This is a genomic window from Nonomuraea rhodomycinica (assembly GCF_013363995.1).
Taxonomy (GTDB): domain Bacteria; phylum Actinomycetota; class Actinomycetes; order Streptosporangiales; family Streptosporangiaceae; genus Nonomuraea; species Nonomuraea rhodomycinica.
Genome location: NZ_JABWGO010000005.1, coordinates 424,026 through 480,412, shown reverse-complemented (window position 1 = coordinate 480,412; position 56,387 = coordinate 424,026). Strand labels below are relative to the sequence as shown.

General features: G+C 73.7%; 52 protein-coding genes and 1 tRNA gene (2 of these 53 cut by a window edge). 31 read left to right on the top strand and 22 right to left on the bottom strand.

All coding sequences use genetic code 11. The features are described from left to right. The 6 genes from yjfF to HT134_RS23630 all read left to right on the top strand — a co-directional run. Positions 1–456, top strand: partial view of a galactofuranose ABC transporter, permease protein YjfF gene (gene yjfF, locus HT134_RS23655; protein ID WP_175602616.1) — the 3' end only. 543 nt of this gene lie to the left of the window's left edge; 456 of the gene's 999 nt are visible here — the last part of the coding sequence; its start codon lies beyond the left edge, outside the window; it ends in the stop codon at positions 454–456. Positions 457–522: 66 nt separating this feature from the next. Then, the gene (araB, locus tag HT134_RS23650) at positions 523–2,148 is read left to right on the top strand and encodes a ribulokinase (protein WP_376768107.1); all 1,626 of its coding nucleotides are present in this window, start codon (positions 523–525) and stop codon (positions 2,146–2,148) included. An 8-nt stretch (positions 2,149–2,156) separates the two neighbouring features. Continuing rightward, entirely contained in the window at positions 2,157–2,804 is a 648-nt protein-coding gene (locus HT134_RS23645; RefSeq protein ID WP_312888357.1) for an L-ribulose-5-phosphate 4-epimerase, read from the top strand. After that, positions 2,801–4,261, top strand: coding sequence for an L-arabinose isomerase (araA, locus tag HT134_RS23640; protein ID WP_175602613.1), 1,461 nt, complete (start codon positions 2,801–2,803; stop codon positions 4,259–4,261). Before HT134_RS23645 ends, araA begins: the two co-directional genes overlap by 4 nt. Next, positions 4,258–5,493 (top strand): FAD-binding protein, encoded by a 1,236-nt coding sequence (locus tag HT134_RS23635; RefSeq protein WP_312888356.1) that lies wholly within the window; start codon positions 4,258–4,260, stop codon positions 5,491–5,493. The genes araA and HT134_RS23635 overlap by 4 nt, the downstream gene beginning before the upstream one ends. A 69-nt stretch (positions 5,494–5,562) precedes the next feature. Further along, on the top strand, positions 5,563–5,955 hold the full coding sequence (locus HT134_RS23630) for a DUF3224 domain-containing protein (protein ID WP_175602612.1): 393 nt from the start codon (positions 5,563–5,565) through the stop codon (positions 5,953–5,955). Here the strand turns inward: HT134_RS23630 and HT134_RS23625 are convergent. Further along, a complete protein-coding gene (locus HT134_RS23625; protein ID WP_446685763.1) occupies positions 5,943–6,944 on the bottom strand; it encodes a helix-turn-helix domain-containing protein in 1,002 nt (333 codons plus the stop codon). The genes HT134_RS23630 and HT134_RS23625 overlap by 13 nt on opposite strands. 72 nt (positions 6,945–7,016) lie before the next feature. Between HT134_RS23625 and HT134_RS23620 the strand changes: the two genes are divergently transcribed. Next, complete coding sequence (locus tag HT134_RS23620) at positions 7,017–8,036, top strand: type III polyketide synthase (RefSeq protein ID WP_175602610.1); 1,020 nt, start codon at positions 7,017–7,019, stop codon at positions 8,034–8,036. Positions 8,037–8,076: 40 nt separating this feature from the next. On the opposite strand, the gene HT134_RS23615 is transcribed toward HT134_RS23620, so the two are convergent. Then, on the bottom strand, positions 8,077–9,699 hold the full coding sequence (locus HT134_RS23615; RefSeq protein WP_175602609.1) for a PHP domain-containing protein: 1,623 nt from the start codon (positions 9,697–9,699) through the stop codon (positions 8,077–8,079). 278 nt (positions 9,700–9,977) lie between these two features. On the opposite strand from HT134_RS23615, the gene HT134_RS45895 reads away from it, so the two are divergent. The 5 genes from HT134_RS45895 (at position 9,978) to HT134_RS23595 (ending at position 14,190) form a co-directional block, all read left to right on the top strand. Then, positions 9,978–10,187: a hypothetical protein gene (locus HT134_RS45895; protein ID WP_246365009.1), complete on the top strand. Its 210-nt coding sequence runs from the start codon at positions 9,978–9,980 to the stop codon at positions 10,185–10,187. Then, a complete protein-coding gene (locus HT134_RS23610) occupies positions 10,151–11,464 on the top strand; it encodes a serine hydrolase domain-containing protein (RefSeq protein WP_312888355.1) in 1,314 nt (437 codons plus the stop codon). The genes HT134_RS45895 and HT134_RS23610 overlap by 37 nt, the downstream gene beginning before the upstream one ends. Before the next feature lie 359 nt (positions 11,465–11,823). Next, entirely contained in the window at positions 11,824–12,378 is a 555-nt protein-coding gene (locus HT134_RS23605; protein WP_175602607.1) for a TIGR03086 family metal-binding protein, read from the top strand. 130 nt (positions 12,379–12,508) lie between these two features. Continuing rightward, the gene (locus HT134_RS23600) at positions 12,509–14,035 is read left to right on the top strand and encodes a vWA domain-containing protein (RefSeq protein WP_175602606.1); all 1,527 of its coding nucleotides are present in this window, start codon (positions 12,509–12,511) and stop codon (positions 14,033–14,035) included. An 82-nt stretch (positions 14,036–14,117) separates the two neighbouring features. Next, positions 14,118–14,190: transfer RNA gene (locus HT134_RS23595), tRNA-Ala, on the top strand. A 117-nt stretch (positions 14,191–14,307) separates the two neighbouring features. Here HT134_RS23595 and HT134_RS23590 read toward each other — a convergent pair. Next, a complete protein-coding gene (locus HT134_RS23590) occupies positions 14,308–14,469 on the bottom strand; it encodes a hypothetical protein (protein WP_175602605.1) in 162 nt (53 codons plus the stop codon). A 582-nt stretch (positions 14,470–15,051) separates the two neighbouring features. On the opposite strand from HT134_RS23590, the gene HT134_RS47720 reads away from it, so the two are divergent. Then, complete coding sequence (locus HT134_RS47720) at positions 15,052–16,002, top strand: GNAT family N-acetyltransferase (RefSeq protein WP_175602604.1); 951 nt, start codon at positions 15,052–15,054, stop codon at positions 16,000–16,002. A gap of 9 nt (positions 16,003–16,011) precedes the next feature. Here HT134_RS47720 and HT134_RS23580 read toward each other — a convergent pair whose 3' ends face one another. Next, positions 16,012–16,959: a pyridoxamine 5'-phosphate oxidase family protein gene (locus tag HT134_RS23580; protein ID WP_175602603.1), complete on the bottom strand. Its 948-nt coding sequence runs from the start codon at positions 16,957–16,959 to the stop codon at positions 16,012–16,014. A 168-nt stretch (positions 16,960–17,127) separates the two neighbouring features. Here HT134_RS23580 and HT134_RS23575 point away from each other — a divergent pair, with 168 nt between their 5' ends. Next, entirely contained in the window at positions 17,128–17,829 is a 702-nt protein-coding gene (locus HT134_RS23575) for a hemerythrin domain-containing protein (protein WP_175602602.1), read from the top strand. Here HT134_RS23575 and HT134_RS23570 read toward each other — a convergent pair. Continuing rightward, a complete protein-coding gene (locus tag HT134_RS23570; RefSeq protein ID WP_175602601.1) occupies positions 17,814–21,125 on the bottom strand; it encodes an ATP-binding protein in 3,312 nt (1,103 codons plus the stop codon). The two genes, HT134_RS23575 and HT134_RS23570, sit on opposite strands and share 16 nt — an antisense overlap. 154 nt (positions 21,126–21,279) lie before the next feature. Between HT134_RS23570 and HT134_RS23565 the strand changes: the two genes are divergently transcribed. Further along, the gene (locus HT134_RS23565) at positions 21,280–23,346 is read left to right on the top strand and encodes a hypothetical protein (RefSeq protein WP_175602600.1); all 2,067 of its coding nucleotides are present in this window, start codon (positions 21,280–21,282) and stop codon (positions 23,344–23,346) included. Between the two features lie 90 nt (positions 23,347–23,436). Here HT134_RS23565 and HT134_RS23560 read toward each other — a convergent pair whose 3' ends face one another. The 6 genes from HT134_RS23560 to HT134_RS23535 form a co-directional block, all read right to left on the bottom strand. After that, a complete protein-coding gene (locus HT134_RS23560) occupies positions 23,437–23,946 on the bottom strand; it encodes a thioredoxin domain-containing protein (RefSeq protein ID WP_175602599.1) in 510 nt (169 codons plus the stop codon). Between the two features lie 108 nt (positions 23,947–24,054). Then, positions 24,055–24,246 carry a hypothetical protein gene (locus HT134_RS23555; protein ID WP_175602598.1) on the bottom strand — a complete coding sequence of 64 codons (192 nt, stop codon included), beginning with the start codon at positions 24,244–24,246 and terminating at the stop codon, positions 24,055–24,057. Between the two features lie 78 nt (positions 24,247–24,324). Continuing rightward, positions 24,325–27,372, bottom strand: coding sequence for an AfsR/SARP family transcriptional regulator (locus HT134_RS23550; protein ID WP_175602597.1), 3,048 nt, complete (start codon positions 27,370–27,372; stop codon positions 24,325–24,327). A 45-nt stretch (positions 27,373–27,417) separates the two neighbouring features. Next, complete coding sequence (locus tag HT134_RS23545; RefSeq protein WP_175602596.1) at positions 27,418–27,879, bottom strand: S26 family signal peptidase; 462 nt, start codon at positions 27,877–27,879, stop codon at positions 27,418–27,420. A gap of 117 nt (positions 27,880–27,996) precedes the next feature. Beyond that, positions 27,997–28,884, bottom strand: a complete 888-nt coding sequence (locus HT134_RS23540) for an aldo/keto reductase (protein WP_312888354.1) — start codon at positions 28,882–28,884, stop codon at positions 27,997–27,999. A gap of 1 nt (position 28,885) precedes the next feature. Next, positions 28,886–29,830 (bottom strand): Rossmann-fold NAD(P)-binding domain-containing protein, encoded by a 945-nt coding sequence (locus tag HT134_RS23535; RefSeq protein ID WP_175602595.1) that lies wholly within the window; start codon positions 29,828–29,830, stop codon positions 28,886–28,888. An 80-nt stretch (positions 29,831–29,910) separates the two neighbouring features. Here HT134_RS23535 and HT134_RS23530 point away from each other — a divergent pair, with 80 nt between their 5' ends. Continuing rightward, positions 29,911–30,804 (top strand): LysR substrate-binding domain-containing protein, encoded by an 894-nt coding sequence (locus HT134_RS23530; RefSeq protein WP_312888376.1) that lies wholly within the window; start codon positions 29,911–29,913, stop codon positions 30,802–30,804. Between the two features lie 7 nt (positions 30,805–30,811). Here the strand turns inward: HT134_RS23530 and HT134_RS23525 are convergent, their stop codons facing one another. Both HT134_RS23525 and HT134_RS23520 read right to left on the bottom strand, forming a co-directional pair. Continuing rightward, positions 30,812–32,074, bottom strand: coding sequence for an MFS transporter (locus HT134_RS23525; protein ID WP_175602593.1), 1,263 nt, complete (start codon positions 32,072–32,074; stop codon positions 30,812–30,814). A 63-nt stretch (positions 32,075–32,137) separates the two neighbouring features. Further along, positions 32,138–33,100 (bottom strand): GlxA family transcriptional regulator, encoded by a 963-nt coding sequence (locus tag HT134_RS23520; RefSeq protein WP_175602592.1) that lies wholly within the window; start codon positions 33,098–33,100, stop codon positions 32,138–32,140. Positions 33,101–33,171: 71 nt separating this feature from the next. Between HT134_RS23520 and HT134_RS23515 the strand changes: the two genes are divergently transcribed. Together HT134_RS23515 and HT134_RS23510 are read left to right on the top strand one after the other, a co-directional pair. After that, positions 33,172–34,437 (top strand): MFS transporter, encoded by a 1,266-nt coding sequence (locus tag HT134_RS23515; RefSeq protein WP_175602591.1) that lies wholly within the window; start codon positions 33,172–33,174, stop codon positions 34,435–34,437. Further along, on the top strand, positions 34,434–35,093 hold the full coding sequence (locus HT134_RS23510) for a peptidyl-tRNA hydrolase (protein WP_175602590.1): 660 nt from the start codon (positions 34,434–34,436) through the stop codon (positions 35,091–35,093). The genes HT134_RS23515 and HT134_RS23510 overlap by 4 nt, the downstream gene beginning before the upstream one ends. 37 nt (positions 35,094–35,130) lie before the next feature. Here HT134_RS23510 and HT134_RS23505 read toward each other — a convergent pair whose 3' ends face one another. Further along, positions 35,131–36,096, bottom strand: a complete 966-nt coding sequence (locus tag HT134_RS23505; RefSeq protein WP_312888353.1) for a DUF3616 domain-containing protein — start codon at positions 36,094–36,096, stop codon at positions 35,131–35,133. Between the two features lie 101 nt (positions 36,097–36,197). Here HT134_RS23505 and HT134_RS23500 point away from each other — a divergent pair, with 101 nt between their 5' ends. From HT134_RS23500 to HT134_RS23475, 6 genes are all read left to right on the top strand, one after another. Next, complete coding sequence (locus HT134_RS23500; protein WP_175602589.1) at positions 36,198–37,274, top strand: hypothetical protein; 1,077 nt, start codon at positions 36,198–36,200, stop codon at positions 37,272–37,274. A gap of 37 nt (positions 37,275–37,311) precedes the next feature. Continuing rightward, the gene (gene ftsH / locus HT134_RS23495) at positions 37,312–39,240 is read left to right on the top strand and encodes an ATP-dependent zinc metalloprotease FtsH (protein WP_175602588.1); all 1,929 of its coding nucleotides are present in this window, start codon (positions 37,312–37,314) and stop codon (positions 39,238–39,240) included. Between the two features lie 103 nt (positions 39,241–39,343). Next, a complete protein-coding gene (locus HT134_RS23490; RefSeq protein ID WP_175602587.1) occupies positions 39,344–39,907 on the top strand; it encodes a DUF937 domain-containing protein in 564 nt (187 codons plus the stop codon). A gap of 16 nt (positions 39,908–39,923) precedes the next feature. Beyond that, entirely contained in the window at positions 39,924–40,505 is a 582-nt protein-coding gene (locus tag HT134_RS23485; RefSeq protein WP_175602586.1) for a Maf family protein, read from the top strand. A 10-nt stretch (positions 40,506–40,515) separates the two neighbouring features. Then, positions 40,516–41,274, top strand: coding sequence for an EI24 domain-containing protein (locus HT134_RS23480; RefSeq protein ID WP_217708224.1), 759 nt, complete (start codon positions 40,516–40,518; stop codon positions 41,272–41,274). Between the two features lie 314 nt (positions 41,275–41,588). After that, positions 41,589–43,025, top strand: coding sequence for a DUF4192 domain-containing protein (locus HT134_RS23475; protein WP_175602585.1), 1,437 nt, complete (start codon positions 41,589–41,591; stop codon positions 43,023–43,025). 92 nt (positions 43,026–43,117) lie between these two features. On the opposite strand, the gene HT134_RS23470 is transcribed toward HT134_RS23475, so the two are convergent. Further along, on the bottom strand, positions 43,118–44,026 hold the full coding sequence (locus HT134_RS23470) for an alpha/beta hydrolase (protein ID WP_246365006.1): 909 nt from the start codon (positions 44,024–44,026) through the stop codon (positions 43,118–43,120). A gap of 1,169 nt (positions 44,027–45,195) precedes the next feature. Between HT134_RS23470 and HT134_RS23465 the strand changes: the two genes are divergently transcribed. Then, complete coding sequence (locus tag HT134_RS23465; protein ID WP_175602584.1) at positions 45,196–45,774, top strand: hemerythrin domain-containing protein; 579 nt, start codon at positions 45,196–45,198, stop codon at positions 45,772–45,774. A 150-nt stretch (positions 45,775–45,924) separates the two neighbouring features. On the opposite strand, the gene HT134_RS23460 is transcribed toward HT134_RS23465, so the two are convergent. The 3 genes from HT134_RS23460 to HT134_RS23450 form a co-directional block, all read right to left on the bottom strand. Next, a complete protein-coding gene (locus HT134_RS23460; protein WP_175602583.1) occupies positions 45,925–46,317 on the bottom strand; it encodes a VOC family protein in 393 nt (130 codons plus the stop codon). Between the two features lie 459 nt (positions 46,318–46,776). Beyond that, entirely contained in the window at positions 46,777–47,220 is a 444-nt protein-coding gene (locus HT134_RS23455; RefSeq protein WP_175602582.1) for a GNAT family N-acetyltransferase, read from the bottom strand. A gap of 127 nt (positions 47,221–47,347) precedes the next feature. Then, positions 47,348–47,692: a hypothetical protein gene (locus HT134_RS23450; protein ID WP_175602581.1), complete on the bottom strand. Its 345-nt coding sequence runs from the start codon at positions 47,690–47,692 to the stop codon at positions 47,348–47,350. Between the two features lie 142 nt (positions 47,693–47,834). Here HT134_RS23450 and HT134_RS23445 point away from each other — a divergent pair, with 142 nt between their 5' ends. Further along, positions 47,835–48,422, top strand: coding sequence for a DUF1707 and DUF4870 domain-containing protein (locus tag HT134_RS23445; protein ID WP_175602580.1), 588 nt, complete (start codon positions 47,835–47,837; stop codon positions 48,420–48,422). A gap of 78 nt (positions 48,423–48,500) precedes the next feature. Here the strand turns inward: HT134_RS23445 and HT134_RS45885 are convergent, their stop codons facing one another. After that, positions 48,501–48,788 (bottom strand): septal ring lytic transglycosylase RlpA family protein, encoded by a 288-nt coding sequence (locus HT134_RS45885; protein WP_175602579.1) that lies wholly within the window; start codon positions 48,786–48,788, stop codon positions 48,501–48,503. A 13-nt stretch (positions 48,789–48,801) separates the two neighbouring features. Here HT134_RS45885 and HT134_RS45880 point away from each other — a divergent pair, with 13 nt between their 5' ends. The 4 genes from HT134_RS45880 (at position 48,802) to HT134_RS23420 (ending at position 53,094) form a co-directional block, all read left to right on the top strand. After that, entirely contained in the window at positions 48,802–49,293 is a 492-nt protein-coding gene (locus tag HT134_RS45880; protein ID WP_175602578.1) for a hypothetical protein, read from the top strand. Between the two features lie 498 nt (positions 49,294–49,791). Next, positions 49,792–51,186 carry an MFS transporter gene (locus tag HT134_RS23430; protein WP_175602577.1) on the top strand — a complete coding sequence of 465 codons (1,395 nt, stop codon included), beginning with the start codon at positions 49,792–49,794 and terminating at the stop codon, positions 51,184–51,186. Between the two features lie 205 nt (positions 51,187–51,391). Continuing rightward, positions 51,392–51,916, top strand: a complete 525-nt coding sequence (locus HT134_RS23425) for a SigE family RNA polymerase sigma factor (RefSeq protein WP_175602576.1) — start codon at positions 51,392–51,394, stop codon at positions 51,914–51,916. Then, on the top strand, positions 51,916–53,094 hold the full coding sequence (locus HT134_RS23420; protein WP_175602575.1) for a TolB-like translocation protein: 1,179 nt from the start codon (positions 51,916–51,918) through the stop codon (positions 53,092–53,094). The genes HT134_RS23425 and HT134_RS23420 overlap by 1 nt, the downstream gene beginning before the upstream one ends. 18 nt (positions 53,095–53,112) lie before the next feature. Here the strand turns inward: HT134_RS23420 and HT134_RS23415 are convergent, their stop codons facing one another. Together HT134_RS23415 and HT134_RS23410 are read right to left on the bottom strand one after the other, a co-directional pair. After that, positions 53,113–54,636, bottom strand: a complete 1,524-nt coding sequence (locus HT134_RS23415) for an ATP-dependent DNA ligase (protein ID WP_175602574.1) — start codon at positions 54,634–54,636, stop codon at positions 53,113–53,115. Positions 54,637–54,812: 176 nt separating this feature from the next. Beyond that, positions 54,813–55,187, bottom strand: coding sequence for an FKBP-type peptidyl-prolyl cis-trans isomerase (locus tag HT134_RS23410; protein ID WP_175588096.1), 375 nt, complete (start codon positions 55,185–55,187; stop codon positions 54,813–54,815). A 93-nt stretch (positions 55,188–55,280) separates the two neighbouring features. Here HT134_RS23410 and HT134_RS23405 point away from each other — a divergent pair, with 93 nt between their 5' ends. After that, a complete protein-coding gene (locus tag HT134_RS23405) occupies positions 55,281–56,081 on the top strand; it encodes an SDR family NAD(P)-dependent oxidoreductase (RefSeq protein WP_175602573.1) in 801 nt (266 codons plus the stop codon). A 35-nt stretch (positions 56,082–56,116) separates the two neighbouring features. Here the strand turns inward: HT134_RS23405 and HT134_RS23400 are convergent, their stop codons facing one another. Beyond that, a protein-coding gene (locus HT134_RS23400; RefSeq protein WP_175602572.1) for a GuaB1 family IMP dehydrogenase-related protein crosses the window boundary here: on the bottom strand, positions 56,117–56,387 show its final stretch. It continues 1,169 nt past the right edge of the window; 271 of the gene's 1,440 nt are visible here — the last part of the coding sequence; its start codon lies beyond the right edge, outside the window — the gene reads right to left on this strand; its stop codon occupies positions 56,117–56,119.

Genomic DNA, 56,387 nt, shown 5'->3' with positions numbered 1-56,387 from the left:
GTGATCGCCGTCGTGGTCGTGCTGGTGGCGGCGTACGTGCTGCACTACACCCGCCTCGGCCGCACCGTCTACGCGACGGGCGGCAGCGAGCAGTCGGCCCTGCTCATGGGCCTGCCCGTGGGGCGGACCAAGGTGGCGGTCTACACGATCAGCGGCTTCTGCTCGGCGCTCGGCGGGGTGCTGCTGTCGTTCTACATGCTGTCGGGGTACGGTCTGCACGCCGTCGGCATGGAGCTGGACGCCATCGCGGCCGTCGTCATCGGCGGGACCCTGCTGACCGGTGGCTCCGGCTTCCTGCTCGGCACGGTGCTCGGGGTGCTGGTGCTCGGCCTCATCCAGACGGTGCTGAGCTTCGAGGGGACGCTGAGCTCCTGGTGGACGAAGATCTTCATCGGCTTGCTGCTGTTCGTGTTCATCCTGTTGCAACGTCTATTCTCGGCGCGGCGCCGTACCTGACCGTTCGTGCGGCGTGTGCCGTACCCGACCTGGAGAGTGTGTGTGAGCGTTAACAGTGACAGCTACGTGATCGGCGTCGACTTCGGCACGCTGTCGGGACGCGCCGTCGTGGTGCGCGTCGCGGACGGCGCCGAGCTCGGTACGGCCGTCCACGAGTACGCCCATCGCGTCATCGAGGACCGCCTGCCGGGCGGCGACGTGCGCCTCGGGCCCGACTGGGCCCTGCAGTCGCCGCACGACTGGCTGGACGTGCTGAAGACCGCGGTGCCCGAGGCCGTCGCCGCCGCGGGCGTGGACCCGGCCAAGGTCGTCGGCATCGGCACCGACTTCACGGCCTGCACCGTGCTGCCGACCACCGCCGACGGCACGCCGCTCTGCCACGACACTCCCGAGCGCCCCCACGCCTGGCCCAAGCTGTGGAAGCACCACGCCGCCCAGTCGCACGCCGACCGCATCAACGCCCTGGCCGCCGAGCGCGGCGAGCCGTGGCTGCCCCGCTACGGCGGCAAGATCTCCTCCGAGTGGGAGTTCGCCAAGGGCCTGCAGGTCCTGGAGGAGGACCCCGAGGTGTACGCGCGGGCCGAGCGCTGGATCGAGGCCGCCGACTGGATCGTCTGGCAGCTCACCGGGGTCGAGACCCGCAACGTCTGCACCGCCGGCTACAAGGGGATCTACCAGGACGGCGCCTACCCGTCCGAGGAGTTCCTGGCCGCGCTCAACCCCGGCTTCGCCGGCTTCACCGCCAAGCTCGGCCACGACATCTCGCCCCTCGGCGGGCTGGCCGGCCGGCTGACCGCCGAGGCCGCCGCCTGGACCAAGCTGCCCGAGGGCATCGCCGTCTGCGTCGGCAACGTGGACGCGCACGTCACCTCCGCCGCGGCCGACGCCGTCCGGCCAGGCCAGATGGTCGCCATCATGGGCACCTCGACCTGCCACGTCATGCCCTCCGACCAGCTCGCCGAGGTCCCGGGCATGTGCGGCGTGGTCCAGGACGGCATCGTGCCGGGCCTGTGGGGTTACGAGGCCGGGCAGTCGGGCGTCGGCGACATCTTCGCCTGGTTCATCGACAACTCCGTGCCCGCCTCCTACGCGCGCGCCGCCGAGGAGCGCGGCCAGAGCGTCCACGAGTACCTGACCGAGCTGGCCGCCGCCCAGGAGGTCGGCCGGCACGGCCTGGTCGCGCTCGACTGGCACAACGGCAACCGCTCGGTGCTGGTGGACCACAACCTGTCCGGCGTGATCGTCGGCCAGACGCTCAGCACCCGGCCCGAGGACGTCTACCGGGCGCTCATCGAGGCCACCGCGTTCGGCGCCCGCGTGATCGTCGAGACGTTCGAGGCGTCCGGCGTGCCCGTCGAGGAGTTCGTGGCGGCGGGCGGCCTGCTGAAGAACCGCTTCCTCATGCAGGTCTACGCCGACGTGCTGCGCCGCCCGATCTCGGTGATCGGCTCGGACCAGGGCCCGGCGCTCGGCTCGGCCATCCACGCGGCCGTCGCCGCCGGCGCGTACGCCGACATCGAGCAGGCCGCGGCCGCCATGGGCACGCGGCGCGAGAACGTCTACCTGCCCGACGAGGGCCGGGCCGACGCCTACGACCGGCTCTACGCCGAGTACCGCACGCTGCACGACTACTTCGGGGACGGACGCATGCTGCACACCCTGCGGAAGATCAGGAACGAGGCCGGCGCATGATCCAGCGCATGAGGAGGACGGTCAGCGACCTGCACGCCGAGCTCGTCCGGTACGACCTCGTCGCGTGGACCGCCGGGAACGTCTCCGGCCGGATCCCGGGCGAGGACCTGTTCGTCATCAAGCCGTCGGGGGTGAGCTACGACGAGCTGGGGCCGGAGAACATGGTCCTGTGCGACCTCGACGGCAACCTCGTGGAGGGCGACCACTCCCCGTCCAGCGACACCGCCGCGCACGCCTACGTCTACCGGAACATGCCCGAGGTGGGCGGCGTCGTCCACACCCACTCCACCTACGCCAGCGCGTGGGCCGCCCGGGGCGAGGCCGTCCCCTGCGTGCTGACCGCCATGGCCGACGAGTTCGGCGGCGAGATCCCGGTCGGGCCGTTCGCGCTGATCGGCGACGACTCCATCGGCCAGGGCATCGTCGAGACCCTCAAGGGCCACCGCTCGCCCGCCGTGCTCATGCGCAACCACGGCGTCTTCACCATCGGCAAGGACCCCAGGGCCGCGGTGAAGGCCGCCGTCATGTGCGAGGACGTCGCCCGCACGGTGCACGTCGCCCGCCAGCTCGGCGAGCCGCTGACCATCGCGCAGGACGACATCGACCGCCTGTACGACCGCTACCAGAACGTCTATGGACAGAGGAGCCCGCGTTGACCATCTGGTTTCTGACCGGCAGCCAGGGACTGTACGGCGAGGACACGCTGCGGCAGGTCGCCGAGCAGTCCCGGCGCATCGCCGAGGCCCTGCCGGTGCCCGTGGAGTGGAAGCCCGTGCTCACCGACGCGGCGGCGATCCGCCGCGTGATGCTGGAGGCGAGCGCCGACGACTCGTGCGCCGGGGTGATCGCGTGGATGCACACGTTCTCGCCGGCCAAGATGTGGATCGCCGGCCTCGACGCGCTGCGCAAGCCGCTGCTCCACCTGCACACGCAGGCCAACGTGGAGCTGCCGTGGAGCTCCATCGACATGGACTTCATGAACCTCAACCAGGCCGCCCACGGCGACCGCGAGTTCGGCCACATCCAGACCCGGCTCGGCGTCGCCCGCAAGACCGTCGCCGGGCACGTCAGCGACCCGCGCGTCGGGGAGCGCATCGAGGCGTGGGCGCGGGCCGCGACCGGCCTGGCCGAGCTGCGCACCCTCAAGCTCGCCCGGTTCGGCGACAACATGCGCGACGTGGCCGTCACCGAGGGCGACAAGGTCGAGGCGCAGCTGCGCTTCGGCGTCTCGGTCAACACCTACGGCGTCAACGACCTGGTCGAGGCCGTGGACGCCGCCGCCGACTCCGACGTGAACGCGCTGGTCAAGGAGTACGAGGAGCTCTACCACGTGGCGCCCGCGCTGCTCGGCGAGCGGCGCGAGTCGCTGCGCTACGCCGCCCGGATCGAGCTCGGCCTGCGCCGCTTCCTGGAGGACGGCGGGTTCAAGGCGTTCACCACGAACTTCGAGGACCTCGGCGGCCTGCGCCAGCTCCCGGGCCTGGCCGTGCAGCGGCTCATGGCCGACGGCTACGGCTTCGGCGGCGAGGGCGACTGGAAGACCTCGGTGCTGCTGCGCACCCTCAAGGCCATGGCGCCCGGCGGCGGCACCTCCTTCATGGAGGACTACACCTACGACCTGACGCCCGGCCAGGAGGTGATCCTGGGCGCGCACATGCTGGAGGTCTGCCCGTCGATCGCCGCGGACACCCCGTCGTGCGAGATCCACCCGCTCGGCATCGGCGGCCGGGAGGATCCGGTCCGGCTGGTGTTCGACGCGGCCCCCGGCCCGGGCGTCGTCGTGGGCCTGGCCGACATGGGCGACCGGTTCCGGCTCGTGGCCAACGAGATCGACATCGTCCCGCCGGCCGAGCCGCTGCCGGCGCTGCCCGTGGCCCGCGCGGTCTGGAAGCCCCGGCCCGACTTCCGCACCAGCACCGAGTCCTGGCTGACCGCGGGCGCCCCGCACCACACCGTGCTGTCCACGGCCGTCGGCGCCGAGGAGCTGACCGACCTGTCCGACATGCTGGGCGTGGAGCTGCTCGTCATCGACGCCGGGACGACGAGCCGGCAGTTCGCGAAGGAGCTGCGCTGGAACCAGGCGTACTACCGCCTGGCGCAGGGCTTCCAGTGACCGAGGACGTCGTGGCCGCCGGTCCGGCCAACTGGGCCGGCAACGTGGTCTTCCGCGCGTCGGGCGTGCGGCGGCCGTCCTCGCTGGAGGAGCTGCGGCGGCTGGTCGCCGGCAGCGCCCGGGTGCGGGCGCTGGGCACCGGCCACTCGTTCAACGACGTCGCCGACTCACCGGGCGAGCTGGTCGCGCTCGACCGCATGCCGTACGTCATGGAGATCGACGGCGGCGGGGACGGGCGGGCCGCCCGGGTGCGGGTCGGCGGGGGCGTGACCTACGCGCGCCTCGCCGCCGACCTGCACGCGCGCGGGTTAGCCCTGGCGAGCATGGCCTCGCTGCCGCACATCTCGGTGGCGGGGTCGGTGGCGACCGGCACGCACGGCTCCGGCGACGGCAACCGCAGCCTCTCGGCCGCGGTCCGCGGGCTGGAGCTGGTCACGGCCGACGGCTCGCTCGTCTCGCTGGAGCGCGGCGACGCCGGCTTCGCGGGCGCGGTCGTCGCGCTCGGGGCGCTGGGCGTCGTCACGTCGCTCACGCTGGACGTGGTGCCCGCCTTCGAGCTGCGCCAGTACGTCCGCGAGGACCTGCCCCGCGACGCGCCGTTCGAGGAGGTCATGGCCGGGGGCTACAGCGTCAGCCAGTTCACCGACTGGAGCTCCACCCGGGTGTGGCTCAAGCGGCGCACCGAGCTGCCGGACGGCGACTGGCTCGGCACCCGGGCGGCCGCCGGGCCCCGCCACCCGGTGCCGGGCATGCCCGCCGACAGCTGCACCGCCCAGCTCGGCGTGCCGGGGCCGTGGCACGAGCGGCTGCCGCACTTCCGGGCCGACGCGTCGCCGAGCGGCGCGGGCGACGAGCTGCAGTCGGAGTTCGCGATGCCGCGGGAGCGGGCGGCCGAGGCGCTGGCCGCGCTGTACGCCGTGGGCGACGCGATCCGGCCCGCGCTGCAGATCTCGGAGGTGCGCACGGTCGCGGGCGACGAGCTGTGGCTGAGCCCCTTCCACGGCCGCGACAGCGTCGCCGTCCACTTCACCTGGGTCAAGGACTGGGACGCGGTGCTCCCGGCGCTGCGGCTGGTGGAGGAGACGCTGGCGCCCTTCGACCCCCGGCCGCACTGGGGCAAGCTGTTCACCCGGTGGCCGGAGCCGTCGGAGCGCTTCGGGGCCCTGGTGCGCGCGTACGACCCGGAGGGGAAGTTCGGCAACGCCTTCCTGCGGCGCGTCGTGGGGGAGTGAGCCCGCCCGCCGGTCGTGCCTGAGTCGTACCTGACAGAAGGTGACAGGTACGACCGGCATCCTGGTCCCATGACCGCTCAAGGAACCTTCGACATCGACGGCGTGACCCCCGAGCCGCCCTTCTCCGAGCACGACGGCGTCTCGCTCGGCCGGATCACGCTGACCAAGACCTTCCACGGCGACCTCGACGCCACGTCGGTGGTGACCATGCTGGCCACGACGACCGAGATCGAGGACTCCCGCTCCTACGTGGCGGTCGAGCGGATCGAGGGCACCCTCGACGGGCGCAAGGGCAGCTTCGTCGTCCAGCACATCGCCGCCAGCGACCGGGGCGAGCCGTCGCTGCGCGTCACCGTCGCCCCCGACTCCGGCACGGGCGAGCTGCGCGGCATCCGCGGCGAGCTGGAGATCCACATCGCGCCCGACGGCTCCCACTCCTACACCTTCGACTACCGCCTCTGACGCGCTCTCCCCGCGTCCGGCGACGTGACCGCGGACGCGCCCGTCGTGGTGAAGGCGCGGCGGTAGGCCGACGGTGACGTCCGCATCGTGCGCGCGAAGTGCTGGCGGAACGTCACCGGGCTGTCGAACCCCACCGCGGCCCCGATCTCCTCCACCGGCGCGGCCGTGGCCTCCAGCATGGGCAGGCTGGCCGCCACCCGCTGCGAGATCACCCATCGCAGCGGGGTCGTGCCGGTGCGCCGGCGGAAGTGCCGCAGGAACGAGCGCTCCGACATGTGGGCCACCCGCGCCAGGTCGGCCACGGTGATCGGCCGCGCCAGGTCGGCCAGGGCCCACTCCATCGCCCGGGCCACCGCGTCGTCGTCCTCGACCGGCCGTACCGGGGCCTCGATGAACTGCGCCTGCCCGCCCTCCCGGTGCGGCGCGACGACCAGACGGCGCGCCACCGCGTTGGCGACGCCGGGGCCGTGGTCGGCGCGGACGAGATGGAGCAGCAGGTCGAGCCCCGCCGCGCTGCCCGCGCTGGTCAGCACGTCGCCGGCGTCCACGTACAGGACCGAGGCGTTGACCCGCACCGCGGGGAAGCGGCGCTGGAGCAGGTCGGTGTACTTCCAGTGGGTGGTCGCCTCGCGCCCGTCGAGCAGGCCGGCCGCCGCCAGCGCGAACGCGCCCGAGCAGATCGACACCACGCGAGCCCCGCGGTCGTGGGCCCGCCGCAGCGCCGCGACCAGCCCCGGGGACTCCGGCCCGCGCACGTCGGGCACACCGGGCACGATCACCGTGCCGGCCTCGGCCAGCACGTCGAGCCCGTGCTCCGCCTGGAGGGTGAACCCGCCCACCGCGCGCAGCGGGCGCGTCGTCTCGGCGCAGACCCGCAGGTCGTACCAGGGAACCCCCAGCTCGGGCCGCGGCAACCCGAAGATCTCCACGACGCAGCCGAGCTCGAACGGCCCCATCCCGTCGAACGCGAGCACCGCGACGGTCGGCAATGGAGGCGTCAGCGAGATCGGGATCGCCATGGGCGCATGTTAGCCCGCCTCCCAAAGCGGGAGAAACAGGACATGCACATATCGGGGGTACACACCGTTCTGCCTGATCACCGCTACGAGCAGGCGGAGATCATCGAGGAGTTCTCCCGGTTGACCGAGGCCGACCGGGACCTCCTGGAACACTTCCGCGCCGTCACCGGCGTCCGGGGCCGCAACCTCGCCCTCGCGCTGGAGGACTACGGCAAGCTCGACTCCTTCACCCGCGCCAACGAGGCGTACGCCGAGATCGCGCTCGACCTCGCCGAGCGGGCCGTCCTCGGCGCCCTCGCCAAGGCGGACGTGCCGCCGGAGAAGGTGGACCATCTGATGTTCTGCTCCAGCACGGGCCTCGCCACCCCGTCGCTGGACGCCCGGCTGGCCCAGCGCGCGGGGCTGCGCGACGACGTCAGACGCGTGCCGGTGTTCGGGCTCGGCTGCGCGGCCGGTGCGGCCGGCCTGGCCCGGCTCAACGACTACCTGCGCGGCTGGCCCGCCCACGTCGCGCTGCTCGTCTGCGCCGAGCTGTGCTCGCTCACGCTCCAGCGCGACGACACCTCGGCCGCCAACGCCCTGGCCGGGACGCTGTTCGGGGACGGCGCCGCGGCGGTCGTGGCCACCGGGCGCGGGGCGGGACCGGAGGTGGTGGCCACGCGCAGCAAGCTGTACCCCGGCACCGGGCATCTCATGGGATGGGAGATCGGCCGGCACGGGTTCCGCGTCGTGCTGGACGCCGGGCTGATCGGCTTCGTCGAGCAGGTGGTCGGCGGCGACGTCAAGACGTTCCTCGCCGACTACGGGCTGACCCCGGACCAGGTCGGCACCTGGATCTGCCATCCCGGCGGCCCCAAGGTCATCGAGACGATCGCGGGCGCGCTGGGGCTGCCCGCGTCGGCGTTCGCGGTGACGCTGGAGTCGATGCGCGAGCACGGCAACCTGTCGTCGGTGTCGGTGCTGGACGTCCTGCAGCGCACCCGCGGCCGTCCCGGTCAGCCGGGGCTGCTGCTCGCGCTCGGGCCGGGCTTCTCGGCCGAGCTGGTCCTGCTGCACTGGTGAGGGCGGGCCGGAAACCCGCCGAGGTCCCGGCCCGCCAGGGTCACGTCAGTTCCACGAAGACGGGGTTGGTGTAGCACCAGAGGTCGCGCCAAGGGCTCTCGTTGCGGCCGGTGTCCGCCGCCGGCTCCATCCCGCCCGGAGCGCTGCGCCTGCCGTCGGTGCCGCGCAGCCGGAAGTAGAACGGTTCGCGCACGTCACGGAACCTGTAGTGGAACTCGGCGACCCGGCCCCTGCCCCGCGGCGTGAACGACTCGACCACCCGTACGTCCGGGGCGGTGAAGACGTCGGGGTCGGCGGCCGGCCCGGTGATCGCGCCGCGGATCAGGTCCAGGCGGGCGAGCCGGGGGATCTCCTCGTCGGCGTTGGGCCGGCCGGCCAGGTCGACGGAGACGGTGACGGTGACGTCGTCGCCGCGCCGCACCGACAGCCGCCCGCCGAGCGTCGCCGGGGCGTTGCCGGGGGCGTGCGCGTCGACGTGCAGCCCGTCGACGAGGCCGCCCATCGACACCCAGGAACGCCCGGCCTTGATGGCCTCCATGACCGCGCCGTAGCTGCGTGAGGTCGCCCCCACGACCGTGCGGCTGAACTGACCGGGCCAGAAGTCGGCGTGCCGCTGCGGGACGCCGCCGTCGACGGGGTCGGGGTATCTGCCGTGCTGGTCGTACCAGTCGGCGGGCCGGGAGGGCTCGACGGTCGTGTCACCGTCGTAGAAGTGGCCGTCGGAGTTGGCGGTGATCCACCAGCCCTTGCCCTCGGCGAGCAGCGAGTCCCACATGCCGCCCAGGATCCCGGTCATGGAGTCGAAGCCGCCGTAGGTCGGATAGTGTTCCGGCCTCCAGCCGGGCCAGGAGCTCGCGTCGGCGGTGTTGTTGAAGTCGCCGCGGGCCCTGGGCTCGTTCTGGGCTCCGGGCGCGCCCTCCATGCCGACCGCGATGCCCGGCGCCTTGTCGCGGTAGGCGCGCAGGTCACGCGGGGCGTACCTGCCGCGCCGCATCACATGGTTGATCAGGAACAGCGCGGAGCTCGCCGCGCCGGTGCGCAGCGCGGTGCCGAGCCAGGCGAGCGCCTCCAGCGCCTTGGCCTCGTTCTCCGGGCTGCTCGCGCCGGTGCCGTTGATCCTGGAGTCGAAGAGCCGCTCGAACGCGCGCAGCAACTGGATCTCGTCGCGAGCGCCGTCGAAGAACACCGTGGCGTGCTCGCCCCCGGGAACGTTCCATTCCAGCCCCTGCCACAACAGCAGCTCGGGGTGCTTGGCCCGGGACACGACGATGTCGGCATAGGTGGCCTCGACCGCGAACTTCTCATGAGCGGCGTGCCCGTGGTCGGTGATGACCAGCCAGTCCAGGCCGTGCCGCAGAGCGCCAGCGGCCTGCTGCTCGATGGTGTACATGCCGTCGTAGCTGTACTGCGTGTGGACATGGTGGTCGCCGGCCATCCAGTGGAGCGCGCGGGAGCCTCCGCCGCCGGTGGCGGCGGCGGGACGCGCGGCCAGCCCGCCCAGGGCGGTCACCCCGAGACCGCCGACGCCGAGCAGGCCGCTGTTCAGCAGGAAGCGGCGCCGGCTGAGGTCGGCGGGTGACAGCTCCTTCTCCGCGACGGACAGGTCGGCGAACGCGGCCGTTCCCTCCGGAGCGCTGGAGGGATGTGCATGGGTACGGCACATGGGACATACCTTTCATCTGGACCACCTGGTGCGTCGTTCTCGAGGTCGCCCATGAGCTTGCGCACGATGTGTGTGGGGGCCGGGCGGATGATCCCGCGGCCGGGCGTCACGCTCGCAGAGAGGCGTGACGGCTTCCAGAGGGAGACGGTGAACGCTGGGCGAAGTTCTTGACGACTGAGCGGCGTCGCATCAGGTGATGTCGCGACGGCACAAGATTCCACGCACTCTTTGTCGTCCACGACGAAGAGGGCCGCGGCGGCCTCGCCTAACGTTCGGTCATGCGCCGCCTCTGCCTCGGCGACCTGTACGGTCTGGCCGCCCCCGGCGCCGCCCCCGGCGCCGCCCCGCGCGGGCCGGCGGTCGGCGCGGCCCCCCGCTGGTCGCCCGACGGCACCCGCATCCTCGACGGGCGCCCCTCACACCGCTTCGACGACAACGAAAGGATCCTCGCGTGGCTGATGCACTGGGTCAGCGGCTCGCCGAACTGATCGACACGTACGAGGTCCCGGGCGCGGCGCTCGCCTACCTGCACAACGGGGAACTGCACGAGTTCGCCGCGGGCGTGCTCAACGTCGACACCGGCGTCGAGGCGACGCCGGACTCCCTGTTCCAGATCGGCTCGATCACCAAGGTGTGGACGGCCACCCTGCTCATGCAGCAGGTGGAGCGCGGCCGGCTGACCCTGGACACCCCGGTCGCCGAGCTGCTGCCCGGCTTCCGGGTCGCCGACGCCGAGGTGTCCAGGACCGTCACGGTCAGGCATCTGCTGTCGCACACCAGCGGCATCGACGGCGACCTGTTCCTCGACACCGGCCGCGGCGACGACTGCGTCAAGAAGTACGTCGAGGCCTGCGCCGGCCTGGCGCAGAACCACCCGCTCGGCGCCACCCAGTCCTACTGCAACTCCGGCTTCGTCATCGCCGGTCGCATCCTGGAGGTGCTGGAGGGCAGAACCTGGGACGCGGTGCTGCGCGAGAACATCTGCGGACCGCTCGGGCTGACCCATACCTGGACGCTGCCGGAGGACGTGCTGCGCTTCCGCGCCGCGCACGGCCACGTCGAGGACGGCAGGGCGGCTCCGGTGTGGGGTCTCATGCGCTCGTGCGGTCCGGCCGGCCTCATCTGCGCCCGTCCGCGCGACGTGGTCGCCTTCGGGCGCGCCCACCTCGAGGGCGGCCTGCTCGACGACCCGCGGGCGATGTGGGAGCCGCAGGTCGACATCCCCAACCCGCACACCCTGGGCAGGCACTGGGGCATCGGCTGGATCATCGACGAGTGGTCGGGCCGGCGCGTCCTCTCGCACGGCGGCAACACCATCGGCCAGCACGCCATGCTCTGGGCCGTCCCCGACACCGGCACCGTCGTGTGCGTGACCACCAACGGCGGCCACAGCGGCGCTTTCACCCGCGCCCTGGCCACCGAGCTGTTCGCCGAGCTCGACGGCCTGACCGTGCCGCCGGTGCTCGGCCCACCGGAGACCCCCGTGCAGGTGGACGTCGAGCGCTACGCCGGCGTCTACGAGCGGGTCGGCTCCCGCATGACCGCCGGCGTCCACGACGGCACGCTGAGGCTGCGCATCGAGGCGACGGGCCCGCTCGCCGCCCTGGAGGAGCCGTTCGACCTCGACCTCGTCGCGGTCGACGACGTCACCTTCGTCGGCCGCCGCGAGGGTGAGCCCGACTGGCTGTCGGGCGTGTTCTACCAGCTCGACGACGGCTCGCCCTACCTCCACCTCGGTGTCCGCGCCACCCCCAAGATCGCCTGAGGCGGTCACATGGACCGGCGGCCGACTGCACGAAGCCGCGACGGGCGTGCTCAACCGCGCCACCGGCGTGGAGACCACTCCCGACAGCGTCCTCCAGGTCGGCCTCACCACCAAGGTGTGGACGGCCGCGCCGACCATGCAGCCGACCGAGGAGGGCCACGCGCCCGCCGGGTCCACCCTGTGCACGGCCCCGCGCGGGCTGGTGCGGTTCGGCCGCATGTTCGCCGCGGGCGGTCGCCGAGGACGGTGCCTGATGGCTCGCCGGGGACACCTTCATCGCCGAGCGGCGTGTCCGATCAGGCCGCGGCGTCGTCGTCAAGCTGGTGCACGGGTGAGGGCGGGCTGGCATGCTGGGGCGCATGAACCAGACCATGGAGGAGACGCTGCCGCTCTTGGAACGCGCCGCCGGGCGTACGGCGGACCTGGTGGAGGCCATCGGCGATGACGAGCTCGCGCTGCCGACGCCGTGCGCCGAGTTCGACGTCCGCGGCCTGATCGCCCACCTGGAGTGGGGGGCCTCGCTGTTCGAGTCGCTGGCCTCCGGCGGCGGGATGATCCCGCAGGGGGAGTACACCGGAGACTTCCGGGAGCGGGCCGGGCGGATGCTGGCCGCCTGGCGCAGGCCGGAGGCGTGGGAGGGGGTCAGCCCCGGCATGGGGCTGCCGATGGCGACCCTCGCCGCGATGAGCCTGTGCGACCTCGTCGTCCACGGCTGGGACCTGTCCGTGGCGACCGGCCGGCCGTACGAGGTGGACGGGGAGGAGGCGGAGCGGCTGCTCGCCTTCGCCGGTCAGATGGCCCCGACGGGGCGGCAGATGGGGGCGTTCGGCGAGCCGGTGGAGGTGCCCGCCGGAGCGTCCGCGCTGGAGCGCGCCCTGGGGGAGCTGGGCCGCGACCCCTCGTGGAAGCCGTGACGATCACTGGGGCGTGAGGGGACGGGGTGATCCGGGCGATCACGCCCCGGTCGCGGTTCGCGCTCGCTTGGATCACTCGCCCGGCCACGCGGCGACGTCGAACCGTCGATACGCGTGGAGGTGGTAAGCCATGAGATTTCGCCCTCTGATGGCAGGTGCCGGACTTGCCGCATTACTCGCTCTCGCGGCCTGCGGAGGCGGGCCCGGGGGCTCCACCGGGAGCTCCGCCGAACGCGCCGTGCCCGCCCGGACCGAAGCCGGCCGGCCGGTCCCCGCCGAACCCCGCGCCACCCGCCGAGCGCAGCCCGAGGCCGGCAGGGAGACGGCCGCCGACGCCGAGCAGGACACCGGCCGCGACGCCGCCGAGGCGCAGATCTCGACGTTCGCCCTGGACGTCGACACCGCCTCGTACTCCTACGCCCGCCGCGCCCTCGCCGAGGGGCGCTGGCCCGAGCCCGCCCGGATCCGGCCCGAGGAGTTCGTCAACTCCTTCGGGCAGGACTACGCCGAGCCCGCCGGAGACGGCTTCACCGTCCACATCGACGGCGCGCGCCTGCCCGGCTCCGACACGGCGGTCGTCCGCGTGGGCCTGCGCACGCGCGGCGCCGACGCCGCCGCCCGCCGGCCCGCCGACCTGACCTTCGTGGTGGACGTCTCCGGGTCGATGGCCGAGACCGGCCGGCTGGACCTGGTCAAGGAGTCCCTGCACACGCTGATCGACCAGCTCGCCCCCGGCGACCGGGTGTCGGTCGTCGCGTTCAGCGACACGGCCGAGACCCTCGTCCCGATGACGCCGCTCACCGCCCGGCCCGACCTGCACGCCGCCGTGGACCGGCTCGCCGTCCAGGGCGGCACGAACCTGGAGACCGGGCTGGTGACCGGCTACCAGCAGGCGTCCCGGGCGTTCCGCCCCGCCGCCACCAACCGCGTCGTCCTGCTGTCCGACGGCCTGGCCAACCAGGGCGTCACCGCCTGGCAGGCCATCCTCGACCGGGTCAAGGAGTACGCGGGCCGGCAGGTCACGCTGCTCACCGTCGGCGTCGGCCGCGACTACGGCGACGAGCTGATGGAACAGCTCGCCGACAACGGCGACGGCGCCGCCGTGTACGTCAGCACCCGCGAGGAGGCCGCGAAGGTCTTCGCCGAACGGCTGCCCACCACGATCGAGCTGCGCGCCCGCGACGCCAGGGCGCAGGTCGCCTTCAACCCCTCGGTCGTGGAGAGCCAGCAGCTCCTCGGCTACGACAACCGCGCCATGCCGGCCGACGGGTTCCGCGACGACACCCGCGACGGCGGCGAGATCGGCCCCGGCCACGCGGTGACGGCGCTCTACAGCGTCCGCCTCAAGCCGGGCGCCACCGGCCAGCTCGCCCAGGCCACCGTGCGCTGGCAGGACCCGGACACGCGCGCCCCGGCGGAGGCGAGCCGGTCCGTGGACGTGACCGCGCTGACCCCGTCGATCTGGGACAGGGCGCCGGTCCGGCTCCAGGTGGACGTGGTGGCCGCCGCCTTCGCGGTGTACATGCGCGACAGGCAGGCGTTCGGGCTGGACCTGCCGGCGCTGGGGGAGCACGCCAGGCGGCTGGCGGAGCGGGCGGAGGACCCCATGGTGTCCGAACTGGCCCGCCTCATCGACCAGGCCCGCGCCGTCGGGTGAGGCCGCCGGAGCGGTCCCGGGTCGCCGAACGCCGACCGTGCTCGGCGGCCCGGGAAGTCCGATACACTGGTGCACGCAGCGCGGGGCTATGGCGCAGTTGGTAGCGCGCCTCCATGGCATGGAGGAGGTCTGGGGTTCGAATCCCCATAGCTCCACAGAGAAGATCCCGTCCGATCCTTTGATCGGGCGGGATCTCGCGTTTCCGCCGGCGGCGAGACGTGCCCTTCCCCGGCGGGGAAGGGCACATCCGGTGCCTCATTCACCCAGGGGCGTCACCGGTGCACGCGGCGCCACCAGTGGCGGCCCCGCCAGCCCACGCGGCCGATGCCGTACAGCGCGCCGGACAGGCCGCCGATCGCGCTGTTCTCCCAGTACGCCCTGGCGCAGCCGCGCAGGGTGCGCCTGCGCAGGCAGCTGTAGGTGCCGAAGCCCACGCCGACGATGAAGGATCCCCGGCTGACCCAGCGCCGGCCGCCGGCCCGGCGAACATCTCCTTGGTGAGGGAGCCGTCGGGGTTGGCGTAGGTGGAGGAGGTCTCGGTGCGTGCCGATTCGATCTCGACCCGCCTGCCGGTGAGCCGGGCGGTGAGCCGGGCCGAGCTCTCGTCCGGCGCGCCGGGCCCGGCCGGAGCGGTCGAGGGGTCGGGCGGGACGGCCGCCGGTGGGGGTTGGGGGGAGGGGGTGTCCGCGTACGCCGTGGGGATGTCGGCGACGGTCACGGCCAGTGTCGCGGACAGCACGGCCGCGATGGCCCGATCCGCCGGGGTCGTCCGACGGACGCGGGCGCGGTTCAATGCCACTCTTCGATCCCCGATTCGCGCACCTCTGGGCGAGGTATGACCATCGTTGCGGCCTGATCGTAAAATCCGTGATCAACACGGGGAACGGGCGGCGATGATCGTTAAGCCGGCCGCCGGTTCGCGTTCATGTTCGGCGACGGGGGGCGGAACCGCCGCGACGGTCGGTGACCGCCGGCGTCGTGGCCCCGCGCCCCGCCGCGCCTGAGAGGAGCCCACGGTGGCCATCGAGTGGACCGCGCTGTCCGCCGCCGACCTGCCGGCGATCGCCGATCTCGCCCGTCGGTGCGCGGCGCGCGACGGCGGGCTCCCGGCGGCCACGTCGCCGCCCTTCCTGGCGCGCAGGTACGCCACGGGGACGGCGGTGGGCGCGTTCGCCGACGGCCGCCTGGTCGCCTGCGGAGCGGTCCGGGCCGTGGGCGACGCGTCGGCGGCGACCGGCCTGGTCGATCCGGCTCACCGGGGCCGCGGCCTCGGATCCGGCCTGCTCGACCGGCTGATCGGGAAGCCTGAGCAGCCGGCCGAGGGCCCCGGGCAGCCGGCCGAGGGCCCCGGGCGGCCGGCGGAGGGCTCCGGGCGGCTGATCGGGGAGCCTGCCCGGCCGATCGGGAGGGCCGTCCGGCTGGAGACCGAGTCGCTGACCCCGGAGGCTCACGCGCTCTTCCTCTCGCGCGGATTCCGGCGGACGTTCGCCGAGGACGTCTGCCGGCGCGACCTGACCCGGCCGCTCCCGGCCGTCCCCCTCCCGCCGGAGCTGGAGACGGCGCCGTGGTCCGAGCACACCGAGGCGGCCTTCCACGCGGCCTACTCCGCGTCCTTCGCCGACCGCCCGCGCTTCCCCGGCTGGACGCGGGAGCAGTGGGTGGACTGGCTGGTGGACGACGAGTTCCTGCCCTGCTGCTCGCTGGTGGCGTCCGAGAAGGGTGGGGCCGTCGCGGGGTTCGTGGCGTGCGCGGAAGGCTTCCTCATCCAGGTCGGCGCCGTGCCCGGATGGCGGCGGCGCGGCCTGGCGAAGGCCCTGGCGGTCGCCGCGCTCGGCCGCATGCGGGCACGCGGCGCGACGGAGGTCTACCTCGACGTCAACGTCGACAACCCCGCCTCGGCCGGCCTCTTCCGCGGCCTCGGGTTCGAGGTGATCGCCCGCCGGGCCCGCTACGAACCGGTGGCCTGACCCCGCGCGTCATCGATCCCCGAGGCGGACCTTCGGCACCGGCTGGGCGCGGCGCGCGGCCTCGGCCCGGACCCGGCGCCTGAGGAGCCTGCCGTGGCCGAGGAAGGACCGGGTCCGCAGGCGGCGGTCCTCGGGCAGGCTCCAGTCGGGCAGCGCGCGGTCGATCGCGACGCCGAGCCGGTCGTCGCCCCGGACGGTGGCGGTGCCGAGCAGCACGACGTTCTCCTGCCACCGCATGCCCGGATCGTGCCGGTGGAAGGTCAGGCACACCGGTCCCGGCACGGCCGCCACACCGGCGGGCAGATCCAGCTCGTACCCGGTCGCGGTGGCGGAGAAGGCGCGCGCCGGCACGGTCACGGGCAGGCCCCCCGTCACCGTCGACACGATCGGCCGCCCCAGGTCGCGGGCCCGGCGGGCGTGGGGTCGCCAGTCGGCGGGCGGCGCGCACCGGCCGGGCAGGGGAGGGCCGGAGGGCGGCGGGTCGGAGGCGGGGGCCTCGGTGCCGGGCGGGCACGTCCAGGTCAGCGGTGCGCGGGTCAGGTCGCCGCCGTGCCACCACGTGACCCGCTCGGGCGTCACCTCGACGTAGATCCGGGCGAAGTACCAGGTCAGGCGCTTGAGCAGGAACCACGGCAGCCCCGCGAAGGCGTCCGGGACCTTGGCGCGGGAGTCGCGGACGTACCGGTCGGTGTTGGCCTGCAGGTCGGCGTCGCGCACGGTGGCGCGGCCCTGCACCAGCACCACCGGGTCGCCCTCGAACAGCAGGGCCACGCGCGGATCGCGGCGCGCCCGCTCGGCCTTGCCGGGATAGGTCAGGCCGGTGCTGACGTCGATCGTGCCGCGGGGACCGGTGTACGGGGTGACCGGCCAGGTGACAGGCCGCCCGTCACGGGTCAGCGAGGTGTAGGCGCACACCGGGGAGGTCCCGAACGTCGAGGAGGGCAGCGGGAGCGTCATGCCCCGCACGCTGCCGAAAAGGTCTTGAGCCGCTCTTGTCGCTGATCTTCCAGAGCGCCCCAAGAGGGGGCGGCCACGATGACGCCGTCCCTTTCTCCACGACGGACACGACCCCTCCCACGACGGACACGACCCCCCACGACGGACACGACGAGAAGGAGCACCGCCATGCGAACCGCCGCACACCCGAACGTGCCGCAGATCATGCTGCCCGGTCAGGCCGCCGCCGCGCCCGGTCCGCTCGACATGAGCAACATGTACCTGGCGCACTTCGGCTTCCGCCGCGACCTAGGCCACCTGATCACCGCTGCCGGCCGGGTCCGCCTCGACGACCGCCGGCGCGTCACCGCCCTGCGCGAGCACCACGCGTGGGTGCTGTTCGTGCTGCACCACCACCACACCGCCGAGGACGAGACGGTCTGGCCGCGCCTGCGGGAGCGGGCGCCGGAGTCGGTCGGCACGATCGACGCGCTGGAGGCCGAGCACGAGGCCTGCGACCGCTGGCTCAGCGAGAGCACCGCGGCCTTCCAGGCGTTCGAGGCGGCCCCGTCCGAGCCCGGACGCGAGCGGCTGATGACGGCCCTGCGCGGGCTGGCCGACACCCTCGGCGCGCACCTCGCGCACGAGGAGACCGACGGGATCCCGCTGATGATGGCCCACATCACGCCGGAGGAGGACGCCGAGATGCACAAGGCCATCATGAAGGAGTACGGCCTCGGCAGGCTGGTCAGGCTGCTCGGCTGGATCACCGCCGAGCTGCCGCCCGACGTCGAGGCCCACCTGCGCAGGACGGCGCCCAGGCCGATGCTGCTGCTCAGCCGCCTGGCCGGCGGCCGCTACCGGCGGCGCGCGGCCTACCTGTGGGGGTGAGCCGGCGAGGGATCAGCCAGCTCCCGCTCCACGCTCTCGGCGTGCTCGGCGTGCCGCCGCGCCGTCTCCGTGTCGCCCAGCGCCTCGGCCAGCTGCGCCAGCGACCGGCTGACCGGCCACATCAGCAGGCTCAGCCCGGAGATCCCCATCCGGTCGGCGTACGGCGACGCCTCCTCGTACAGGTCGGCGCAGGCCTCCCGGTCGCCCAGCGCCGCCCACACCTCGCAGCGGATGACCAGCCAGAACAGGTAGACGAAGGTGCGCGGGATCGGCGGCTGCCGCTCCCACGGCCCGAGCGCCCGCCGCGCCTCCTCCAGCCGGCCGCTGACGACCAGGAAATGGGCGTACCCGTCCGCGTTGAACCGATCGAGCTGATCGTGCGTGACGTCCTGCGGCGGCTGCACCGCCTCGGCCTTCCCGCGGCGCAGGCGCATGAGCGCGACCTGGTACGTGGCGCCCGCCGTGCTCGACTCCACCCCCCACATCGAGGTGGTCCGCTGCTCGGCGACGGTGGCCGCGAGCAGCGACTCGGCCGCCTCCAGGTCGCCGCGGCTGGCGAGCACGCCGAGCCGCAGCCAGTTCAGCATGATGCGCAGGTACGGCATGTGCGTGCGGCCGATGAGCCGCTCCGCCTCGGCCAGCACGTCCAGGGCCTCCCGCACCCGGCACAGCTCCAGCAGCGTGCCGCCCTGGCAGGTGAGCCCGATCGTGCGCAGCTCGTGGTCGCCCGCCTCCGACCCGGCGCGGGCCATCTCCTCGCCCGCCGCCAGCCGCTGGTGCACCGAGTCCGGGTCGAGCAGCGCGTAGTAGCGGGCGAACAGCACGCGGCCCAGCAGCGTCGCGTCGTTCTCCTGGCGGGCCAGCCGCGCGGCCTCGGCGCTCCACCGGTCCCGCTCCGCCGGGTCCCGTCCCGGCTGGTAGTACGTCTGGAGCGCCAGGCAGGCCAGCACCCGGGCCCGGGCGGACGGCTCCAGCCCCTCGTCGGCGGCCAGCTCCTCCAGGTCCGCCACCAGGTCGGCGTCGTGGTCGCCGTAGACCTTCCAGGGCTGCAGGATGCGCCCGCCGTACCCGGTCGCGGCCTCGATCCAGCGCCGCCGGTCGCCCGCCTGCTTGGCCAGATGGCGGATCCGCGTCAGCTCCGCCTCCTGACCCAGCGAGTCGCCCGCGCCGAACCTGGCCTCGGCCAGCGCGAACAGCAGGTCCATCCGCTCGGCCTCGCCCAGCCCGGGGTCGTCCCCGGCCAGCCGTTCGGCCCGTTCCAGCAGCTCCACCGCGGCGTCGTACGCGCGCAGCCGCTTGGCCTCCTCGGCGGCCCGCCACGCCGCCCGCCAGGCCCGCGCGGTGTGGCCCGCGGGAACGGCCTCGAACCAGTGGTGCGCGGCGGCGGCCAGCCGGTCGGAGGCCGGGCCGCCGGTACGCGACTCGATCGCGGCGGCCACGGCGGCGTGCAGCCGGGCCCTGCGCAGCACCGGCACCACCGCGACGAGCGCCTCCTGCACCAGCGCGTGCACGAACAGGAACCGCCCGGGCCGCCCCTCCGCGACCAGGTGGGCGGTCATGGCCGGCTCCAGCAGGTCCAGCGCCGTGTCCAGGTCGAGCCCGGCGGCCTCGGCCACGACCGCCACGTCGAACTCCCGCCCGGCCACCGCCGCCACCCGCAGCAGCGTCGCCGACGGCTCGGGCAGCCGGTTCACCCGGCCGAGCACGACGTCCCGCACGCCCAGCGGCAGCGTGCCGCGGCCCGGCGATCCGGTCTCCAGGTAGCGCATCAGCTCCGTGACGAAGAACGGGTTGCCGTTCGTGCGGTCCCGGAGCGCGGACACGTCCGTGCCCGCCGGGGTCAGCTCGGCCAGGTCGGCGGCCGCCAGGCCGGACAGCGGCAGCCGGACCGCCTGCCGGCGCGCCAGCGCCTCGAACGCCTCGGCCAGCGCGCCCTCCGGCGGCGGCCAGTCGCGGGCCGTCCCCACCAGGGCCAGCCTGCCGTCCTGCACGTGCCCGGCCAGGTAGCCGAGCAGCCGCAACGAGGACCGGTCCGCCCAGTGCAGGTCGTCCAGCACCACCAGCACCGGCCGGCGGCTCGCGGTCAGCGCCCGCGCCGCCGCCTCGTAGGTGCGGAACCGCGCGCCCTCGGGTTCGGCCCCGGTCGCGGAGCCGACGCCCGGCAGGTCGGCGCGCACGTCGGCGGGCAGCGGCGGCAGCGTGTCGGCCAGCCGCTCCAGCACCGTGACCCACGGCCAGAACGCCGGTGCGCCCTCCGTGGCCGCGCACCGCCCCACCGCGACCGTGAAACCCCTGGCCCGCGCACGGCTCACCAGCTCCTCGGCCAGCCGGGTCTTGCCGATCCCCGGCTCTCCCGTGATCAGCGAGAACCCGGGCCGGCCCGCCGCCGCCGCCTCCAGCAGCCTGTCCAGCGCCGCCAGCTCGTCCTTCCGCCCGGCGATCCCCGCCTCGGCCGCCCCGGGCCGGCCTGATGGGGGTACGGACGATCCGGGTCCGGCCGATGAGGGGCCGCCTGACCGCGGCTCAGGCCGCCGCCGGTCGGGAAGCAGCGCGGGAGATCGGCCGAGGATGTCACGTTCCAGCTCGCGCAGTTCGTCCCCCGGGTCGATGCCGAGCTCCTCGGCCAGGATCCGGCGCGCCGTGCGCAGCGTCTCCAGGGCCTCGCCCTGGCGGCCGCTGCGGTAGAGCGCCAGCGCCCGCAGCGCCCACAGCCGTTCCCGCAGCGGGTGCTCGTACGTCAGCGCCTCCAGCTCGCCCAGCAGCTCGTCGTGCCGGTCCTGCCGGATGACCGCGCCGACCCGCAGCTCGCGCGCCCGCTCCCGGGCCTCGGTGAGCCGCGCCCTGGCCGCGGCCGCGTACGCCTGGTCGTCCAGGTCCGGGTACGGCTCGCCCCGCCACAGCGCCAGCGCCTCGTCCGCCAGCCGCTCCGCCTCGGCCGGCTCGGCCGCCTGCTCCGCCTGCCCGACCAGGCGCAGGAAACGCGTCGCGTCCACCTGCTCCTGGTCGATCTCCAGCGTGTAGCCCACGGGTCCGAACGTCAGCAGGCTCCGCGCCCTGGCCCGGCGTCCCGGCTCCAGCAGGCGGCGCAGGTTGGAGACGTACGAGTGCAGCGACGCCTGCGCCTCCGCCGGCGGCTCCTCGCCCCACAACCGGTCGATCAGCGTGGCCGGCGCCACCGGCCGGCCCTCGGCCAGCACCAGCGCGCTCACCATCGCCCGCAGCTTCGGCGAGCCGACCTGACACGACCGCCCGTCGTCGCCGATGATCTCCAGCGGGCCCAGCACCCGGATGTCCACAGTCCTACCACTCTCAAGAAGTCGCCTGATAGTACGACAGGAGAGGAAGGAGGTGGTCCCCCCTCGTGCCGGCACTTCGCGCTCGCGACGATGTCGGTGCTCTCTGAGATCCTGCGGCCGCGTGCTCGTCGTGGGTGTGGAGAGGGTGGCAGCCGTGTTCGACGGTGTGGACGAGGTGCCCTGGGGTCGTCTCGGTTACGACTCCCGCGGTGGTGGGCGGGTGGGGGACCTGCTGCGGGAGATCGTGGCGGCGCGGCCGGGCAAGGGGGACGACTCGCCGGTGTGGCGCCTCAGGCACGGGCTGTTCGTCACCCATGTGCCCGACGAGGTCTGCGGCGCGGCCCCCTGCCTGGTGCCCTATCTGATCGAGGGTGCTCGGGGCGCGCGGCAGCCCCATCGTGGTCTGCTCCTGGACCTGCTCACGGACATGGCGCGCAGCGCGCCGTACCGGGACGTGCTGAGGGACGCCGCCGCCGGTCCCGAGCCGGACCACGTGGCCCTGGCGCGCGAGGCGATGGTCGCGCACGCGGACGCGCTCGTGGGCTTTCTGGACGACGTCGCCCGGAAGGTCGTGGTGGCGGCGGCCCGTCTGCTGGCCTGCCTGCCCGAGGCCGCGCCCACCGTCCTCCCGGCCTTACGCGCGCGGGCCGAGAAGGGGGCCCGGGTGAAGATCAGGGCCCGGGGCGCCAAAGGCCAGCGGAGCGCGGACGGGCCGGGCCCGATGACCGCCGACGCCGGCGCGGTGGCCTGCGTGCTGGCCGTGGCGTGGCTGGCGGCGGGCGACCACGTCGAGTGGTTCTCCGGCCTGGCCGGCGCCGAGGACGCGCATCGCGACGTGCGCGCCGCGGCGGCGGCCGGGCTGGCGCTCGCCGAACCCGCGGCGCCACCCGCGAGCGAGGCGGCGATCACCCTCATGGCCGACGCGGAAGCCGACCCGGCCACGACACTCCAGCACACCCGCATCCGCTGGCACGGCGACGCCGTGACCCCTCTCGGCACGGCGCTGATCCAGGCCGAGCACTGGCAGCGGGCTCTCGTCCGGCAGCTCCTGGCCCGTCCCGGGCACCGGGAGACCGACCAGGCCCTCTACCTCGCCGGAGAGGCGATCGCGTCCTGGCGGGCGTCCGCGGTGGAGCTCCTCCCGGCGCTCGCCGGCAAGGTGCGGGAGCTCAGGTCCGTCGCGCCTCCCCACAGGCGCCGGATCGGGCAGGAACAGCCGCTCGTGCACGCGGTGAGGGTGATCTCGCAGGCGGGACAGGCGGCCGCGCCGCAGGCGGACCTGATGGCCGAGATGCTGACGGGAGATCCGGCCGGACCGTGGCCCGAGGTGGCCGCTCCCGCCGTGCAAACGCTGGCCGTGCTCGGCGACGGGCGCTGCGTGCCGTGGCTCGCCGCGGCGTTCCGCCACGGGTTCGGCCGCCTCAGGGACCTCGACGTGCTGGAGGCGATCCCGGCCATGGCCGCGCACGCGGACGCGCTGATGCCGGCCCTGACGCACTTCCTCGGCCCCGCGTCGCGAGGGTCCGGCGGGTTCGAGCACCTCGAGTGCATGAACGCGCTGGTCTCGTGGCGGGAGGCGGCGGCGCCGCTCCTCCAGCCGATCGCCGACCGGCTCACCACCACGTACCTCGCCTCCGCGTTCCCCCTGTTCGCGGCGCTCGGCCCGGCAGCAGCCGAAGTCGTGCCGCGGGTGCGTGCCGTGCTCGGCGACGAGGCGCACCGGCACGAGGCCGCCTGGACCCTGTGGCGGATCACGGGCGAGACGGGGGAGGCGCCGGCGCTGCTCACGCGACACCTCGCCCGCTACGGAGGTCACTCGGCGGGCGACGTCGCACCCCTGCTCGAAGAGTTCGGCCCCGCCGCCGAGGAAGCCGTGCCCGTCCTGCGCGCGCTGTACCACGACGAGTTCGCCGACCGTTTCGACCGGGTGGCGATCGCGCGGGCCCTGTGGGCGATCACCGGCGAGCCCGACGGGCTGGTCGCGCCGCTGCGGGACGCCATCACCACCAGACCCTTGCCGGGCGACGGCTGGTGGCGAGGGGCCGCGTCCGCGCTGCGCGCCGTCGAGGGGCTCGGGATGATGGGCCCGGCGGCGGCCGAGGCGGTGCCCGCGCTGGAGGTCATCGCGAACGGCCGGGCCCGCGTGACTCGCCGCGACGTCCCGGCGGACGAACGCTACCAGCGCGCCGCACGGCAAGCGCTGGCCCTCATCCGGGCGTGACGTCGAGAGCCTGGGTGCGGAGCAGGGTTACCTGTACACGGTTGGTCCGAGGGGACGTTCCGGGATCGGTCGCGTGGCGCGTCCGGCCGCTCACGCGTGGTGCGGCCGGTGGGTCGCCAGGCCGGTCAGTTCCGTGTCCGCCGCCACGACCACGCCCTCCGCGCCCGTACGCAGGAACGTCGGGAACGCGCTGATGCCGACCGCCTCCGTGATCCGCAGCGCGTCGTCGCCCGTGACGACCTCGGCCACGCCGCTCATGAGCTCGATGAGGTCGTCCGCCTTGCCGGGATCGCCCGACACGACCGCCAGGGCGCCGCCGTCCTCCCCGCGGGCCGCCGCCACGAACTCCGGCGCCCGCTCGTGACACGTGTCGCAGTCCACGTCGAAGAAGCCCACGAGCCGGGGCCCGGCCGCGTCCTCCGGCAGCCTGCGCCCCACCAGGACCCTGGGGTCGTAGGACATGGGTGCCATCGCCCCGCCGGCCAGGCGCTGCAGCTCGGCGGTGTGCTCGCGCAGCCGCCGGAGGACGCCCGTCATGAGCACCAGGTTCAGCAGGCAGAGCAGGCCGACGAGCACGACGGCGGCGATCAGGAAAGCCATGGGTGACCTCGCATCAGACGGTGGACGGCCGTGTCGGGCTGTGGAGGGGCGGTTCCGGCGCGGGTCCGCGGGCGGTGGGGACCGCCGGCGGACCCGCGCCTCACGGGCTCAGGCCCCGCAGGTCCTGAACACGTAGCAGGACCCGCAGTAGGTCTTGCCGCCGCTGAGCATGCAGATCTTCTGGTAGTCGGAGCGCTCCCGGCAGTAGCAGTGCACGTAGTACTCGTAGGCTGCCGCGGACGTCTTCGGCACCAGCTTCTCGAGAATCCGGTCGCCGAGCCTGCCCAGGACGTTGGACATGGATCCACGCTCCTTTCCGTAGCGATGCGGTCGGCCGAAAAGCTATTTGGGGGACATACAGCGGCCCATACAGCCGCTCTACAACCGGGCCGTGAGCAGCCGCTCCAGGGCGGGGTCGCGGCGCAGGGCCCGGTCGGCGAACAGCTCGCCGGCGCGGCGCGCGTCCGCCTCGGCGCGCGGGTCCGCGAGGGCCGTGCGGGCCCGGGCGAGCTGCCGCGCCCCGGCCGCCTGCCCGTAGGCGTCGCCGATGCGGGCGGTCAGCTCCAGGACGCGCACCAGGTCGGCCTCGGCCGCGGCCGGGTCGCCCTGGCGCAGCAGTATCTCGGACCTGGCCAGCCGCGCCTCCCACTCGTCCTCGCGGTTGCCGGTCTCCCCGCAGCGGGCCAGCGCCTCCTCCAGCGCGGCGAGTGCCCGTTCGCGCTGGTCCAGCAGCCCGTACGCGCGGCCGAGCGCCGCCAGCGTGATGCTCTCGCCGTACAGGTCGCCGTCGGCCCGGCGGACGGCCAGGCAGCGCTCGAACCGGCGGGCCGCCTCGGCGTGCCTGCCCAGCCGGAGCAGCACCTCGCCCAGGTTGTGGCCGACCAGCCCGACCCGGCTGGAGCCGTGGGCCTCCAGCAGCCGCAGGCTCGCGGTGATGTGGTCGAGCGCCGAGCCGAGGTCGCCGGTCTGCATGCCGAGCCAGCCGAGGTTGTGCAGCGCCAGCCCCTCGGCCTCGCCGTCGCCCACCTCGCGCCAGAGGTCCAGCGCGCGGCTCATGAGGTCGCGCGCCTCCTCAGCGCGGCCCGCCCGCCACTCCAGCAGCCCGAGGGTCACGAGCGTGGCCGCCTCCGCCGGCCGGTCGCCGTCGCGCCGCGCCACGCCGATCGCCAGGCGGGAGAGGGTCTCCAGCTCCCGCCAGTGGCCGCCCTTCATGGCCACGGCCTTGACCAGCGGCATCAGCTCCGTGACGAACCGCGCGACGTCCGGCTCGCCGCGCGCGGCCTGCGCGGCGGCCGCCACCAGGCAGCGCAGCTCCGTGTCGAGCCAGCGCACGGCCGCGGCGGGTCCGGACAGCAGCGGCCCGGGGTCGCGCCCGCCCCCGGGCCGGTGTCCGGCGGAGGGCGCGCCCGGGCGCCGCACCTGCCCGGGGTCGCGCCCGCCGCTCCTGGGCCGACCGCCGCCCCGCAGGTGCGGCTGCAGCAGGTCGCGCATCTCCCGGCAGAGGCCGAGGTACGCGTCGAGGGCGCGGCGCAGCGCCCGGGCCCGGTCCTTCGGCCGGTCGTGGGCCTCGGCCAGCTCGGCGGCGAACAGCCGCAGCAGGTCGTGGACGCGGTAGCGGCCCTCGGCCACCGGCTCCAGCAGCCGTGCCTCGGCCAGCTCGTCCAGTGCCGCCTCGGCCTCCTTGCGCCCGGTGCCGGCCAGCGCCGCGGCCAGCTCCACGCCCATCTCCGGCACCTCCAGCACCCCGAACCGGCGGAACGTGGCCCGGGCGGCGCTCGTCAGCGTGTCGTAGCCGACCTGGAAGCAGGAGCGCAGGTTCAGGCCGGGCGCCCGCAGCTCGTCCAGCCGGTCGCGGTGGTCGCGCAGCCGTTCGCCGAAACGGGTGAGCGACCAGTCGGGGCGGGCGGCCAGGCGCGCCCCGGCGATGCGCACCGCGAGCGGGTGGCGGCCGCACCAGCGGGCGATCTCGGCCGCCGCCCCGGGTTCGGCGGCCACGCGGTGCTCTCCGGTCAGCGCGGCCAGCATGCGCACGCAGTCGGCCTCGCTCAGCAGCCCCACGGCGACGGGCACGGCGTCCATGGTGGTCAGCGCCGCCCGGCTGGTGACCAGGGCGGCGCAGCCCGTGTCGGCAGGGAGCAGCGGAGCCACCTGGGCCGCGCCCACCGCGTTGTCGAGCACGACCAGGATCCGCCGGCCCGCCAGCGACGACTGGTAGAGGGCCGCCGCCTCGGCCGGCACCGCCGGGACCCGGCCCGGGGGTACGCCGAGGGCGCGCAGGAAGCGGCCCAGCGCCTCGGCCGGGCTCAGCGGCGGCAGGCCGGGGGAGGAGCCCTGGAGGTCCACGTAGAGCTGGCCGTCGGGGTACCGGCCGGCGACGGCGTGGGCGGCGCGCAGCGCGAGCGCCGACTTGCCCGTCCCGCCGGGGCCGTGCAGCGCGAGCACCGCCGGGCCGCCGCCGGGCCCGGGTTCGGCGGTCAGGACGGCCCGCAGGGCCGCCAGCTCCGCCGTACGGCCGACGAAGACCTTGGGGGCGGGAGGCAGCTGGCGTGGCCCGCGCTCACCGCGCCCGCACGCGACCGGCCCGCGCTCGCCCGGACCGGCCTCGACCGGCGCGCGCTCACCCGGGCAGCGGCCGGCGGGGCACCCGGCCTCCGGCGGCGCGGCCATGGGCAGGGGCGCGGGCTCCGGCGGGGCCAGCAGTCCGGCGTCGCGGCGCAGCACCGCCTGGTGCAGGCGCAGCAGGTCCGGCCCCGGGTCGATGCCCAGCTCCTCCGCCAGCACCCGGCGGGCCACCGCGAACGCCTCCAGCGCGCCCACCACGTCGCCGCTGCGGTAGAGCGCCACCATGAGCTGCCCGTGCAGCCGCTCCCGCAGCGGATACTGCGCGACGACCTCGCGCAGCCGCCCGACCGCCTCGGGATAGCGCCCCAGCAGGAGCTGGATCTCGGTGTGCTCCTCCACCACGCCGAGGTAGCGGTCGGTGAGCCGGGCCACCACCTCACGCAGGCTCGGCCCGAGCGGCACGTCCTCGGCGGCCATCCCCTCCCACAGCGACAGCGCCCGGCTGTAGGCGTCCAGCGCGGCCCCGAGGTCGCGACGGGCCAGCGCCCGGCCGCCGTGCCCCGACAGCTGCTCGAACTGGAACAGGTCGAACTCCTCCGGCTCCACCCGCAGCAGGTAGCCGGCCTCCGAGGTGACCAGCCGCTCGGCCGCGGGATCGGCGGAGGGCGGCAGCAGCTTGCGCAGCTGCGTGAGGTACGTGCGCAGGTTCGCCACGGCGGAGCGCGGCGGGCGGTCGTCCCAGACCTCCGTCACCAGGGACCGGACCGGGACGACGTGACCGGCCCGCGCCAGCAGCATGGCGAGGACGGTGCGCTGCTTGGGCGCCGTGATCCTCACCGCCGAGCCGCGGGCCTGGATCCGCATCGGGCCAAGAAGTCGGAACTCCACGGGCGTGCCCTCCGCTCCGGTCTAGAGGGCGGACCCGCCCAACCGGCGCAACGCGACCCCGAGCAGCCTGTCGGCGTGGAAGAAGCCGCGCTGCCGGGAGTCGAAGCTGCGCTCGTTGTCGCCGTAGACCACGAGCGCGCCGGCCGGCACCCGCTCCACGTCCCCCTCCACGGGCACGTCGGGAGGGACGGGGTCGCCGGGTAAGGCCACGGCCCGCTTGATGTTCCAGCGCCGGCCGTCCGGTCCGGGCGGGCCGGGCAGGATGCGCCCGGTGGGGTCCGGCGTCGGCTCCAGCACCACGACGTCGCCCCTGGACACCTGGTCCAACCGCCGCCGTCGCACCAGGATGCGGTCGCCGTCGTTGAGCGTCGGGGCCATGCTGACCCCCTCCACGGCGACCACCACGTAACGCCGGCGGGCCAGCAGCACTCCCGCGACCGCCACGGCAACACCGGCGAGCAACCCGCCGCTGATCAGCTTCATCGCGCTCTTCCCTGGTCGGGACCGAAGATTGATCTTTGCCAGGAACGATCTCCGTTGCGCCGCGACGCTGTCAAGAGAGAGGGTCAGACGGGCAGGCCAGTGCTGGTGGCGGCGCCGTCAGGGACAGCGGGCGAGCTCCGCGTCCGTCAGTGTGAGGGCCGCGGCGGCGGCCGAGTCGCGGATCGTCTCCGGGCGGCTGGCCCCCGGGATGGGGATGACCACCGGCGAGCGGGCCAGCAGCCAGGCGAGCGCGACCCGCTGCGGGCTGACGCCGCGCTCGGCCGCGATCTCGTGGAAGGCGGCCATGCGCGGGTCGCGCTCCTGGCCCGAGGGGCCGTCCAGGGAGCTGCGCGACAGGCCGCCGAGCGGGCTCCAGGGCAGGAATGCCAGGCCGAGCCGCGCGCACAGCTCCAGCTCGGGCTCGCTGTCGCGGACCGCCGGGGAGTAGCGGTTCTGCACCGAGACCAGGCCGTCGCCGAGGATGTCGCGGGCCTGAAGGATCTGGGCGGTGTCCACGTTCGACACCCCCGCCATGCGGATCCTGCCCGCGTCGAGGAGGTCGCGCAGCGCGCCGACGGACTCGGCCCAGGGCACGGCCGGGTCCGGCTTGTGCAGCTGGTACAGGCCGATCGCCTCCACGCCGAGCCGCCGCAGCGAACCCTCGCAGGCCCGCTTCAGGTGCTCGGGCGTCCCCGTGACGGTCCACGAGCCGTCGCCGGGCCGCCCTCGGCCGCCCTTCGTGGCGACCAGCACCGCGTCGCGGTCGCCGCCGTAGGAGGCGAGGGCCCGGGCGACCAGCTCCTCGTTGTGGCCGGTCTCGCCCGCGTGCCAGTGGTACGAGTCCGCGGTGTCGACGAGCGTGACGCCCGCGTCGAGGGCGGCGTGGATCGTGGCCACGGCCCGCTCCTCGCCCGGACGGCCCTCGATGGACAGGGGCATGGCGCCGAGGCCGACGGCGCCGACCTCCACGGGGCCGAGGCGGCGGGTCAGGGATCGGGCGCGCACGTCAGGCCGCCTTCAGGTGGCCGAGCGTCGCGGCGACGGCGTCGGGCAGCCAGTCGGCGGTGGCCGAGAGCGGCAGGCCGAGCCGGGCGGCCAGGCCGTTGTCCATGGCGTAGTGGCGGTCGAAGGAGAATGGCGACGCCTCCTCGCCCGGCTCCACCACCCGGTACACCGGCCTCCGCCCGATCCGCTCCCCGATCGCCGCGCACAGCGTGAGCACGTCGAGCGGCCCGTGCGAGCAGGCGTTCACGGCGCCGGCGTGGCCTGAGGCCGCCACCCGGTACAGCAGGCCGGCGATCTCCTCGTCGTTCGTGAACGAGGTCGGCGACGGGTCGCGGTGGACCGCGATCGGCCGGCCCGCGAGGATCCGCTCGGCGTAGTGCGCGAGCCGTCCGGTGAAGTCGCGCGCCCGCACGCCGAGCACGTGCGCCGAGCGCACCGCGACGAACGCGAAGGCCCCCTCCCGGGCGAGCACCGCCTCGGCCCGCCGCTTGTCCTCGGCGTACCGGACGGCCTCGGCGGGCAGCCGGGACGCGCCAGGACCGGCCGGGCCGCCGTCCACCGGCCACGCGGCGGGGTCCAGCGACTCCTCCGTGACCGGCGTCCCGGGGGCGGCCGGGGTGACCAGCGCGGAGGTGGCCGGGTCGTACACCTCCATCGTGGACGTCATGACGTAGCGGGGAGTGCGCCCGGCGAAGACCCGCCGCGCCAGCGCCGCCTGGAGCGGCGTGTAGCAGACCTGGTCGATCACCACGTCGAACGCGCGCCGCCCGAGCGCCGCGCGCAGCCCGTCCTCGTCGTCGCGGTCGGCGACCACGTGCGCGACCCCCGGCGGCGGCGCGGCCGAGCCGCGGTTGACCACGGTGACGGCCGTGCCCGCGTCGCGGAGCAGTTCGATGAGGCGGAGCCCGAAGTAACGGCTCCCGCCGATGACGCATACGCTCTTCACGGCACCGAGCCTGCCGGGGCGGGGCGGTGAGCAGAAGTGCCGACCTGCTTACGAGGCCGTTAGGAGAACTGTTGATCGACGTGCAGCGGCTCCGGGTCCTGCGCGAGGTGGCCCGCCAGGGCAGCTTCGCCAAGGCGGCCGCCGCGCTGCTCTTCACGCCGTCGGCGGTCTCGCAGCAGATCGCCGGCCTCGAACGCTCGGTCGGTGCGCCCGTCGTCGAGCGCAGCACGCGCGGCGTGGTGCTCACCGAGCCCGGACGCCTGCTCCTGGAGGCGGCCGACGTGGTCTTCGCCGAGCTGCGCAGCGCCCAGGAGCGCATCGACCGGATCGCGGCCGGCCGGCCCCGCCTGACGGTCGCCACGTTCAGCAGCGGCGGCCGGCGCCTGCTGCCGGAGGCGCTCACCGCGTTCGTGGCCGCCCACCCCGACGTCGAGGTGAACGTGCTGGAGCGCGAGCCGGAGGACGCCCTCCCCCTCGTGCGCGAGGGGGTGGCCGACCTCGCCCTCGCCTACCACTTCGACGGCCCGCTGCCGCTCGTCCAGGGCGACCGGCCGGTCCTGGAGTGGACGCCGCTCATGGAGGACCCGCTGTCGGTGGTGCTGCCCGCGGGGCACCGGCTGGCCGGCCGCGAGGCCGTCGAGCTGGCCGAGCTGGCCGGCGAGCGGTGGGTGCTCGGCTGCTCCAAGACGGAGGCGTTTCTGCGCCGGTACGCCGAGCGGGCCGGGTTCGAGCCGGTGTTCGCCGGCGGGACCAGCGACTACTTCTTCGCCCAGGCGCTGGTCGCCGCCGGGGTGAGCGTGTCGCTGATCCCGGAGGTCGCCCTGGACCGCTCGGCCGCCGGCGTGGCCGTCGTGCCGATCCGGCCGCCGCGCCCGGCCCGCCACGTCGGGCTGGTGACCTCCCGGCGGCCGGCCGACCCCGGCCTGGTGGAGGGGCTGGCCGGGCTGCTGGTGCGCGCCGCCGGTCGGCGCTGACCCGGGGTCACGCGCGCTCGGGGTGGCGCTGCCGTACGGGCGTGAGGAGCGCGACGAGCGCCAGCACCAGGCAGGAGGCGCCGGCCACGACGAACACCGTCGTCGCGCCGCGATGCTCGGCGCCCCAGCCGAGGACGGCCGCGCCGACCGGCCCGAGCGAGAAGTGGATCGTCCAGAACGCCGACGTCACCCGCCCCAGCAGGTGCGGAGGCGTCACCTGCTGGCGCAGCGACATGGAGCAGATGCCGGCCACGCTGACGCACGCCAGGTACAGGGCCATGATCGCGGCCACGGCCCACACCGTGCCCGCGAGCCCGAGGGAGAGGATGGCGAGCCCCGACACGACCTGCGCGCCGATCCACGAGGGCCCGAACCCGAGGGTCCGCCGCACCCGGGCCACGAGCATCGAGCCGGCCATCGTGCCCACCGCCCCGACGCCCAGCACGAGGCCCACCACGGAGTCGCTCTGGCCGAGGTCGTGCTTGAGCCGGTAGATCACGATGTCGGTCAGCCCGAGCGTCATGAAGATGAAGAACGACAGCAGGATCGTCAGGGTCCGCAGCACGGGGTGCCGGAACAGGAACTCCGCCCCGGCCAGCAGCTCCCGCCACGGCCGTCCCTCGCGCGCCGGTTCCGTGGCCTGCGCGGACTCGACGGCGTATCGGGAGGAACGGGTCAGCAGCACGCCCAGCGCCGACAGCGCGAAGCTGGCCGCGTTGATGGTGATCGCGGCGGTCGGGCCGAAGTGCCCGGCCACCACGCCGGCCAGGGTGGGTCCCAGGACGCCGGCCGCGGCTGCCGTGGCGTACAGCATGCCGTTGGCCTCGGTGACGCGTCCCTCACCGGCCAGGCCGCCGACCGCGGCCACGTACGTGACCTGGAAGACCATGCCCACGGCCGCGGCCAGCGGGAGCACGGCGTACAGCAGCCACACGTGCGTCCCGAACGCCCAGACCACCGGGATCGTCGCGAACAGGACGAGCCGGATGAGGTCGCAGGCGATGAGCAGCCTCCTGCGGTCGAACCGGTCGGCGAGCACCCCCGCGAACACCCCCGCCACCACCGACGCCGTGCCCGCCACCCCGGTGAGCAGGCCCATCTGCGTGGCCGAGCCGGTGACGTTCAGGATGAGGAGCGGCACGGCGATGAGCGCGAACGAGTCGCCCGCGACCGACAGCGTCTGCGCGCACCAGAAGATCAGGAAGTCGCGGTCGCGCCACAGTGAGCCGGGGCGGGGCGATCGGCCCACGCCGATCCGGAGGGAGATCACGCCGGTGAGGGTATCCCTCGCGCCCGGCGCGCCGCCGCCCGATTTCGCCCGCCGAGACGGCGCTCAGCCGCAAGCGGCGGCGCGGCGGAAGGTGTGGCGGTAGGCCAGCGGCGCGACCCCGACGGCGGCGTACAGGTGCTGGCGCAGCGACACCGACGTCCTGAACCCCGAGCGCCGCGCCACCTCCTCCACCGGCAGGTCCGTGGTCTCCAGCAGCAGCCGGGCGTGCTCGACCCGCTGCCGGGCCAGCCAGCGGGCCGGACTCATGCCGGTCTCCTCCCGGAAGCGCCGGGTGAAGGTGCGCACGCTCATCCGCGCGTGCTCCGCCAGCGCCTCCAGCGGCAGGTCCGCGTCGAGGCGGCCGAGCATCCACGACCGGGTGGCGCCGGTGCCGCTGCCGCCGGTGTCGGGCAGGGGCCGGTCGACGTACTGGGCCTGCCCGCCCTCGCGCCAGGGCGGCGTGACGCACCGGCGGGCCGTCCGGTTGGCCACCTCGCTGCCGTGGTCGCGCCGGACCACGTGCAGGCACAGGTCGAGGCCGGCGGCCACCCCGGCCGAGGTCAGCACGTCGCCGTCGTCCACGTACAGGACGGACGGGTCCAGCCGCACGCGGGGGAACAGCGCGGCGAAGCGGGGCGCCTCCCGCCAGTGGGTGGTGGCGGGACGGTCGTCCAGCAGCCCCGCCGCGGCCAGCACGAACGCCCCCGTGCAGATCGACATGACCCGGGGACGGCCGCGCAGCGCGTCCCGCAGCTCGGCCGGGAGCGTGCCGTCCTTCATGGCCCGGCCGGCGAGGATGCCGGGCACCACGACGGTGTCGGCGGTGTCGAGCACGTCGAGGTCGTGGTCGGGCACGACGCTGTAGCCGGCGGCGCACCGTACGGGCCGGCGTCCGGGGGAGCAGGTCACCACCTCGTACAGCTTCTCGCCGGAGGCCGTCTCCGCGGCCCAGAACACCTGGCCGGGAACCCCCAGGTCCAGGGGCGAGAAGTGGTTCAGGACGAGGACCGCGACCCGGTGCGTCATGGCCCGATTCTTTCACAGGATGGCTTTCCGGCCACTCGCGGCCGTCACGCCCGCTCCCAGAGGATGGGCCCATGACGTTGAGCACCCCTCCTGTCCGCACGCGCGGGATCCATCGCGCCTGGTTCGTCGCGGCCGTCGCGTTCGTGGCGATCCTCGGCGCCGCCGGCTTCCGCGCCACCCCCGGCGTGCTGATCACTCCTCTCCAGGAGGAGTTCGGCTGGTCGAAGGGCACGATCTCCCTCGCCGTCTCGATCAATCTGGTGCTCTACGGCCTGACCGCCCCCTTCGCCGCCGCCCTCATGGACCGCTTCGGCATGCGGCGCGTGGTCGCCGCGGCCATGCTGCTCGTGGCCACGGGCAGCGGGCTGACCGTCTTCATGACCGCGAGCTGGCAGCTCCTGCTGCTGTGGGGCGTGTTCGTCGGCCTGGGCACCGGGTCGATGGCGCTGGTCTTCGCCGCCACCGTGGCCGACCGGTGGTTCGTCCGGCACCGCGGCCTGGTCACCGGCGTGCTCACCGCCGCCGGCGCCACCGGGCAGCTCGTCTTTCTGCCCGTGCTCGCCCGCCTGGCCGAGGGGCCGGGCTGGCGGGTGGCCTCGCTGACCGTGGCCGGCTCCGCCCTCGCCGTGGTGCCGTTCGTGTGGTGGCTGCTGCGCGACCGGCCCGAGGACGTGGACACCACCGCGCTCGGGGCCGACCCCGAGGCCCCGCGCGTGGCCCCCGCCACGGGCAACGCGGCGGTGCGCGCGCTGTCGGTGCTGCGCTCGGCGGCGCGCACCCGGCCGTTCTGGCTGCTCGCGGGCGGCTTCGCCATCTGCGGCGCCAGCACGAACGGCCTGGTCAGCACCCACTTCATCCCCGCCGCCCACGACCACGGCATGGCCGAGCCGACCGCCGCGGGCCTGCTCGCCATCGTCGGGATCTTCGACGTCGCCGGCACGATCGCCTCCGGCTGGCTGAGCGACCGGATCGACCCCCGGGTGCTGCTCGGCGTCTACTACGGGCTGCGCGGGCTGTCGCTCATGGTGCTGCCGAGCCTGTTCGCGGCCACCACCGAGCCCAGCATGCTGATCTTCATCGTGTTCTACGGCCTCGACTGGGTGGCGACCGTGCCGCCGACCGTGGCGCTGTGCCGGCAGGCGTACGGCGCCGACGGCGCGGTCGTGTTCGGCTGGGTGTTCGGCTCCCACCAGGTGGGCGCCGCGATCGCCGCCGTGGCCGCCGGTCTGACCCGCGACCACCTCGGCGCCTACGACCTCGCGTGGTACGGCTCCGGCCTGCTCTGCCTGGCCGCCACCGGCATGTCGCTGGCCATCCGGCATGCTAGGGGGCGATGAACGACTCCGAACTGATGGTCCTGCCCCTCGTCGTCAGGATCGAGCGGGCCGCTCCCCCCGAGCGCACCGACGCCCTGGAGGCCGCGGCGATGGCCGTGCTGAGCCTGCTCGACGACCCGGGGGAGTGGACGGACGAGCTGCACGCCTGGCAGTCCACGGGCAAGATCCGCAAGGTCGTGCGCCGGGCCCGGGGCGCCGAGTGGCGCCGGGCGTCGGCGCTGCCCGGCCGTACGGTCGAGCAGCGCACGGCCGAGGTGCGCGTGCACCCTCCCGTGCCGCTCGACGCCTGGCCGCGCGACCTCGCGCGGCTCCAGGTGTCCGGCACCGAGCTGACCGACACCCGCGAGCTCGGGCCGGCCGAGGCGCCCGTCCTGTGGGCCAACCCGGGGCTGTCCATGTCGGCGGGCAAGGCGATGGCGCAGGCCGGGCACGCCGCCCAGCTCGCCTGGTGGGCCAGCGACCGGGCCGAGCGCGACGCCTGGCGCGAGCGCGGCCTCACGGTCAGCGCGCGCACCGCCGCCCCCGGCGACTTCGCGGCCCTGGTCGCCGCCGGGCTGCCGGTGGTGCGCGACGCCGGGTTCACCGAGATCGAACCCGGGTCGTGCACGTTCGTCGCGGAGGCGCCGTGGCTGTACGGCCGCGTGTCCAGACCGTGAAGAGGCCGGGTGCAGGGTGGCTACGGCGTGAAGCCGGCTACAGCGTGAAGAGGTCGGCCAGGACGCCGCCCTCCGGGGTGATCCGCGCGGGCGACGGGCTGTCGTAGACCACCATCAGGCGGCCGTCGCGCAGGACGGTGAGGCCCTCCGGGTGGTCGCAGTCCACCCCGTAGGGCAGCTCGGCCAGTGTCTCCAGCTGGTCCGCCGGCACCAGGTCGCCGGCGTGCCGCGTCCGCCAGCGCACCACCCGCACCGGCCCGTCGAGGCTCATGCTGGGGCCCGTGAGCAGCAGCAGGTCGCCGTCGTACGGGGCGATGTCGCGCACCCCGAGGCCGCCGAGGTCGAGGAAGTGCTTGCGGACCGGCCCGTCGAGGCGCAGCCGCCCGCCGCCCGCCTCCACCGGCCTGATCTCCAGCACCACCGCCCAGCCGCGCAGCACCGGGCCGCGCAGCCCCAGGTACACCCGTTCGCCGTCGACCGCGACGCCCTCCACGTCGAAGCCGTTGTCCTTGCCCGGCAGCGCCAGGAACGGCGCCAGGTGCGGGTCGTCCGCGAGCCGGGCGGCCACGTTGTCCCGGCCTGACAGGACCGACCCGGGCAGCGGGGCGTTGGTGACCGGGTCCAGCGGCAGCCGGGCGAGCAGGAACCGGTTCTCCTCCCTGACCACCGCGGCCAGCCGGCGGGCCGCCTTGGCCGGGTCCGTGGACCTGACCCGCCGCCGCTTGAGGCTGTGCGAGCCGACCGCCCACAAGTGGCCGTCGGCCAGGGCCAGCCCCTCGATGTCGGCCTCGTCCTCGCGCCCGGCGGGCAGCCGCACGTAGTCGTCCAGGAAGAACGTGCGCTGCCCCGCGTACCGCTCGCCCGTCCACACCAGGTGCTCGACGGTCGCGGTCTCGTCGCCGGCCACCCAGAGACCGGTCTCGTCCTGCAGGAGCGCCGACAGGTTGGTGTGCGTACGGGCCTCGCGCGAGGCCGGGTCGAATCGGAGCTCCACCTGTTCCACGCGGTCACGATTGCACTTCGGTCGCTTCTCAAGCGGAATGGCGGGATATGTCGTACGCTCCGGTCGTGCTCCAAGGGGATGATGGGACCAACGGTTCCGATGTGACGACTGTGGCGCGCTCCGGCACCCCTGCCTCCCCGCCCAAGCGCTCCCGCATCGGCGATCTGCGGATGCGGGACGTGTACCGGGGGCTCGCCGTGGTGGCCGCGGCGGCGGCGGTCGCCGCCGGGGTGGTGTTCGTGCTCCCGTCGGGGCCGGACGAGGTCGCCGCCGGGCCGGTCGCCGCGCCACCGGCCCAGCCGTCCTCGTCCGGCGCCGCCGTCCAGGAGACGCCGACCGTCCTCGGGACGACCGCGGCTCCTTCCGACGCGGCGTCCGCGCTCCCTTCCGACGGGACGACCGCGCCTCCTTCCGGAGCGGTGACCGCGGTCCCGGAGGAGACGTCGGCGGCCGTCCCCACGCTCGCGGTCACCCTGACGGCCACGGTCGCCGCCGGCGCCCCGGCCACGGACGCGCCGACCCCCGGGCCCAGCGGCGTCGCCGCGACAGCTCCCCCCACCGCTCCCTCGACCACCCTGACGCCGTCGCCGCTCGCGGCCACCGGCCGGCCGGTCCCCACGCCCGGCACCACGCTGGCGCCCGGCTACACCGCCATGGAGGCCCTGTACGCCGACGCCCGCCTCCCCCGGTTGCCCGCCAAGGCCCGCCGCGTCCCCCTCAAGGCCGCCCCCGGCCGCACGGTGAAGGACCGGCGCTCCGGCGTGGTCCTGCCGCGCCTGGCCAAGCCCTGGAAGACGTACGGCCCGGCGCCGTTCACCACCCGGCAGGTGCTGCCGCAGGCGCGCGGCTCGCGGCTGCGCGGCATGTTCGTGACCTGCCCGCTGCCGATCGAGGAGCAGAAGGCGCCGCGCGACAGCGCCCTGCTGGCCGCCCGCTGGACGCTGAACCACCACCCGAAGGGCGCCACCATCACCTGGCTCGCCTCCCAGCCGGTCAAGAAGGGCTGGCTGCTGATGTACCGGGTGAAGTACGGCAGGCACAGCTCCCGCGCTGCCGTGGTCGTGCTCGACGGGGGAATGCCGAAGCCCGCTCTGGCGTTCGTGACAGTGCCTGACACGCAGCGGAAGCGGTGGTCTGACGTGACCCGCGTCATCTCCGGAGTGCGTGTCTTAGGGTAGAAGGATCATGTAATGCGGCGATTTGGGGAGTGACGCCGTGGAACGCTCTGGAACGCCGCAGGCTCCTGACAAGGGCAAGGCCAAGCCGCCGTGGCGGGCTGAAGGCCTGCCGGGCACGCCCGGCGGGAGGCCGAAGATCAACTGGTGGCGGTTCGCCGTCACCCTTTTCGTGGTGTACGCCGTGTTCTTCCTGGCGTCGTCGTTCTTCGACAACAGCCAGGTCGAGACGATCTCGTACACGCAGTTCACCCAGCAGGTGAACGCGAAGAACGTCAAGGAGATCTACGCCACCGGCCTGTCCGTGGAGGGCGACCTCAAGAGCGCCGCCAAGGACCCCGACAGCGACAACCAGACCTACACCCAGTTCCGCACCGAGATCCCCGCGTTCGCCGACACCGACCAGCTCTCGCAGCAGCTCCAGGGTTCCGGCGTGGACATCAAGGCCGAGCCCATCAACGGCGGACGCGGCTTCTTCCTCAACCTCCTGCTGTCGCTGCTGCCCGTGCTGCTGCTGGCCGGTCTGTGGATCTGGATCATGCGGCGGGGCGCCAGCATGATGGGCGGCGGCGGGCTCGGCGGGCTCGGCAAGTCCAAGGCCGCCAAGCCGGTCGAGGCCGGTCAGGTGCGGGTGACGTTCGACGACGTCGCCGGCATCGACGAGGTCGAGAACGAGCTCGTCGAGATCGTCGACTACCTCAAGGACCCCGGCAAGTACCGCAGGCTCGGCGCCAAGCTGCCCAAGGGCGTGCTGCTGGCCGGCCCTCCCGGCACGGGCAAGACCCTGCTCGCGCGGGCCGTGGCCGGCGAGGCGAAGGTGCCGTTCTTCTCCGCCAGCGCCTCCGAGTTCATCGAGATGATCGTCGGCGTGGGCGCCTCGCGCGTGCGTGACCTGTTCGAGGAGGCGCGCAAGGTGGCGCCGTCGATCGTGTTCATCGACGAGATCGACGCCATCGGACGCGCCCGCGGCGGCGCCGGCGGCATCGGCGGCCACGACGAGCGCGAGCAGACGCTGAACCAGATCCTCACCGAGATGGACGGCTTCTCCGGCGCCGAGGGCGTCATCGTCATCGGCGCCACCAACCGGCCCGAGGTCCTCGACCCCGCCCTGCTGCGGCCCGGCCGCTTCGACCGCACCGTCCAGGTGGGGCTGCCCGACGCCGCCGGCCGGATCGCCATCCTGGAGGTCCACACGCGCGGCGTGCCCCTCGACGGCTCGGTCGTCCTGGAGCGGCTCGCCCGCACCACGCCCGGCATGACCGGCGCCGACCTCGCCAACCTCGTCAACGAGGCGGCCCTGCTCGCCGCCAAGCGCGGCAAGGAGAAGGTCACCAGCGGCGACTTCGCCGACGCGCTGGAGAAGCTCCAGCTCGGCGCGGCGCGCAGCATCGTGATGCCCGAGGAGGAGCGCAACCGTACGGCCTACCACGAGGCCGGACACGCCCTGCTCGGCATGCTCCAGCCCGGCGCCGACCCGGTGCGCAAGATCTCGATCATCCCGCGCGGGCGGGCGCTCGGCGTCACGCTGTCCACCCCCGACACCGACCGCTACGCCTACGACGAGCAGTACCTGCGCGGGCGCATCGTCGGCGCGCTCGGCGGGATGGCCGCCGAGGAGGTGGTGTTCGGCGTGGTCACCACCGGCGCCGAGAACGACCTGGAGCAGGTCACCATGATCGCCCGTGGCATGGTGGGCCGCTGGGGCATGTCGGAGAAGATCGGCCCGCTGACCGTCCTGCCCAACGACGGCCAGCAGCCCCAGGCCTCGCCCGCCACGCTCGCGATGGTGGACGAGGAGGCCCGGCGCATCGTGGACGAGTGCTACGAGCGGGCCCTGGAGGTGCTGCGCGGGCACCGCGACAAGCTCGACGGGATCGTGGCGGCGCTGCTGGAGCACGAGACGCTCGACGAGGCCGACGCGTACGCCGCGGCGGGCCTGACCCGCGAGCCCCAGCCGGTCGAGAGCTAGCCCTTTCCGACATTTAACGCAATTTAGCGCAATTTAGCACAAAACGGACAGTAGTCGGATCCAGTCACGGGAACGCCTCCGCAGAAGGAACGGGGGGACTCTCATGACCCTGACCGATGAGATCCTCGACCGGCTCGGCGATCCCGGCCTGGAGCAGTTCGCCGGGATGCTGGGCACCTGCACGGCCACCACGCGCACCGTGCTCCAGGTGGTCACCGGCACGATCGTCGGTGGCATGGCCCGCAACGCCGACGACCCCGACGGCGCCGAGGCGCTGCGCGGCGCGTTGGAGGACCACGTGGACGCCGACCCCTTCAACGGCGACATCGCGTCACTCACGCGTGACGGCCAGAGCATCCTCGGGCACGTGCTCGGCGCGCAGGGCACGGAGCAGGCCGCCGCCGAGCTGTCCCGCCTCGCGGGGGCCGACCCGGCGGCCCTCATGAAGATCCTGCCGCTCGTGGCGCCGATGGTCATGTCGGTGCTGGCCTGCCACGCCGCCGAGCACGACATGGAGGCCCGGGACGTCGCCGACGTCCTGCACCGGGAGCAGGCCGCGCTGCCGCTGCGCCTGACCGACTTCGTCGAGGCGCTGCTCGACGGCGTGTACGGCCCGCCGGCCCCGCTCCGCGCCCGCACCAGGCCCCGGCCGCAGGTCGACTGGTGACCGGTAAGCTGGGACGGTGATCGTTCTGGCCTCACAGTCTCCCGCTCGCCTGGCCCTTCTCCGCAGTGCCGGGCTCGACCCCAAGGTCATCGTCAGCGGGGTGGACGAGGAGGCGTACTCCGCCTACTCGCCCGCCGCCCTCGCCCTCGAACTGGCCAAGGCCAAGGCCACGGCCGTCGCCGACGGGCTGGAGGAGGGGCTGGTCATCGGCTGCGACTCGATCTTGGAGCTCGACGGCAGGCCGTACGGCAAGCCCGCCTCCGAGGAGGAGGTCGTGGAGCGCTGGCGCGTGCTGCGCGGCCGGACGGGCCGCCTGGTCACCGGCCACTGCGTCGTCGACGTGGCCGCCGGCCGGCAGGCCGCCGAGGTCGCCACGACCGTCATCCGCTTCGGCCAGCCCAGCGACGAGGAGGTCGCCGCCTACGCCGCCACGGGCGAGCCGCTCGGCCTGGCCGGCGCGTTCAGCATCGAGGGCCGGGGCGGCTGGTTCGTCGACAGCATCGAGGGCGACCACGGCAACGTGCTCGGCATCTCGCTGCCGCTGATCCGGCGGCTCTTCGACGAACTCGGCTACGCGGTGACGTCGTTCTGGCGCTAGCCTGCCGGGCATGCGATCAGTGCGCGACTTCCTGGCGGGCGTGGGCTTCTTCTTCCAGGGAGTGGGGTGGGTCGCCCGGCACGGCCGGTGGTGGCTGTTCGGCCTGATCCCCGCGTTCATCGCCTTCGCCATCTACGTGGCCGGGCTCGTCTACCTGGGCACCAACGCCTCCGGCCTGGCCGAGACGCTGACGCCGTTCGCCGACACGTGGGCGTGGCGCGACGCGTTCCGGGTGATGGTGCAGGTGATGCTCTTCCTGGGCGGCCTCGCCCTCGCGGTGATCACGTTCACCGCCGTGACGCTGGCGATCGGCGAGCCGTTCTACGAGAAGCTGTCGGCGGCCGCGGACGAGCTGCCCGGCGAGGTGGACGAGCCGTGGTGGCGCACGGTGCCGCGCTCCATCAGGGACAGCCTGGTGACGCTGGGCTGGGTGATGGTGTTCAGCGTGCCGCTGTTCTTCCTCGGGTTCGTCCCGGTGCTCGGGCAGACGGTGGTCCCGGTGCTGGGGGCGGCGGTGTCGGGCTTCTTCCTGGCGGCCGAGCTGACGACGCTGGCGCTGGAGCGGCGCGGGTACGCCCGCAAGCAGCGCTTCGCGCTGCTGCGCGGCCGCAAGGGCCTGGCGCTGGGGTTCGGGGTGTCGGTGTTCGTGCTGTTCCTGGTGCCGTTCGTGGCGGTGGTGGCGATGCCGGCGGCGGTGGCGGGGGCCGCTCTGCTGGTACGGGCGGAGCTCGCGGACGACGCCCCGGCTCCCGCGACGCCTCTGCCGTAGGTCTCGCTCGTACGGGGGCCTTCAGCGGCGACCGCATGGCGCTTCTCCCGCGCCCACGCCGGCCGTTCCCGGAGGGTTCGGGTCGTGCCGCGGGGCCGGCGCGTGCGGCCTTGAGACGGCGAAGCCGCCGCCGTTCGTCGGAGTTGCCGCCGTTGCCGGGGACGTCCGGGGCGCTTCCTCAGCGGGACGCCGGCCGCTCGTCAGGGAGGCTTGGCACAGTCCGCTGTCCACAGCCCCTCCCAGACCATCACCCTCATCCCCAGAACTCCATTCGCCCGCCCGCCCCGCCACCCCCCTCCGGCACCCTCTCCGCCATGACGACCAACACCCCCGAGCCCTCCCTCACCCTGGCCGGCCCCGCCGACGTCCTCGCCGCCGTGCCCTACCTCGTGGGCTTCCACCCCGCCGACAGCCTCATCGTGGTCGGCCTCGCCCGCAGCCAGGTGAAGGTGGCCGTCCGCTGGAACCTCCCGTTCCCGCCGGGCACCCTGGCTCCGCTCCGGCACCTGTGGAAGCGGGAGGGCGTCGACCGGGTCATCGTCGTCGGCTACGGCCCAGGGGAGCAGGTCACTCCGGCCGTCGACGAGGCCAGGTCGCTGGCGGCCGGGGCCGGGGTGCCGGTGGACGAGGCGCTCCGGGCTCATGAGGGGCGCTACTGGTCGTACGTGTGCGACCTGCCGCAGTGCTGCCCGCCGGAGGGCACGCCGTACGATCCGCGCTCCAGCCGCGTCGCGGCCGAGGCGACCGTGCGCGGCCTGGTGGCCCTGCCCGACCGCCGATCCCTGGAACGCACCATCGCCCCGCTCACCGGCCCCGTACGCCTGGCGATGCGAAGGGCGACGTCCGAGGCGGTGGCGGAGACGCGGGCCGCGCTCGTGAGGTGCGGCGACGCCGACTCGTTCGCGTCCGCCTGGGTCTCCGCCGGCCTGGCGAGGATGCGTACAGTCCTGACGGCGCACGCCGCCGGAGGTCGCGTCGGCGACGCCGAGGCCGCCCGGCTCGGCCTCGACCTGACCGTCATCCGCGTACGCGACGAGGCCTGGACCCTGACCGACAGCACCCACCTGGGCCTCTGGAAGGACCTCACCCGCAGGCTGGAGCCCCGCTTCGTCCCGCCCGCCGCGTCGCTGCTCGCCATGGCCTGCTGGCGCGCCGGTGACAGCACCCTGGCGACGATCGCCCTGGAACGCGCACTCGCCATCAACCCGGCCTACTCCATGGCCAACCTGCTCATGCACGCCCTGCAGTGCCTGCTCTCGCCGGACATGCTCCGCGGCCGCCTCCCCACACCGGCCGAGCTCGACACCGCGATGGGCCCCGCCCACGCCGGCTGGCTCTTGCCGTTGCTGTCCGTCCTGGACGAGGAGGATCCGCCCGCAGCCGCCCCCGATGAAGCCCACCCGCCGGCCACCTCACGGAACGAGAGCCACCCATCCTCCTCCACCCTCACGAACCATCGGCGGGCCACCCGAGGAAGGGACGAGCACCACTCTCGCCCCGTCACCGAGCGCCAAGACGATCCCCAAGCCTTCGCGGAAGATCAGAACGACCCGCCAGCCACCTTGGGGGAGCAGAACCACCCGTCCTCCACCTCAGACGGACAGAAGGACCTGCCCTGCCTCCCGACCCCGCAGAACGACCTGCCCTCCACCTCGAACCCTCCGAGCAGGCGAAACCACCCAGCGCCCGCTCCACTGCGCCAAAGACAAGCCCACGCAGCCTCGGAGAAGAATCATGCTCCGGCCGCCTGAGCGCCCCCACGCACAGCACAGCGTTCCCCAGGACCCCGTCACGATCGGACATCCACATATGGGGAGGCACCGAACCCGATACGCCTACCCCCTCAAGCCGTGCGCCCCCGGACGACGGCGAGCGAACCGCTCCACTCCCTGACGCGGGCCAGCAAGGTCACGGCGGTGGGAAGCGGATCGGCGGCAAGAACGCTCACGTGGAAGGCGTGCGGCATGTCGTCGTAGAGGTCGAGGCTGACCGTCCCCGCAGCCTCGGACACCGCCTGTGCGAACCGCCGCGCGTCATCGAGGAGCACCTCTCTCGACCCGGCGACGACCAGCAGCGGCGGCAGCCCATGAAGGTCGCCGTGGAGCGGGGACTGGGGTCCCTGATCCGGCCGGGCGCCGGCCAGGTACTGCGTACGGACGTGGTCGAGCACGGCCCGGTCGACGACGTCCTGGCCGTCGTTGGCGTCGATCGAGGGGCTGGACAGCGTGAGGTCGGTCTGCGGCGAGATCGCCAGCGCTCCCGCGGGCAGCGCGTCGCCGTCGTTCTTGAGCACGAGCAGCGCCGACAGCACCAGCGTGGCGCCGGCGGACTCACCGGCCAGGATGATCCGGGAGGCGGGCACGCCCTGGGCGAGCAGGCTCCGGTAGGCGGTCACCACGTCTTCGATGGCGGCCGGATACCGGTGAGCCGGGGCGAGGCGATAGTCCACGGCCAGGACGGGGCGGCCGGTCGCCTGGGAGAGGCGGTAGGCCATGATCTGTTCGAGGTGGGGATGGGTGTACTCGAAACCGCCTCCGTGCGCGTAGACGGTCACTCCGCTCACCGACACCGCATCGGCCGGCGACTTCTGCGGGGCGGTGACCCATGTACCGGGAATACCGCCGGTGTGCGGCAACAGGGCGGTGAGGTCGGCGTCGGCCGGTAGAACGGGAGGCTGGGATCCCAGGGCTGTCATCTCGGCCAGAACCATGGCTCCGGCGTCGGGTGCCGCGGGGATGTGAGTGACGTTCAAGAACAACTCCTTTGCATGTGGGGAAGTGGCCCTTCCTCGTCCTGGGGGTGAGCCGTCGGAGGGAGGCACGGTCGAGGTCGGGCACATTGCGTTGTGGTCGGGCATATCGAGCTGAGGACAAGCCGATGGCGGCACGCTGGCCCAATGGCAGCGCTCACCAGCAGGCCCCTGGTGCCGTACCGGGCGAAGCGAGAACTGTGGTGCGAGCATCCGACGATTCGGCCTCAGCGGAAGCCCGGAGCAACCGTCACCATGCGGAACACGACAATGCAGGCCCAGCGCACGGCTTCTCGCCGCAGTCAGCCACCATGGCTGCCTGAGGTGACCTTGCTCGCCTACGACGGCGATGTTCACCTGTGGCGGCCATGTACACCTTGCGGTGTCTTGGCTACTTCGGCGGTGCGGTGGTGTTGCCCACCTAGGTGGCTGTGCTCGCCGCGCGGTGGCCTCACCTGCGTAGCCGTGTGCTGTGCTCGAGGTGCGGTGGTGTCGCTCGGCTGCATGGCCGCGCTCGACCTGTACGGGGATCGTTCTGGCACAGGTCGGCCATGCGCGGTTATGGCAGTTGTTCGACCACGAGCGTGATGTGGACGCGCGGGCCCTCGACCAACAGGATCACTACAGCCATTGCGGTGAACGCCTTGGTGAGCTACTGCGTTGCTCGGGTCCCGGGCTGGGCCTGCTCATCGAGCTCGTCGTGCGGTTGCCGTGCTCGTCCTGCGACGGCTGTGCTCAGCGCTGTCCGCGGGGAAGCCGCGCGGGCGTGGCCAGGATCAGATGCGACCGGTGAACTGAGACGTCACGAGATCAACCCCCTGATACGGTGCCTCCATGCCGTCGGCCTTCTCCTCACCGACGTCACGCGACACGCAGATCATTAGAGCCTCGCTTCCGCAGAGCTGTCAAACGGCGCCGACGCGCCTCCCATGACCGGCTGGGCGGATGGGCGCAGGGCGGTCACATGGCGCGACGCGGCTCACGGACGGCTTCTTTGGTCGGTTGGGCGGATGGGCACAGGGCGGTCACATGGCACCGGCCGCGCCCTTCGCGGGGCTCCCACGCCCGGCTTGACGGATGGTCGCGGGAGTGATGGGATCCGTCGTCAGCGTCGCGGTGTACCCGGCAAGCAGGCCGCCGAGGACATGGAGGCGCCGAAACATGGGACACCCATGGAAGTACCCACCACCCCCGATGAACGACCCAAAGCGCCACATCAGCGTTTCGTAGCGCCAGACGAACGTCTCGAAGCGTTCGGCAACCAGCTGATCAACGTGCATGCCTGGCTGCGCGAAGAGCTGGCGGGACTACGCGGTGACGTCGAGGCTCACCTCGCCGGCCGTTCCTCGCAGCCTCGCGAGCTGTCGGCCCATTGCCTGGCGTTCTGCTCGGCTCTGGAGCGTCACCACACCGGCGAGGACGCCGTCGCCTTCCCGGCGCTGGCCGAGCAGTTCCCCCAGTTGCGGCCAGTGCTCCAGGAACTGACCCGAGATCACCGGATCATCAGTGACATCCTGCGCAGGCTGCAGAACCTTCTGGACAGCCTCGGAGAGCACGACAGCGCCCGGCCTCGAGACGTGCAGGCCGAGCTCGACGGTCTTGCAGCGCTCATGGAATCGCACTTCACCTACGAGGAGCGGAAGATCGCCGCCGCCCTCGGCGCGCTGGACATCCCGGGCTGGGGCGACGCGCCGCCCGCTTTCCTCCTCGCCGCCTCCACCGACGCCGGTGACCACGCCTCTCACCACTGATGGGGTCGGAGCCGGCCCCACGGGAGGCGCCGGAGCAAAAAGATCGTCCTGCAAGTTGACAGGCCCCGCCCGGCTCCTGCTCTGCCCGGCTGTAAGCGGTCACTCTGACTTGACCCAGTCAAGTCTTTTGACGCTGGGGTTTTGGCCCCCCTACCGAAGGCCGGGTGGTCGAGGGAGGCTTGGATCAGCGGTGGTGGCGTGATCGCAGACGAAGCAGAACTCGTTGCCCTCTGGGTCGGCCATGACCTGAAAGGAACCTTTGTCGTCAGTGACCGTCTCGCCGATCCGCGTGGCGCCCAGTCGCAGCGCGTGGGCGGTGGCCGGCTCGATTGCGTCGACCTCGATGTCGAGGTGCAGCCGGTTCTTCACGGCTTTGTCCTCGGCGACCGGTTGGAACGCCAGCCGTACGCCCTCAGGGGGTTCGACATGGGACCAGCCGCGGGCGCGGTCCACCGGGTCGCCGCCAAGGAGGGCCGCCCAGAATCGCACCAAGCTTCGCGGGTCCCGGCAATCCACCACGATCTGGTTCAGGCGTACGCGCATGACGGTCAGAGTAGCGACGGGCAAGCGTCACCCGTTCAACCCGGCGCCTCGGACGAGGCTTTCACCAGCATTTCAAGGGTGGACGCCGTCGGGGCCGTGCGACCATCTTCCGCCGACCCGCCGACCCGCCGACCCGCCGACCCGCCGACCCGCCGACCCGCCGACCCGCCGACCCGCCGACCCGCCGACCCGCCGGTCACTCGCATGGTTCGCCGGTCCGCCGGTCCGCCGGTCACTCGCGTGGTCGCTGGTCACGTGGGTGACGGCGACGATGGGCGGGCCGCCGGCGGTGTCCACGGCGACGGCGCCGGCCCCCGCCGATCCGCCGATCCGCCGATCCGCCGATGCGCCGATCCGCCGATGCGCCGATGCGCCGACCCGCCGATGCGCCGGGCCGCTGGGATTGCTGAGGCGGGTCGGCGTTGGGTGGTCGGTGGGCGGCGCCGCCGGGTGGTGTTCTCAGCCGGCCGGCGCCAGGGTCTTCTCGTAGCAGCGGGTCAGCGGCGCGTTCACATACTTCCCGTACGGCTCCGTCAACCCGTACCCGCTGCTCTCGTACAGCGAGATCGCCTCGGGCTGCAACACCCCCGTCGCCAGCCGCAGGCGCCGGTAGCCCAGCTCGAGGGCCAGTTCCTCCAGGGCCGCGAGCAGCGCCCGAGCGACCCCGCGCCCACGATGCTCCGGCGTCACGTACATGCGCTTGAGCTCACCCGTGTCCGCGGCGAGAGGCTGCACGCAGCCGCACCCCACCGCCCGCTCCTCGACCGTGGCGACGAGGAACCGGGCGTCCGGGGCGACCTGCGAGCGGCCCTCCGGCCCGTAGCGGTCCACCAGCTCCTGGAACGCCGCCCCGAGCAGTCTCGCCAGCTCGCCGTCGGCGGGGAGCCGTTCCTGGATCACCATGCTGACATGGTACGAAAGGGCTCAACCGCGGCGCCGATCCCCCCAGAAAGCGCAATGAGCTCAAAACGCTGAAAGGGGGCAAATAATGAAGAAAGGCGCATGTCCGGATTAGTGTGGCGCTTTCCGGTCAGACGCCGTCCTGTTCGCGACGACGGCGTTCGTTGTACGCCCGCATGCGCGGCGGATAGCCCGTGAGCTGGACGTCGTACACCGGGAGCGCGAGATCCCGGGCCACCTTGTGGATGACCCCCGGGGAACCGACCCGGCGCCGCGTCCACTCGCCGTCGTCGGCCACCGCGACGGCCGTGGTGTCCGTGGCGAACGTCTCCGGCTCGACGTAGAACTCGACGCCGCGCCGCGACCGGGCGAAGGCGATGAGCGCCTCGATGTCGGCGTCCGTCGCCTCGCGGTCGAACTTCGCGACCCTGGAACCGCGCAGCCGCCGGATGCCATAGCGGTCTCGCCATCTCATGGATCCTTTTTATACCGTCGAAGCGACCGGCGCGTCGGGGCTGATCTAGGGGACACATCCGGGATTTTCCCGATGGCGGCCAAATCCGGAACGCAGCAGTATTGACGATGACAGCTCGATCCAAAGGAGAGGCATGGTCGCCATGGCTGGGGTACCCACCCCCCCGGGCCCGGGACAGGTGCCGCCGGCACACCTGCGCGTCACCCACCAGGACCGTGAGCACGTCGTCGAACACGTGAAGACGGCCTACGCGGAGGGCCGTTTCGACAAGTTGGAGTTCGACGAGCGCCTGGAGCGCGCTATGACCGCGCGCACGCACGGCGACCTGATGCCCATCATGACCGAGCTGTACGGCCCGCAGGCCGTGCCCATGGCGCGACCCCAGGTGTCCGCGCCGGCGCGCCCGCAGGTGCCGACGGACGGCGCCGAACGCCTCGGCGCGTCGGCCGCCCACCTGCTCGCGGTGTTCGGCTTCCCCGTCATCGGGCCGCTCCTGCTCATGCTCACCGCGGGCAAGACGTCCCCGTACATCCGGAGCCACGCGGTGGAGGCGCTGAACTTCCAGCTGACCCTGCTCGGGGCGACGATCCTGCTGCCGTTGACGTTCGTCGGCATCGTGCTCGTCCCGGTGATCTGGGTGGCGGCGTTCGTCCTGTCGGTGGTGGGCGGCATCTCGGCCCTGTCGCACGGCGCGTTCCGGTACCCGCTGACGCTGCGGATGGTGAAGTAGCCCGCCGCTGGGGGGTGAGGCGGCCGGCGTTCGCGGGCGTCACCTGGTCATGCGGCGCCTGTACGGCGGCCGGAGGCGTCAGCGGGCCAGGACCTCGTACTTGACCCGCATCACGCCCGCCCCGATGTCGCCGATGGCGGCGAAGGCGGCGCGGGACAGGTCGAGGCAGCGACCCCCCACGTACGGGCCGCGGTCGTTGATGCGCACCGTGACCGAGTCGCCGTTGCGCGGGTTGGTGACGCGGACCCGGCTGCCCAGGGGGAGCGTCTTGTGGGCGGCGGTCATCGCCGACGGGTTGAACCGCTCGCCGCTGGCCGTCATCCGGCCCTCGGCGTAGTAGGAGGCGCCGCAGGTGCCCGAGGCCACGACCTTCTGCTTCTTGGCCGTGTGCTTGGCGGCCGTCGCGGTGCGGGCCTTGGCGGTCCTGGTCCTGGCCGCCGCGACGGGGGCCGCGGCGGTCCTCGGCTTCGCCGCGGCGGTTCTCGGCTTCGCCTCGGTGGCGGGCTCGGCGGGGGCCGGGGGCCGGGCCGCGGACGTACGGGCGGTCTCCGGCGTGGACGACGGCGTCGTGGCCGGGACGGGGGCGGCCGCGGTACGAAGGGCCAAGGTCGGCGTGGTGACGGCGGGGGTGGTCGTCGTCGTGACGGGGGAGACGCCGGAGGCGAGGGCCGGGGCGGTGGGCGGTTCGTCGTCGGAGACGGCCCAGGCGGTGGTGGACGCGGCGGCCAGGAGGGCGGCGCCGGCGGCCACGGTGGTCCAGCGGCGCCTGCCGGGAGCCGTCAACCGGCTCAGGGGGTGGCGGGAGGAGGGCTTCCCGGGGTGCTGGGAGGAATTCCGGGGGTGCTGGGAGGCGGGCTTCTGGGAGTGCTGACCCAAGGGGAACCACGGTCCTAGGTAGGGGACAGGACAGGGAAGGGCCAGACGGGGGATGGGGGGTCAGGGGGCGCACACACGTCGGGCCTATCCCGCGGGCGGGGCGGTGAGCTCCGCGGCGTGGACGAAGATATGCGACCAAAGCCAGGTAAAGGCAAGTTAATGTGACCTTGAGTGATATATCCCACTCTGCGGTCAAGTTTGGTGTGAAGTGGCGATCATGGCCATATGCGCAGATAGGGCGCTTTTTGATCTTTTCTTGCCTTCTGTGATTTCTTGATCCGTCATTTCGAGAGATCTTCGCTATTGATCTTGCATCTTGATCTCGTACGGACATGGCCGAGACGCGACAAAGAGCCGCCGTTCCATGACCCGGCACGTCATCTCCGCCATTACCTCCCGCGTCATTGCCGCGACACCGCCGCACGCGTCATCGTCGATCACGCAAGCGGCCGGCGCAGGCAGCCGGCACCAGGCAGAAGCAGGAGGAACGACCATGTCCGCCGTCAAGGCACCCGTGCTCGCCCCCGTACGGGCGGCGGTTCCCGGCTGGGGCACCCTGCTGGTCCTCCTCGCCGGAGTCTTCATCACCACCCTCGACTTCTTCGTCGTCAACGTCGCGATCCCCGCCCTCCAGCGCGACCTGAACGCCACGCCCGCCCAGATCCAGTTCGTCGTCGCCGGGTTCGGCGTCGCGCTGGCCGCCGGGCTGATCACCGCCGGGCGGCTGGGCGACCTGTACGGCCGGCGGCGGATGTTCGCCGCCGGCCTGGCCTTCTTCACGCTGGCCTCGGCGGCGTGCGGGGCGGCTCCCACCGCCGGGGTCCTGATCGGCGCGCGGATCGCCCAGGGTGTCGGCGCCGCGCTGCTGATGCCGCAGGTCCTGGCCATCGTCAACACCGCCTACACCGGCGAGCGCCGGGCCAGGGCGTTCAACGCCTACGGCGTCGCCATGGGCTTCGGCGGCGTGTTCGGCCAGCTCATCGGCGGCGTGCTGATCAACGCCGACGTCGCCGGGCTGGGCTGGCGCACCATCTTCCTGATCAACGTGCCGGTGGGCGCGCTCGCGCTGGCGCTGATCCCCCGGCTCGTCCCCGAGTCCCGCGCCGCGGCCGGCGCGCGGCTGGACCTGGCCGGCACGGTGCTGGTCTCGCTCGGCCTGGTCGCGATCGTGTACCCGCTCGTGCAGGGGCGCGAGCAGGGCTGGCCGGCGTGGACCTGGCTGTGCCTCGGCGCGGCGGTCGTCCTGCTGGCGGTGTTCGCGCTGCGCCAGCGCCGGATCGCGGTGCCCCTGGTGAACCCGGCGCTGTTCCTGAACCGCTCGTTCACCGCGGGCGTGGGCGTGGGCCTGCTGCACGCCATGACGATGGGCTCGTTCTTCCTGATCCTCGCCCTCTACCTGCAGAACGGGCGCGGGCTGGGCGCCCTGGACTCCGGGCTGATCTTCCTTCCGCTCGGCCTCGGCTACTTCCTGTCCTCGACCCGGGCAGCTCGCGTCGCGGCCCTGCTCGGCCGGCAGGTCGTCGCGGCCGGCGCGCTCACCATGGCGCTCGGGTACGCGATCCTCGCCGCGACCGTCACCGCCCTCGGCGAGCACGGCCCCGTCGGCTGGGTCATCCCCGGCCTGGTGATCGCCGGCGCCGGGATGGGGCTGGTCATGGCCCCGCTGCCGGCCCTGGCGCTGAACGGCGTGGCCGGCGCCGACGCCGCCGCGGCGTCCGGCGTCCTGAGCACCGCTCAGCAGGCGGGCGGCGCGATCGGCGTGGCGCTGGTCGGCCTCGTCTTCTACGGCTCGCTCGGCACGGTGCCGCACGCCTTCGCGGCGGGACTCGTCCTGCTGATCGCCCTGGACGCCGTGGTCGCCGCCCTGGTGCAGGCGCTGCCCCGCTGACCGGCGGCGCCGCCATGCGGCCACCACGGGCCCGCGCCCCCGGCTCGTCCGGTGCCTCCACGGACGACGGCTCCGCGCCCCCCGGCAGCTCGCCGGGGGGCGCGGCTGTCTGAAGAACGCCCGATACGGTGCAACCGCCCGCCCGGCCCGGCGCATCAGGTGGGCGTGAGAAGAACGATCCCCCCGGGACCACCCTGGGAGCCCGATGAACCCCGATGACGAGTACACCGCCTACGTGAGCGGGCGCCTGCCGTGGTTACGCCGGGTGGCGTACCTGCTGTGCCAGGACTGGCACCGGGCCGACGACCTCGTGCAGAGCGCCATCACGCGGCTGTACGTCAAGTGGCGGCGGGCCCGCGCCGCCGACGACCTCGACGCCTACGTCCGGGTGATCCTCGTGCGCGTCTTCCTCGCCGAGCAGCGGGGCGGCTGGTTCTCCCGCGTACGCGTCACCGACGCGCCCCCCGCCGCCCCCGCCCCCCGCCAGAACCATGACCTCGCGATGGACCTGCGCCGGGCCCTGGCGGCCGTGCCGCCGCGCCAGCGGGCCACGCTCGTGCTGCGCTTCCACTGCGACCTGAGCGTCGAGCAGACCGCTCACGTGCTGGGGTGCAGCACCGGAACCGTCAAGAGCCAGACCGCCCGCGGCCTGGCCGCCCTGCGCGCGCGGCTCGGGCCGTCCTACTCCCACGAGTCCCCCCGGCACCTGACGCACACGGAGGAGCGCTGATGGACACCAAGGACCTGTTCGACACGCTGGCGGCCGAGGAGCAGCCGCCGACGACCGTGGACGTGCGCCGCGCCGTCGCCGCCGGCCGCGCGACGCGCCGTCGCCGCCGGACCGCCCTCGCCGCGGGCGGCCTGGCGGTGTGCCTCGCCGGCACGTTCACCTGGTACGGACTGGAGGGCCAGGTCCGGGGCGACCGGACGGCCACGGTCGTCCACGAGACCGCGGACAGGGGCACGCTGCCCGCCTCCGGCGTGGGCCCCCTCAGCTACGCCTACTACGACTGGTGCGGGGAGAAGTGGAGTCCCGGCAAGGGGGGCTCCTTCGCCGGCCGGGACTGCGTGCAGTGGAAGGTGGTGACCCGCGACGGCCGGACGTACCGCGTGCCCGAGGCGGCGGGCGTCTACCTCGACCAGACCACGGCGAACTACATGAACACCGCCGCCCCCCTGATGATCACCCCCGACGGCCGCCGGATCGCCTACTACAGCCCCAAGGACGAGAGGTTCGCGGTCCGGGAGCTGGCGAGCGGGCAGATCTGGCTCAGCCCGCAGACCGTGTCGCACCAGGAGATGGTGAAGAACGCGCCGTTCGTCACCCTCTCGCCCGAGGGCCGCTACCTCGTCCTGAACGGCCGGCTGCGGGCCGTCGTCGACATGGAGACCGGCCGGGTCACGGACGTGCCGCAGGGCTGGCAGGCGATGACCGTGGCCCGCGGCGGTGACCGGGTGATCGTCGAGAACGACCGGCTCCGGTACGGCCTGCTGGAGGACGGCCGGGTGCGGCCCTTCACCGGCTCCCTCGAGGAGTCGTTGAGCCCGCTGGCTCCCGACGGGCGCACCGTGGCCTATCTGGACAGTCCTGGGGCGGCGCGTGACGCCACCGTCCAGTCGCGGCCCGTCGACACGATCGTCACCCTGGACGCGACGACCGGAGAGGTGCTGCGCAGGGTGAAGTTCCGCGACGCGCCCGCCGGGTTCTCCCCGTGGCGGATCGGGTCCTGGCGCGGGCCCACCGAGGTGATGGTCAGCCAGGTCGTCGAGAGCCGCTGGAAGCCGGGCGAGACGCCCCGGCTGGGGGAGACCGCGTACGCCGTCGACGTCACCACCGGCAAGGTGCGCAAGCTCGGCACCTACGCCATCCGCGGCTGGTCCGGCGATGTGGTCATCCCCGGCATGTGACGGCGGCCGGGGAGCGCGTCACAGCATGAGGGAACGGACCGTCTCCACCGTGTCGGCGTCCTCCGCCCGCTTGTCGGGGCGGTAGCGCAGGACGCGGGCGAAGCGCAGCGCCATGCCGCCCGGGTAGCGGGGCGAGCGCTGCACCCCGTCGAAGGCGATCTCCACCACCAGCTCGGGGCGCAGCGTCACCGTCCACGCGTCGGTCGGCCCGACGGCCAGCTCCAGGAACCGCTCGGTCTGCCAGGCCAGCAGCTCGTCGGTCAGGCCCTTGAACGTCTTGCCGAGCATCACGAACCCGCCCTCCGGGTTGCGGGCGCCCAGGTGCAGGTTGGACAGCTTGCCCTGGCGCCGCCCGTGCCCCCACTCGGCGGCCAGGACGACGAGGTCGAGCGTGTGGCGCGGCTTGACCTTCACCCACCCCGCGCCCCGGCGGCCGGCCGCGTAGGGGGAGGACAGCGACTTGACCACCAGGCCCTCGTGGCCGGCCCTGACCACGTCGGCGAAGAACCGCTCGGCCTCGGCCACGTCGGCCGTGACCAGCCGGGGCGTCAGCAGCTCGGGCGGCACCGTGCGGCTCAGCGCCTCCTGCCGGCGCTCGTACGGCAGGTCGAGGAGGTCCTCGCCGGCGACCCGCAGCGCGTCGAAGAAGAACACGCTGAGCGGTGTCTGCTCGCGCAGCCGCGCCACGTCGAGCTTGCTCGTGGCGCGGCTCGCCGTCACCTGGAACGGGTGCGGCCGCCCGTCGGGACGCAGCGCGATCACCTCGCCGTCGAGCACCACGTCGTCCACCGGGAGGTCCAGCACGGCCTCGGCCAGCTCGGGGACCTGCGCGGTGATGTCGTCGAGCGTGCGGGTGAAGACCCTCACCTCGCGGTCGGAACGGTGGGCCTGCACGCGCACGCCGTCGAGCTTCCACTCCAGGGCGGCGGGCGCGCCCGCCTTGGCGAGGGCGGCGGCGACGTTGGGCGCGCTCCCGGCCAGCATGGGCGAGACCGCCCGCCCCACCTCCAGCCGGAACCCGCGCAGCGCCTCCACCCCGCCCGCGAGCGCCGCGGCGCCCACGGCGGGCAGCGAGCCGCGCAGCGTCAGCGCCCGCCGCACGTCGGGCGACGGCGCGCCGGACGCCTTGGCGACCGCCTCGATCATCACGCCGTCGAGCGCGCCCTGCCGCAGCTCGCCGCTGAGCAGCCGCAGCATGAACGCCTGCTCCTGGCTCGTCAGCCCCGCGAACAGCTCGTCGACCAGCCCCTTGCGCGCCGCCTGCGAGCCCTGACCGGACACGGCCTTGATCGCGCTCAGCCGCTCGTCGACGCCGGCCAGCGTGGCCGTGGCGGCGAGCTTGGGCTGGGGCAGGTCACGGAGGGTGCTCCAGCCGACCCCGATCTGGCGTTGGGGCAGCTCACCGGACAGGTAGGAGATCGCGATCTCCGCCTCTCCGGGGCCCACCCTGCCGAGCAGCTCGGCCAGATGGCCGATCTTGCCCAGGCGGGCCGAGGTCCGCGTCACCGCCTCCGAGACCCGCACCACGTCGATCAGTAGCACACCGCCTATGGTGCCTCACGACACCGACATTTCCCCACCTCGGGATGCCACCGATTCGAGCCGCCGACTCGTCCCGCCGATTCGTGCCGCCGCGCCGCGACCGGGAGACGGCGACGGCCGGGCCCCCGAGGGAGGCCCGGCCGTGCCGGAGGTCGTGCGGTGCGGTGCCGTGACGGCTAGCGCACGCCCAGGAGGTCCACCACGAAGATGAGCGTCTCTCCCGGCTTGATGCGGTTGCCGGCGCCGGCGTTGCCGTAGCCGAGGTGCGGCGGGATGACCAGCTTGCGCCGGCCGCCCACCTTCATGCCCGCGACGCCGCGGTCCCAGCCGGCGATGACCCGGCCGCCGCCCAGGGGGAACTCGAACGCCTGGCCGCGGTTCCACGACGCGTCGAACTCCTCACCGGTCGAGAAGGCGACGCCCACGTAGTGGACGCTGACGTTCTGACCGGGCTTGGCCTCGGGGCCGTCCCCCTCGACGATGTCGACGATCTCGAGGTCAGCGGGCGGCTGGCCCTCCGGGAAGTCGATTTCCGGCTTGTCGAGTGCCACGAAGTGCTCCTGATAGACGATTGCTGATGCTGGTGTCGACCTTGTGAACGGGCAACCCGACGACTCTATGCGCTCGGGATATCGTCAGCGTCCATGGCCGCCCTTTCACCTGATGGCATCCTGCTCACCGGGCGCGTCGCCGTGGTCACCGGCGGGGCGCGCGGGCTGGGCCGCGCGATCGCCGCGGCGTTCGCGGCGTTCGGCGCCGAGGTGGCGGTGTGCGACCGCGTCACGCCGCCGGCCGGCGACCTCGCGATGACGCTGGACGTACGCGACCCGGTGGCCGTGGAGGTGTTCGCCGGGGCCGTGCGGGAGCGGTGGGGGCGGGTGGACGTCCTGGTCAACAACGCGGGCGGCACCTTCCACGCGTCGTTCCAGGGCACCTCCGAACGCGGTGAGCGCACGCTCGTGGAGGAGAACTTCACCCAGGTCACCGGCATGATCCGGAGATTCCTGCCGATGATGGGCGAGGGCGCGTCGATCATCAACGTGACGTCCAGCGAGGCGCACCAGGCGGCGCCGGGGTTCGCGATCTACGCGGCGATGAAGGCGGCGGTGGAGAGCCTGACGCGTTCGCTGGCGCTGGAGCTCGCGCCCCGCGGCGTCCGCGTCAACGCCATCGCCCCCGACGCCCTGCCCACCGAGGGCGAGCTGGCCATGCGCGCGACCGTGCGCGCCGCCGAGGCCGGTCGGAGCGCGGCCGGCCGGCCCGGGGGTGCGGAGGCGCCGCCGTTCGAGCCCGTGCGGCTGCCGCCGCTCGGCCGGCTCGGCGAGCCCTCCGACGCGGCGGCGGCAGCGGTGTTCCTGGCCGGCGACCTGGCCCGCTTCGTCACGGGCACGACGCTCCACGTGGACGGCGGCATCCACGCCGCCGGCGGCTGGCGCCGCGTCTGAGCCGGGCCCACCGGCTGCCACGTCCGGGCCCGGGCTCACCAGCTCTGGTGCAGGGGCATGCCCTCCGCGTAGCCGGAGCTGCCCTGGATGCCCACGACGGCCCGCTCGTGGAACTCCTCCAGCGTCAGGGCCCCCGCGTACGTGCAGGCCGAGCGCAGGCCAGCCACGATCGCGTCGATCTGGTCCTCCACGCTGGGCCGCCGCGGGTCCAGGTACATGCGCGAGGTGGAGATGCCCTCCTCGAACAGCGCCTTCCTGGCCCGCTCGAACGGGCTGTCCTCGGCGGTGCGCAGCCGCACGGCGCGC

What these genes read in the sequence shown, in the direction of transcription:
- HT134_RS23430 (WP_175602577.1), top strand. Translation starts at nt 49,792, where the DNA reads ATGTCCGCCGTCAAGGCACCCGTGCTCGCCCCCGTACGGGCGGCGGTT.
- HT134_RS23645 (WP_312888357.1), top strand. Translation starts at nt 2,157, where the DNA reads ATGAGGAGGACGGTCAGCGACCTGCACGCCGAGCTCGTCCGGTACGAC.
- HT134_RS23475 (WP_175602585.1), top strand. Translation starts at nt 41,589, where the DNA reads ATGACGACCAACACCCCCGAGCCCTCCCTCACCCTGGCCGGCCCCGCC.
- HT134_RS23405 (WP_175602573.1), top strand. Translation starts at nt 55,281, where the DNA reads ATGGCCGCCCTTTCACCTGATGGCATCCTGCTCACCGGGCGCGTCGCC.
- HT134_RS23620 (WP_175602610.1), top strand. Translation starts at nt 7,017, where the DNA reads ATGCACATATCGGGGGTACACACCGTTCTGCCTGATCACCGCTACGAG.
- HT134_RS23630 (WP_175602612.1), top strand. Translation starts at nt 5,563, where the DNA reads ATGACCGCTCAAGGAACCTTCGACATCGACGGCGTGACCCCCGAGCCG.
- HT134_RS23445 (WP_175602580.1), top strand. Translation starts at nt 47,835, where the DNA reads ATGGCTGGGGTACCCACCCCCCCGGGCCCGGGACAGGTGCCGCCGGCA.
- HT134_RS23455 (WP_175602582.1), bottom strand. Translation starts at nt 47,220, where the DNA reads ATGGTGATCCAGGAACGGCTCCCCGCCGACGGCGAGCTGGCGAGACTG.
- HT134_RS23460 (WP_175602583.1), bottom strand. Translation starts at nt 46,317, where the DNA reads ATGCGCGTACGCCTGAACCAGATCGTGGTGGATTGCCGGGACCCGCGA.
- HT134_RS23515 (WP_175602591.1), top strand. Translation starts at nt 33,172, where the DNA reads ATGACGTTGAGCACCCCTCCTGTCCGCACGCGCGGGATCCATCGCGCC.
- HT134_RS23420 (WP_175602575.1), top strand. Translation starts at nt 51,916, where the DNA reads ATGGACACCAAGGACCTGTTCGACACGCTGGCGGCCGAGGAGCAGCCG.
- HT134_RS23450 (WP_175602581.1), bottom strand. Translation starts at nt 47,692, where the DNA reads ATGAGATGGCGAGACCGCTATGGCATCCGGCGGCTGCGCGGTTCCAGG.
- HT134_RS23550 (WP_175602597.1), bottom strand. Translation starts at nt 27,372, where the DNA reads ATGCGGATCCAGGCCCGCGGCTCGGCGGTGAGGATCACGGCGCCCAAG.
- HT134_RS23555 (WP_175602598.1), bottom strand. Translation starts at nt 24,246, where the DNA reads ATGTCCAACGTCCTGGGCAGGCTCGGCGACCGGATTCTCGAGAAGCTG.
- HT134_RS23480 (WP_217708224.1), top strand. Translation starts at nt 40,516, where the DNA reads ATGCGATCAGTGCGCGACTTCCTGGCGGGCGTGGGCTTCTTCTTCCAG.
- HT134_RS23510 (WP_175602590.1), top strand. Translation starts at nt 34,434, where the DNA reads ATGAACGACTCCGAACTGATGGTCCTGCCCCTCGTCGTCAGGATCGAG.
- HT134_RS23545 (WP_175602596.1), bottom strand. Translation starts at nt 27,879, where the DNA reads ATGAAGCTGATCAGCGGCGGGTTGCTCGCCGGTGTTGCCGTGGCGGTC.
- HT134_RS23615 (WP_175602609.1), bottom strand. Translation starts at nt 9,699, where the DNA reads ATGTGCCGTACCCATGCACATCCCTCCAGCGCTCCGGAGGGAACGGCC.
- HT134_RS45895 (WP_246365009.1), top strand. Translation starts at nt 9,978, where the DNA reads ATGCGCCGCCTCTGCCTCGGCGACCTGTACGGTCTGGCCGCCCCCGGC.
- HT134_RS23425 (WP_175602576.1), top strand. Translation starts at nt 51,392, where the DNA reads ATGAACCCCGATGACGAGTACACCGCCTACGTGAGCGGGCGCCTGCCG.
- HT134_RS23520 (WP_175602592.1), bottom strand. Translation starts at nt 33,100, where the DNA reads ATGACGCACCGGGTCGCGGTCCTCGTCCTGAACCACTTCTCGCCCCTG.
- HT134_RS23560 (WP_175602599.1), bottom strand. Translation starts at nt 23,946, where the DNA reads ATGGCTTTCCTGATCGCCGCCGTCGTGCTCGTCGGCCTGCTCTGCCTG.
- HT134_RS23575 (WP_175602602.1), top strand. Translation starts at nt 17,128, where the DNA reads ATGCGAACCGCCGCACACCCGAACGTGCCGCAGATCATGCTGCCCGGT.
- HT134_RS23490 (WP_175602587.1), top strand. Translation starts at nt 39,344, where the DNA reads ATGACCCTGACCGATGAGATCCTCGACCGGCTCGGCGATCCCGGCCTG.
- HT134_RS23605 (WP_175602607.1), top strand. Translation starts at nt 11,824, where the DNA reads ATGAACCAGACCATGGAGGAGACGCTGCCGCTCTTGGAACGCGCCGCC.
- HT134_RS23465 (WP_175602584.1), top strand. Translation starts at nt 45,196, where the DNA reads ATGGAAGTACCCACCACCCCCGATGAACGACCCAAAGCGCCACATCAG.
- HT134_RS23600 (WP_175602606.1), top strand. Translation starts at nt 12,509, where the DNA reads ATGAGATTTCGCCCTCTGATGGCAGGTGCCGGACTTGCCGCATTACTC.
- HT134_RS23580 (WP_175602603.1), bottom strand. Translation starts at nt 16,959, where the DNA reads ATGACGCTCCCGCTGCCCTCCTCGACGTTCGGGACCTCCCCGGTGTGC.